Genomic DNA, 57,671 nt, shown 5'->3' with positions numbered 1-57,671 from the left:
TCCCCACGCCGAAGCATGACAACGTCGGCTTCTATCAAGTCGGCAGTGGTTCTGCCGTCCCCTTCTCTGTGATCGCAACCAATATGCTTCCCAACCTCCATGTGACGGGAGCCGGCTCAGGCGGCCAGTTCTTCCCCCGCTGGATATGGGAACCGGTCGAAGCTCCCGAAGGTGAGCTGAATCTGGGGTCGTCGAGCGACGCGTGGGACGGGACGCCGGGTACGGCCGGCGAGGTCATCGACGGTTACCGCAGGGTGGACAACATCACTGATGACATCCACCACATCTACCGGGATGCTCTTGGCGAGGATGTGACGAAGGACGACATCTTCTACTTCGTCTACGGCCAGCTCCACGCCCCCGACTACTGCGAGCAGTACGCTCCCGACTTGAAGAAGATGCTGCCGCACATCGAAACGCCGCAATCACGTGCTCGCTTCGATCAGTTTTCCGCCGCCGGACGAGAGCTAATCGAGCTGCATATCAACTATGAAAAGGTCGAACCGTATCCACTTCAGGTCGTCGTCAAGCAAAATGCTGACCCCGACGACCGGGAGACCTGGCGCGTAACCAAGCTCAGGTGGAAGCGCACGCGCAACCCCGACACGAAAAGGCTTGAAGATGACCGGACCGAAATCATCTACAACTCCAAGGTCACCATCAGCGGTATCCCGGCGAGGGCCGACGAATACATGCTCGGCGCACGCTCCGCGCTGGCATGGATCATCGACCGCTACCAGGTGAAAAAGGATAAGGCGTCGGGCATCGTCAACGACCCCAACGACTGGTGCGACGAAGTCGGCAACCCGCAGTACATCGTTGACCTCATCGGGAAGGTCACTCGCGTGGCCGTCGACACCGTTCGAATCGTGGAAGGACTCCGTCAGAAGTGACCCTGCCTGAGCCCACCGAGGGCATCGTTGACTACATCAACGTCCCACCCTCCGAGAACATCCACTCGGCGCTGTCCAGCAACCACGACATCTACACCGGCCTCGACGAACTCATCGACAACAGCATCGACGCCGGCGCCGACCGCATCGCCATCGTGTTCCACACCGACAACAGACGTGTCGTCGGCATCACCGTCCACGACAACGGCGTCGGCATCTCCCCCGAACACATCAACGAAATGATGCGCATCGGCGCCCACGTCCCCCGGAGCGGCGAAACAATCGGCCGCTACGGTGTCGGCTTCAAGGAAGCTTCCCTCTCCAACGCCTATTCGGCCACGGTCGTCAGCACCGACGAGAACGGCGCGACGTCCGGGCGCGTAATGATGCGCAACAGCTTCAACGTCGGCATCCTCAGCGACGAAGCAGCCGAGGAGGTGGCGACTGTACGCGAGGAACTGCTCGACGCCCCCACTGGTACAAGCATTCTCTGGGACAAGCTGTTGCACGTCTACACGGGCGAAGACCATGAGAAGGCCGCGGGCTTCTTGAGCCGGTTGACGGCCAAGACGCGTGTGCACCTCGGCATTCGGTACCACCGGTTCCTCGAATCAAAGAAGTTGCGCATCGCTACATTCACTCACGCCCGCGGGGCCGCAGCCCCGAACCTGACGTTGTCGCCCGAGCCCTTCAATCCCTTCGGATACAAGCGGCCCGGCGTCCCCGGATATCCCCGAACCTTGGTGCCGGCAGATGACCCGAATGGACCAATGCTGCGCGTCCACATCTGGCCTCCGTCAAAATCCAAGGACTTCGAACTCGGACAATCCGACGACTTCGGACATCAGGGCTTCTTCGTCTACGACCGCGATCGCCTGATCACCATCGGAGGGTGGATCCGTACCAGGACCAACAGTCGTTCCCAGAAACTTATCCGCATCGAACTCGATGATCCACGGATGATCGAGAACTACCTCACGATCAGCGCTCAAAAGGGATCCGTCCTTCCGAAGGAACCCTTCCACAAATACCTGGATACCCTCCGTGACCCCGACGATCCTTCCGTCACCCTCGAAACATGCATCGCCGATGGCATCGACGCGCAAAAGGCGGCCAACCGGCGCACCAATAAGCGGCATCCGTTGGTGGAACCGGGCAAAGGCTTCGAACGTGACCTGCGAAAAGTAATTCGCGAAGAAGTCACTTTCAAGAACCGACCGGCCATGGACATCCGCTGGGGGCATATCGACGACGATAACTTCTTCGACTTCGATCTGCCCGACAGCTGCCTCACACTGAACAATCAGTACCGGATCTTGTTCAGTCCCGACCGGGGAAGGCTGAACGACGCACCACTGGTCAAAGCCCTTTTGTACCACCTTTTCAATAGTGCGTTCGATAGCGAACGAGTGGGGTCCAGGACGGCGGATAACCTTGAATTGTGGCAGGCCACATTGACCACCGCGGCACAGCTCGAACTCGAAGCCCTCCGAGCCAGGGAAACGGAGGCCGACGCCGCTGAACAAGAGGCGGCGGCCGAACACGATTCGGCTATGCGCACAAACCCAACAGCGACCGAAAAACCCGAACACTCCGCCAAGCGCAGAAGAGGCAGGCATCACCGAGATGAAAACACACCCCCATGGGACGAACTACTTTCCCGCTTCAGTAATCGTCGACACCTGGAAAAGGGGCGATAACGTCACATTTTCTCTCCAGGGATCTCACAATTTCGTCCTCGAGCTCTTCCCCACCGTCAAGCAAATGAATCTGGTGCTGCGGCAGCACCAACTTGACGGAGCAATTGACACAGGCCTGCGGCATGTCAACGTCTCCCGTCGCCTGACCGGCCTAACCGCCGACGATTCGGCCACCGTAATAACGGTGAACGTGGACGTGTCCACCGTCGAGGCCGGCTACTTCTTCCTGCGCAGCGTGGCGGAACAGATTCAAGAGCAGTCCGTAGAACCGTCCGCGGCAATCTACCAGTCGATACGAGCCTTCAAGTCGCTGCTGCTCGGCAGCTCCATGGGATCAACCGGTAACGAGTTGGGCCTGGTCGGCGAAATCCTGCTCCTGCGAGCACTCGTCGACCGGGGCATCGCGACGTTTGATCAAGCCGTCGAGGCGTGGCTGGGCCCACACAAGGAGGAACACGATTTTGCTTTCGGTGCCGGCGACATCGAAGTGAAGACCACCGCAAAGGAAAGCCGCCGCCACCTCATCTCTTCCATCACCCAACTCGTGGCAACCGAAGGCAAGGCACTGGCATTAGCCTCCGTGCAGCTCACCCGCACCAGTGAGGCCGGCGAAACACTCAAGGAAATCATCAACGAACTGCGAGCCTCCCTTGGCAGCGATGAGGCACTCAGGACACTGCAAAGCCGACTCCAGCTCGCCGGTGTCGTGCCTGAAAACGAACACACGTACACCACCCGTTGGACGCCCCGGAATCCAATCGAGTTCTACAAAGTCGACGGGAAGTTCCCCCGTCTGAGCACCGACGACTTCGCGCCGATGCATGACCGCATCGACTCCGTGCAATACGTCATTCGAACCGATGGGTACCCGACCCTAACCGACGACGAACTCCGTGCGCTGATTATTGGCACCAATCTCATTACCGACGCAGAGGAAATGTAGCTGACACATGACAAACCAAGGATTGACCACGTCAACTTTTACCGACCTGCGAGAAGCAATCGATACCGTATTGCAAACGCGGCGCATTGTGCTGACCATTACCCTCTTCGACAATATTAATCTTCAGCTTGACGAGGATTACAGCTTCAAAGACTTGCAGAATTACGTGAAATGCGGAACTGATGCAGATATCGCGCCATTGATCAGCTTCATCATGGCCGCTGAGGCTGCCGATGGCGCCGCGATTAAGCCGAAAACCGACACTGAACCTGGAACGCACGACCGCCGTGAATGGATTATCAAACGGCTTGGGCTCACAGACCTCACGGAAGACCTTGCAACCCGTCTGCCCGTCAAGGAGCGGACCACGGTCATCGACAAGGACTTCGTCGATTGGTACAAGGGCGAGCGGCGCACCGCCAACGCAAACTACTGGACCATCTACGAGGAGGTGCTCAAGGGCAAGGGTTGGGGAGCCGATTCCATCACTACCGTGGGAAACCAGGCAACGGAGGTGATTCGGCGCCTCGACGATCCCCTCGGGCCGCCACGTGGTGGAAAACGTGGACTCGTCGTCGGCTACGTTCAGAGCGGCAAAACCGCGAACTTCACTGCGGTGATCGCAAAGGCAATTGACGCCGGCTATCGCTTTGTCGTCGTCCTGGCCGGCACTCTGGATATCCTGCGTACCCAAACTCAGCGCCGTCTGGACATGGAGCTGTTCGGCAAAGAAGCGATCCTCGACGGCCGCAACGAAGAAGACCTTACTGCCTTCGACTTAAAAGCCGAGTCATACTTTGACGATGACAGCGATTGGGACCTTGATTGGGACACCGAGCGCAGGGGATTCGTCAAGCACGGCGGAGCGTTGGGCTCTGCTGGTTACCCGAAGATTCGCCGTTTGACGACATCGCACCAAGACTACGTCGGCAGCACCGGCGCCTCCAACCTAGATGTAGTGCTGCACAACCGCGCACTTCCCTTCAACAACCCGGACAATTTGCTGCATAGCCGCACCTATGTGGCAGTGGTCAAGAAGAACTCCAAGGTACTGGGTAAGTTGAATTCAGACCTGAAGCGATTGGATCCGACCATCGTTCAGGATCTGTCGGTGTTGATCATCGACGATGAATCCGACCAGGCATCGATTAACACCATCAAACCGAAGAAGTCCTCCAAGGAGGAGGTCGAACGCACGGCAGTCAACCGGCAGATCATCGACCTGCTCAAGTTCTTTCCCCGGTCCCAATATGTGGGCTACACGGCCACTCCCTTTGCGAATGTCTTCGTTAATCCGGATGATCCCGAAGACCTGTATCCACGTGACTTTGCACTGATGCTGTCTGAGCCGCCCGCATACCGAGGGGCGGCTTGGTTCCATGACCGCCACGAACGTTTCGAAGATGATCCTGAACCGACCGTCGAAAATTCCCGCAGCATGGCATTCATCCGGGATATCGCGGAGTCTCCGACCTCAAGCAACGACGAGCCAGATCCGGTCTTCGAAGAAGTGAGACGCGAAGAAATCCAGGAAGCCCTGGACATGTTCGTGCTCACGGGTGCCGTGAAGAAATACCGCGAGAAGAACTCGTCCCTGCGTTTCGCCCACCACACGATGTTGATTCACGAGGCCGTCGACACTGCGACCCACGAAGAAGCATGGGCGCTTTTGAAAACCTTGTGGGAACAGTCCAATTACGCCGAAGGCGGCCGCGACAAAGAACTTCGCGAACTTTTCGACAAGAATCTTAAGCCGGTGATGGACGTCAAAAAATACGCTGACGGTGCTCCGGTGCCGGCGACTTTCGAGGACCTGAAGCCCGACGTATTCACCAACCACATCACCGAAGCGGTACAGATGATGATGGGTTACTCGTCCGAGCCGCCAATTCTCCAGGTCAATTCTGTCGGGGGCGATGAAGTCGACTTCGAGCGATCATCGGTGTGGAAGGTGCTCGTCGGCGGCACCAAGCTTTCCCGCGGCTACACGGTGGAAGGCCTGACGGTTAGCTATTTCCGTCGCCGTGCGGGCAGTGCAGACACGCTCATGCAAACCGGACGCTGGTTCGGTTTCCGCAAGGGCTACCAAGATCTGGTTCGCCTCTACGCGCCGCCGACGCTGGTTGATATGTTCGAGGCCTCAATGGCCGATGAGAACCACTTCCGCACCATGCTGAAGGCGTACGCGCAGCTGGACAAGGATGGCCGAGCCGAGGTCACCCCGCGCGACCTGCCGATCCTGGTTCGCCAATCTCTGCCGGACCTCAGCCCAACCAGTGCGAACAAGATGTTCAATGCCTACATCAAGTCAACCGCGTCCGCCCCGAACATCACTGATTTCAACCAGGTTCCGGCAAAGGATGCGATCGACCACAAACGGGCGAACATCGAGAACTTCGCAATTCCGTTGATTTCCGGGATGAAGAACGAAACCCATGATCTTGCTTTTGTCCGCTATGAAAACTCCCGGGCCGGCGACGGAATAAAGGTTACAGCGGGCTATACCCCTTCATATACCGCAGTCGTTAGCTCCCGAGAGCTCGTCGATCGCCTGGAACAGGCGTATTGGTACGACGATGAAGATGACGAACGAGGAAACTACTACAACAACGTAGTGGCCCCGCGACTTCAGTATCTGAAGGATCTGATGGGCCTCGACCCCGACGGTGACGGTCCGGATTCTCGATTCACGGAAACAGCGGTAATCGTTGCCAATCCCAAGTCGAAGTCAACTCCAGGCATTGATCTGCCCGGTGTAAAGTTCAGGGTTCCAATCCTCCGTCGTGCCCGCCGCACGGGCACGGGACGCAATGACATCATCGGTTCAGATCGCAAGCATAGCTACGCCCTGGAAAGCGTCGCCGCTGGATTACCAGCCACCTACCCACGGAACGAAGATTGGGGTCATCTGTCAGACAAGAAGCGCCGAGAGTTTGACACGCACCCGACGTCATTCCGGGTTGATCCCACTGCCGAGCCGTTCGAACTCGACAGCGCTGCCAGGCACACCCGCGGAGCGATCCTGTTGACGTTTTTCGACGACCGGGAAGAGGATGACGTTGCCGAAATGTATCGCAAGCACGGCAGGATCCGTTGGTCTCCTCCGGATTTCAGAAAGGGTGAAGTTGGCGTGCAGATCTCGTTGAATTCGCCGCACGCTCCAATCTCCGCCCAAGGCCACGATGCGATCGTGTGGGGAGTCCACGTCCCGGCGAAGCGCGACAAGCCCACCGTGTCAAAGGCCGAAGTCAAGGCTGAGGCCTCGTCCTGAAACTAGGTTTGCCCCCGTAACCGATTGTGTCATCGGCAATCGGGGGTGTCCTCGACACTCTCGTTGAGAATCTCGTTTACGGCCCCCACCACCCACCCGCCATTTCCGAATCATGGAAACCACCCTGAGCCGAGCCCACGCGACAGAAGGCCAGCTCGGTGGGGTTCGAGAGAGCTCGTCGCGGTTAGCGACCTGACCGGCGCAGGCTCCCAGGTCAACTTTAGCCCTAACCTCAGTGATCAGACCCGCGCCGGGAGTCTCAGCTGCCCCCTACCTGAGTGGAAAGCGAAAACGACGACCGCACCACACGTAAGGGTTTTCGAACTGCGCGATCCGAAAAGAGGCGCTAACCCCGAACATCAACCGCTCGATCCACACCGGCACCACAGGTGATTTCAAACCCATACCGCTGGTACGCGATGGGGTTTTGGATGACACACGTCCAGTCTCCGATGGTGCGCATGTTGGAATTTGTCGAAGGGTCACTTCCCAAGAGTGTCACCTGACCTCACATCCCGCCGGGGCCCTTCACCTTGCTCTCCAACGCGCCGGTGCTCGCGGACGAGGCCTCGCCAACGGAACCGGCGCCGCCGGGGACCACCGGGCTGTTCGGAGTCTTCCCGTCCTTGAACACGACCTTCGTTCCGCCCGCCTCACACGCGAAATCGGCCCCGCCCAGTGCCGTGCGACTGAAGCCATGCGCGTTGATGCGCCGACCGAACTTCAGCGTCTTCATTCCCCTCCGATCAATCGGATGCAGGTCCGTCGTGAGCCCGGCATCGCCCGCGAGAGTCATTTCGAACAGCGAGACCGGCACGTGGTTTTGCGGGTCACGGGGAGGCGAGGAAAGCTCGACGTAGCATCCGACGCCGCTCAGCGGGGAGCTTTCGGGAGCGATCACGCACGCCGTTTTGCCATCCTCGAGCAAGAACGCATACCCGCCATCGCCGTACTTGTACTGGTCGGGGCGCACTTCTTTCGCCCGACCATCGGCCGCCTTTTCGGCGGTCGAGGCCGCCGGCTTCTTCTCGAGACCACCGGTCTTCCCGGCATCTCCGGTCTCGATCGAGCGGTCCGCGCCGGTGACGCTGAACCACGCACCCTCGTCCCGGCACTTCAAGGTCGAGTCATCGACCATGCCGCAAGTGACGGATCCGAACGAGACCTTCTGGCCGGCGACCAGTTCCTTTTCCGGCGGGATGCCGCCGGTGAAGTCGTAGTTGACGAATTCGACCGCACCCCCGGTCAACTCGATGCCATTCGGTCGCCCCGGCAGGGACTTCGTCGCATCCGGAGCCGACGCATCGGGCTTGCCCAAGCACGAAACCTTGCCGTCCTCCGCCAGGCAGAGGCCGACGACGTTGCCGCCGGTTCGGAAATCAAAGGCGTGGATGTCCGAACGCGGCCGCAAGTCGAATTCGCCGGCATCGACCTCGGTCAACCCATCGAACTCGTCGACCTGCGCCGCCAGTTGCCCCGATCCGGACGGAGCCCGGGCCCAAGCGCCGTCGCAAAGCAGGCGGTGACGCCGGGAACGGAACCTACAGAACCATCGCGGCGATCCAGCCTGCCGCGAGCAGCGGCAGGTTGAAGTGCAGGAACGTCGGGATCACGGAATCGCGGATGTGATCGTGCTGGCCGTCGGCGTTGAGGCCCGACGTCGGACCCAGCGTGGAGTCCGACGCCGGCGAACCGGCGTCGCCCAGCGCGCCGGCCGTGCCGATGATGGCCACCGTCGCCAGCGGCGAGAAGCCCATCGCCGTGCACAGCGGCACGTAGATGGCGGTGATGATCGGCAGCGTGGAGAACGACGAGCCGATGCCCATGGTGACGATGAGCCCGACGATGAGCATCGCGATCGCCGCCGCGGCCTTCGATCCCGCGAACATGTCGGCCGACGCCTCGACCAGCGGCTGCACGTCGCCGGTCTTGGTCATCACGGCGGCGAAGCCCTGCGCGGAGATCATGATGAAGCCGATCAGCGCCATCATCTTCATGCCCGCGGTGAAGACGTCGTCGGCCTGGCGCCACTTCACGCCGCCGGTGACCATGAACACCGCCAGGCCGGCCACCGCGCCCATCAGCAGGGACTCCGCCTCGAAGTCGGTGGACTGCATCCACACCTGGATGGCGAACGTGACGAAGATGGCCGCCAGGGCGATGTAGATCTTGCGCTTCTCGATGCTCCCCGACGCCACCGCCGCGATGCTGCCGACCGCCGCGGAATCGCCCGCCGCATCCGGGTCGCCCGCGCCCGACTTGCGCGGCGCCCCCGTCCCGGTCGCCTCGGCCATCTCGACGTCCGCGTACTCGCGCGGCTTGCGGTAGGTGACGAACACCGCCACCAGCAGGCCCGCGAACATGCCGGCCGCCGGGATGCCCATCGCCTGCAGGATGTTGATGCCGCGGGTGTCCAGGCCCGCGTTGCCGATGTTCGCCAGCAGGATGTCGTTGAGGAAGATCGAGCCGAAGCCCAGCGGGATGAACATGTAGGTGGTCACCAGGCCGAACGTCAGCGCGCACGCGGCGGCGCGGCGGTCGATGCGCAGCTTGTTCATCACGTACAGCAGCGGCGGCACGATCAGCGGGATGAACGCGATGTGCACCGGGATGAGGTTCTGCGACAGCACCGCCATCAGCGTGAAGCCCGCGAGCAGCGACCACTTGACCACGCCCACCGCCCGGCTGTTTTCCGAGGGATCCTTGCCCGTGACCGCGCCGATGATCTTGTTGGCCAGCAACTGCGGCAGCCCCGACTGGGCGACGGCCATGGCGAAGGCGCCGAGCAGCGCGTAGCTCAGCGCGATGCGCGCGCCGCCGGAGAGCCCTTCCTGGAACGCCACGAGCGTCCCGTCGAAGCCGAGACCGCCGAGCAGACCGCCGACGAGTGCGCCGATGAACAGCGCGAGGACGACATGGACCCGCGATACCGCGAGGACGAGCATCACCAGAACGGCGATCAAGACGGAATTCATGAGAAAAACCTTAGTGAACGCCCACGCCATTGCCGCATCGAACGGCGCAGCGTGCCAGTGATATCCCCGACACCGCCGGCGGCTACCCTGGTCGTCAACCATGTCTGAGCAGAAATCCCATTCCGGCCGCCCCGATCGCGGCGGTCAGCGACGCGCGCGCCGCGACGCCGGCGCCTCCCGCGGCGACCGCCCGCACGTCGACAAGCGGCCCGTCTACGCCCGCCTGGACGGCGTCACCTTCGCCGAGGCGCGCAGCTTCCGCCGCCGCCTCAAGCGGGCGTCGGCCCCCGCGGCGATCCACGCGATCTCGGAGGACATCGAGCTGGCGCGGCTGCGGGTCGAGGAGCGGCGCGCGTCGATCCCGAAAATCACCTACCCGGCGTCGCTGCCGGTGTCGGCCCGCCGCGACGACATCGCCGAGGCCATCGAGAACAACCAGGTCACGGTCATCGCGGGCGAGACCGGCTCGGGCAAGACCACGCAGATCCCCAAGATCCTGCTCGACCTCGGCCGCGGCGTGCGGGGAAAAATCGGACACACGCAGCCGCGCCGCCTGGCCGCCCGCACCGTCGCCGAGCGCATCGCCGAGGAGCTGGGCGAGAAGATCGGCGGCCACGTCGGCTACGCCATCCGCTTCGACGACCGGGTCGGCCGCGACACGTGCGTCAAGCTCATGACCGACGGCATCCTGCTCGCCGAAATCCAGCGCGACCGGCTGCTGCTCGACTACGACACGATCATCATCGACGAGGCCCACGAACGCAGCCTCAACATCGACTTCCTGCTCGGCTACCTCAAGCGCCTCCTGCCCAAGCGCCCGGACCTGAAGGTCATCATCACCTCGGCGACGATCGACCCGGAGCGCTTCGCGGAGCATTTCGCCGACGCCGACGGCAATCCCGCGCCGATCATCGAGGTGTCCGGCCGCACGTACCCCGTCGAGGTCCGCTACCGGCCGCTGGTCGTCGAGGAGACCGTCACGCGCAAGAACGGGCAGGTGGAAACGCGCGTCACGGACATCGACCCGGTCGACGGCGTGGTCGACGCCTGCCGCGAGCTGATGCGCGAGGGCGACGGGGACATCCTGGTGTTCTTCTCCGGCGAGCGCGAGATCCGCGAGGCCGCCGAGGCCATCGACGGCCAGAAGTGGCGCGGCGTCGAGGTCCTCCCCCTCTTCGGCCGCCTGTCGAACGCCGAGCAGCACCGGGTCTTCGGCCCGCATTCTTCGCGCCGCATCGTGCTGGCCACCAACATCGCCGAAACGTCGCTGACCGTGCCGGGCATCCACTACGTCGTGGACACGGGCACCGCCCGCATTTCCCGCTATTCCACGCGCACGAAGGTCCAGCGCCTGCCCGTCGAGCCGGTCAGCCAGGCCAGCGCCAACCAGCGCTCGGGCCGGTGCGGCCGCGTCGCCGACGGCATCGCCATCCGCCTGTATTCCGAAGAGGACTTCCTGTCGCGGCCGGAGTTCACCGACCCGGAGATCCAGCGCACCAATCTGGCTTCGGTCATCCTCCAGATGGCCAATTTGGGGCTTGGCGACGTCGCGGCCTTCCCGTTCGTCGACGCACCCGACCACAAGGCCATCCGCGACGGCGTCCAGCTCCTCGACGAACTTGGCGCGCTGGCCAAGCCCGAGGCGGGCGCCGGGACGTCGTCAAGCGAAAAGCGGGGGCAGGAACCGGAGCTGGCGTTGACGCCCACCGGCCGCGAACTGGCGCGCATCCCGGTCGACCCGCGGCTCGCGCGAATGCTCGTGGAGGCGCACGTCAACGGCGCGCTGAAGCCGGTCACCGTGGTCGTCGCGGCGCTGAGCCTGCAGGACGTCCGCGAACGACCGCTGGAGAAGCAGGCGCAGGCCGACCAGGCGCACGCCCGGTTCAAGGACACGACCAGCGACTTCCTCTCCTACCTGAAGCTGTGGGACCACCTGCAGGCAAAGCGCCGCGAACTATCCGGCAACCAGTTCCGCAAGATGTGCCAGCGCGAGTTCCTGCACTACATGCGCGTGCGCGAATGGCAGGATCTGATCCGCCAGCTCAACCAGGTCGTCGCCGATCTCGGCTGGAACTGGTCGGTCGAGGGCAACGAACCCTCCCCCGACGCCATCCACCAGTCGCTGCTGGCCGGCCTGCTGTCGCAGATCGGCGTGCGCGAAGGCGAGGGCAAGGAGTTCACCGGCACCCGCAACACCAAGTTCCTGGTGCATCCGGCGTCGGCGCTGTCGAAGAAGCCGCCGCGCTGGGTGATGGCCGCGGAGATCGTGGAGACCTCCCGCACCTTCGCCCGCGACGCCGCCCGCATCGAGCCCGCGTGGGTGGAGAAGCTGGCCTCGCACCTGCTCAAGCACCAGTACTCCGAGCCGCACTGGTCCACCAAGCGGGGCGCGGCGATGGCGTACCAGAAGTCGACGCTCTACGGCGTCCCCGTCATCGTCGACCGCGCGGTGCCCTACCACCGCGTCGACCCGGCGGCGGCGCGCGAGATGTTCATCCGCCACGCGCTCGTCGACGGGGAATGGACCACCCACCACAGGTTCTTCGCCGACAACCGCGCGAAGCTCGAAGAGGCCGCGCGCATCGAGGACAAGGCCCGCCGCCGCGGCATCGTCGTCGACGACGACACCCTCTACGCCTTCTACGACGCCAAGATCCCGCAGTCCGCGACGACGGCCGCGAACTTCGACCGGTGGTGGAAGAAGACCTCGCAGTCGGACCCGCACCTGCTCGACTTCGACCCCAATGCGCTGGTTAATCCGGATTCCCACGACGTGTCCGCGGTGGCGTTCCCGGATCTGTGGCAGCAGGGCACGCTGGATTTCCGGCTGTCCTACCGTTTCGAGCCCGGCGCCGACGACGACGGCGTCACCCTCCACGTCCCCGTGCCCCTGCTCGCCGGCCTGCGCGACGAGGGCTTCGATTGGCTGGTCCCCGGCCTGCGGCAGGAGCTGGCGGAATCGCTGATCCGCACGCTGCCGAAGGCTTCGCGACGTTCCGTCGTCCCCGCCCCCGATTTCGCCGCCCGTGCGCTGGCGTCCATGACGCCCTACGCCCGGCCGCTGCGGGAGTCGCTGGCCGATGCCCTGCGGCAGTTGGGCGGCTCCGGCATCAACGCCGACGACTTCGACGTGACTAAGCTGCCGCCGCACCTGCGGTTCAACTTCGCCACCGTCGACCGCCGCGGCAAGGTCACCGACCAGGACCGGGACCTGAAGGCCCTGCAGAAGCGGCGCGCCGGACAGGTGACCACCGCCGTGTCCAAGGCCGCGGGCGCGTCCGAGCACGCCGCGGTGAAGCAGTGGACGGCCGACAACATCGGCGCGGTGCCGGAAACCGTGGAGAACACGGTCGATGGCCAGAAGGTCACCGCGTATCCGACGCTGGTGGCCACGAAGGACGGCGTCGCCGTGAAGGTCGTGCCCACGGAGGCGCAGGCCAAGGCGTCGCTGGTGACCGCGACCCTGACCATGCTGCTGCGCGATTGCCCGGTGCAGGCGAAGTCCATGGTCAAGGGGCTTCCGCTGCAACAGCGCGTGGCCGTCGACGCCTGGCCGCACGGAGGCGCCGAAGGCCTGGTCGAGGATTGCCGCGTCACCGTCGTCCGCGACCGCATGATGGACGCCGGCGGCCCGGTGCGCGACCCCGCCGAGTACGCGAAGCTGCGCGATTCGGTGAAGCCGCAGGTGCCGGGCCAGGTCCGGCAGCTCGTCGTCGGCATGGCCAAGGCCCTGCCCGCGTATCACCGGGTGGTGTCGCAGTTGAACGAGTGGGACGGCCCGGCGATCGACGACATGCGCGGGCAGTTGGAGTTCATGCTGCCCAAGGGCGCCGTCGCGCGACACGGGTGGGCACATCTGCGTCACCTGCCCCGTTACCTGGAGGCGATGGAGATCAGGCTGGCCGACATGGCAACGGATCCCGACCGCGATGCGGAGCTGGAGGACGAGGTCGCGGAGGTCGCGGAGCATCTGGAGAAGCGCCTGGCCCGTCTTCCCGAGGGCCGGCGCAAGTCCGCCGCCGTGCGCGACATCGGCTGGATGATCCAGGAGCTGCGGGTGAGTTTGTTCGCGCAGCGCCTGGGCACGGCTCGGACGGTGTCGCCGCAGCGCGTGAAGAAGGCGATCGACAAGCTGCGGTAGAACCGGGCGGGGCCGGGCCATCGCGCCCGTGCTTCCCGGGCGGGGCGGCTGGCCTCGCTTGCCCGGTGCCGGATTCGTGCCGCGTTATGACCGGCGCTGTCTACTTGCCGTGCCCCAATCGCCGCGGCTTACTTTTCGCGGTTGCGCAGCGCCAGGATCTCGTTTTCGAAGTCCTGCGCGGAGGTGAAGGACTTGTACACCGACGCGAAGCGCAGGTAGCCGACTTCGTCGAGGTCGCGCAGCGGTTCGAGGATCGCCAGCCCGATGTCGTTGGAGTTGACGCGCGGAGTGCCCTTGGAACGAAGGGTCTCCTCCACCTGCTGCGCCAGCAGCTTCAGCGACGCCTCGGGCAGATCTCGGCCCTGGCACGCGCGTCGCACGCCGCGGATCACCTTGTCGCGGCTGAAATCCTCCACGACGCCGTCCCGCTTGACGACGATGAGCTGCGACCGTTCGAGGGTGCTGAAACGTTTCCCGCACGCCAGGCACTCCCGCCGGCGGCGGATGGTCATACCGTCGTCGATGAGACGCGAATCGATGACCTTCGTCTGGTCATGGTGGCAAAACTGGCAATGCACGCATACGAGCATACGGGGCCGGGCGGCCACCTCTTAATCGCCCGTTAGGCCACTCGACGGTGCGCCGGCTGCCCTACTTGAGCGCGGCGTCCGCCGTGTCCGACGCACCATTCGCGCCGGTGGAGGAGACGCCGACGTAGGTCGGGGCCGGAGGGGCATCGGGGGTCGGCGCCCCCAACCCGGAGAAGTGGAGCATGAGCCCGAACACGGCGCCCACGCCGGCGACGATGGCGAGGGAGACGGCATTGCGCCGCACCCCCTGGACGGGGCCCCGCACGATCGAACGCCCGTCGCGCACGTGCGCGATGTTCGAAACACCGTGGGTGGGCGCCGAATTGAGTTTCATTCCCCGTGTGTTCGGACGCCGCGAGGGCCCGGAAACACCGCCCGGGCGACGACTGGAGGGCCGACGTGAAGTGCGGACCCGCGTTCGATCCGCGGGCGCACCGGTTCGAACACCGGAGGCCTTACCACGGTCGCGCTCCGGCGGCGACGCGGGGCGCGACTGCTCCCCGACCCACGACGGGACGTAGAGTCCCAAGTCGTCGTTGTACCAGTTCACGGTGGACGTGCGGTAGTCTTCGATAAAGGCGGTCATCGGTTGGTTCCTTCCATCCGGTCATCCGCGGTCAGGATACGAAACGGATTCGAAAATGCCGCCCGAATTCACTGCACGGATGTTCGACTGCGTTCCTGTGTTCGATTTATAGCACCGCGTTCGGATCCCGTCCAGACACGGGGGCGAAAACTTCGAACAGTTGTGCCACCCCGTCGTCGTTTGGTGTAGTGTCGTGTTCGAACGGCAGGCACGGGTTCGCAGACCCGATCGTCCCGATGGCCGATCGACCAGAGCACGACGCAATCGAGCACGACCTAACCCAGTGGGAGTGGAAACATGGCCGACAAGAAGCAGCCGAGCAAGCAAGCGTTGACCGATCGCCAGCGGCGGATCCTCGAGGTCATCCAGGACGCGGTGTCGTTGCGCGGGTACCCGCCGAGCATCCGGGAGATCGGCGACGCCGTCGGGCTCAACTCGACATCTTCCGTGGCGTACCAGCTCAAGGAACTGGAGAAGAAGGGCGCGCTGCGCCGTGACCCCCACAAGCCCCGCGCCGTGGACGTGCGCGATCTGAAGCAGAAGCTCGACACCCACGCGGGCAAGCCCGGTCCGAAGCCGAAGACGGCCACCGTCCCCGACGTTCCGGAAGGCGCCGCCGCCCCCACCTACGTCCCCATCGTCGGCCAGATCGCGGCCGGCAACCCGATCCTCGCGGAGCAGAGCATCGACGAGCACATGGCGCTGCCCGCCGAGCTCGTCGAGTCCGGCGAGCTGTACATGCTCCGCGTCGTCGGCGAATCGATGGTCGACGCGGGCATCTTCGACGGCGACTGGGTCGTGGTGAAGTCGCAGCACACCGCCGAGAACGGCGATTACGTCGCCGCGATGATCGACGGCGGGGCCGACAGCGAGGCCACCGTCAAGGAATGGCACGAAGACCGCTCGGGCAAGTGGCTGCTCCCCCACAACGAGGCCTTCGAGCCAATTCCGGTCGACGCGGGCGTGACCATCCTCGGCCGCGTCGTCAGCGTCCTGCGACGGCTTTAACCGTCATATCGCGTGAGGCTGCGGACGCCGGCTATTGGGGCATCGCGGGACCTGGGATGGTCCAGTGCCGGTGGGTGCCCGCGACGAACGCAGGCTGATGGGCTGGCGGACGCCCACCGATGGAGGCGGCAGCCGGAGAATCGCCGCACCGGGCACCCGCCCTCCCTCCATCCGGTCGATGCACGGCACTTTGACGTAAACCCACCCCGAATGCGCAACCCCACCCGTTACAGCGGGTGGGGTTGCGCATTCGGGGTGGGTTAGCCGGTGCATCCCAGCGGGTTGCGGTGGCGGGACGGCTCAACCGCCGCAGAAGCCAATCGCAACGTCACGGGACACAATTGCCGGCGGCCCGCCACTACTCCAAGCCGAAAAGCTCGCGCACGGCGGCGCGGGCACCGTCGGCGTCCGACGCATCCAGCGCGACGCGGGCGGCATCGGCGCACTGTTGGGCGGTGACCTCAGCCAACTGCGCGCCCACGCCCGGCAGGGCCGTGGCCGCGGCGGACAGCGAGTTCACGCCGAGGCCCACGAGCACGCAGGCCAGCAACGGATCCGCGGCCGCCTCGCCGCAAACGCCCACGGGAGTGCCCGTGTCCCGGCCCGACTTGCACGTCATGTCGATCAGCCGCAGCACAGCCGGCTGCCACGGATCCGTCAGGTATGCCAGGTGCGGCGAAAGACGGTCGGCGGCCATCGCGTACTGCGTCAGGTCGTTGGTGCCGATGGACACGAAGTCCAGCACCTTCATCAGGTCGTGGCTCATCAGCGCGGCGGCCGGGATCTCGATCATCGCGCCCGGGGTGAGGCCGCGCTCGCGGCACAGGCCCGCGAACCACTCGGCCTCCTCCAGCGTCGCCACCATCGGCGCCATCACCCACGTCGGCGCCCCCTCGCCGCGGCCGGCCTTCTCCCCCGCCAACGCGATGGCGTCGAGCTGGCGCTCCATCAGGCCGGAGCTCGAGCGCGAGATGCGCAGACCGCGCACGCCCAGAGCAGGGTTGTCCTCGTGATCGAGGTTCGCGAACGCCAACGGCTTGTCCGAGCCGGCGTCCAGCGTTCGGAGCACGATCTTCGAATCCGGGAACGCCTTGAGCACCGAGGCGTAGATGTCGGCCTGGTTCTCCACCGTCGGCTCCGTCGCGGCGGACAGGAAGCACAGTTCCGTGCGGAACAGGCCGATGCCCTCCGCATCGCCCTCGGCCGCGATGCGTGCGGCGTTTCCGTCTCCGACGTTGGCCAGCAGCTGCACGCTCACGCCGTCTGCGGTGCGCCCGGGACCGGACCATGCCGCGATCTTCTCCGCCATCCGCGCGGCCTCGGCCACCGCGGCGTCCGCGACCTCCGGGTCCGGATCGACGGTGATCAGTCCCTTCGCGCCGTCCACGAGCGTCATGGAGCCTTCCTCGATGGCGCGCAGTCCCGCTCCCGCCGCGACGGCGCACGGCACGCCGAGCTGGCGGGCGATGATCGCGGTATGGGAGGTCGGGCCGCCCAACTCCGTCACCATCGCGACGAACAGCGCCGGATCCAGGGTGGCCGTGTCGGCGGGCGACAGGTCATCGGCGAGCAGCACGGAGGGAACGGTCACCGCGGGCAGCCCGGGCTCGTTCTCGCCGCGAAGCTCCGCGATGACTCGGTCGCGGATGTCCTCCAGGTCCGTGGTGCGCTCGGCCATGACGCCGCCGGCGGCCTTGAACATCTCGACGAACTTCTCGATCGCCGCCACCGTCGCCGACTCCGCGCTGATGCCGGACTTGATGTTCTTCACCGCCGCCCGGTGCCACCCGCGGTCCAGGGTGAGCTTCGAGGTGGCCAGCAGAACTTCCGCGGCATTGCCCTCGGCTCGTCCGGCCCGGGCGGCGAGGCGCTCCGAGACGGCGGTCGCGGCGGCCCGGAACCTTTCGACCTCGGCGTCGACGTCCCCGCCGGCGATCGGTTCCCCCTCGTGGGGCAGTTCGGGGCGCGGGCACACCCACACGGCGGGCGCGTAACCCACCCCCGGAACTACTGCGGTGGCCTTCAAGGATGCGGACGGGGACATGTGCTCTCCTGAAAACGTCGTGGATCGATTCACCTGGGGTGGACACGGTCCGGGGGAAATCGCTTTCCTCCGATACTACTCCACATTTCCCACACGGAAACCCAAATTTTGCTTGACTTTCCCACACATTCGGGCATAATCAGGAGTAGTTGAACACAGCCTATCGGCACCCCTCTGGACCGGCAATCCCAAGCCCAGAGCCCATAAACCCCAGCCCACAAACTGGCCCGGAAACGGGCAAACGACCCCCGAACGGACATCATTCAGGTTCGCGCCGGGAGGACACAGGAGACGACGTGTACGCAGAAGAACGCCGACGAAAGATAGCTTCGCTGACGGCCGTCGAGGGAAGGGTGACGGTGTCCGACCTCGCCCACCATTTCGACGTCACGGCCGAGACGATCCGCCGCGACCTCGCGCAGCTGGACGCCGAAGGGGCGGTGCACCGCGTCCACGGTGGCGCGGTCGCCGCCAAGTCGTTCCAGACGGTGGAGGTCAGCGTCGACGCGCGCAAGAAGGCCCAGAAGGACGCCAAGCGTTCCATCGCCCGCGCGGCGGTTGATTTCCTGCCGTCCTCCGGCGGCGGCGTGTTCCTCGACGCCGGCACCACGACCGAGGCGCTGGCCGAACTCATGGCGGCGTTCCCCGAGGAGCGGCACTGGTCCGTGGTCACCAACTCCCTCCCCAGCGCCCTGACGCTGGCGGGTGCCCCGTACATCGAGCTCCAGCTGCTCGGGGGCCAGGTCCGGGCCATCACGCAGGCCGTCGTCGGCGACGCCGCCCTGCGGTCGCTGGCGCTGATGCGCGCGGACGTCGCGTTCATCGGCTCCAACGCCCTGACCATCGACCACGGCCTCTCCACCGCGGACCCGCAGGAGGCCGCCGTCAAACGAGCCATGATCACCAACGCCCGCAAGGTGGTGGTCATGTGCGATTCCACGAAGCTCGGCCGCGATTTCCTGGTCAGCTTCGCAGCCCTCGACGACATCGACGTCGTCATCACGGACCCATCGGCCCCGCAGGCGTTCATCGACGAACTGCAGGACCACGACATCAAGGTGATCGTCGCCCGATGATTCTCACTCTCACCGCAAACCCGTCCATCGACCGAACCACGACCATCAAGGGCCCCCTCGAGCGGGGCGGCGTCTACCGTCTGGCCATGCAATCCGACGTCCCCGGAGGAAAGGGCGTCAACGTCTCGGCGGCCGTCGCCAATGCCGGCCACGAGACGCTGGCCCTCTACCCGGCGGCGAAGAACGGCCGCTTTTCCCGGCTGCTCGCGCAGACGACGATCCCGCACGAGGCGATCGACCTGCCCGACGAAGCCCGCGTCAATCTCACCATCGTCGAAGACGACGGCACGACCACGAAGCTCAACACCCCGGGGGCGCACCTGGAGGAAGAGGACATCGAACGCGTCCTCGGCCGACTCGTCCACCACGCGCCGCAGGCCTCCTGGGTCGTCCTCGCCGGTTCCCTGCCGCCGGGCGTGCCCGTCGACTTCTGGGGCACGTGCGTCCGCCGCGTCCGCGAGGCCAACCCGGATGCCGGCATCGCCGTGGACACCTCGGACGCGCCGCTGCTGTCGCTCGGCGAGTCCTTCCCCTCCACCGCGCCGGAGGTCATGAAGCCCAACGGCCTCGAACTCGGCCAGCTCGCCGGCCTGGACGGCCATGAGCTGGAAGAGCGCGCCGCCGCGGGCGACCTTGCGCCGGTCGTCGCCGCCGCCCGCCGGCTCAACGCGGCCGGCGTCGGCGAGGTGCTGGTGACGCTCGGCGCCGCCGGCGCGGCCCTCGTGCTCGACGACGGCCCCGCGCTCGCGGCCTCCCCTCCGCCCATCGTGCCGCTGTCCACGGTCGGCGCCGGGGACAGCTCCCTGGCGGGATACCTGCTCGCCCGCGAAGACGGGCTCGACCCCGCCGGCGCCCTGGCCCGCGCGGTCGCCTACGGCTCGGCCGCCACGTCGCTGCCCGGCACCACGATCCCGCGGCCGGACCAGACGAACCCGGACGCCGTCGTCGTCCGGGAAATCTAGGCGCCGCTTCCCCTCCGCCTCCTTCGCCCCCCCCTACCGCTCCCCACCTACCGCGCCGCTTCCCCGCTCACCGCCGTCTCTCCGGCCCACTTCAACCTGTCCGCTTCCCCCGTCTTCTTTCAATCTGCCCCCTCTTTCTCCCACCCCATCTCACTCAACCCCCCTCTTACCCGACGAGGAGTCCCCAATGTCATCCCAGGTCATCCTCCCGGAGCTCGTCGAACTCGACATCGCCCCGGGCGGTACCCCGGAGTCCGTCATCCGGCATCTGGCGTCGCTGGTCAGCACCTCCGGCCGCGCCGCGGACGCCGATGAGCTCGCCGCCGACGCCCTGGCCCGCGAAGCCAAGTCCGGCACCGGCGTGCCCGGCGGCGTGGCCATCCCCCACTGCCGCTCGGAGTCCGTCACCGAGCCGACCCTGGCCTTCGCCCGCTTGACCAACCCGGTCGATTTCTCGGGCCCCGACGGCCCCGCCGATCTGGTGTTCCTCATCGCCGCCCCCGCCGGCGGCGGCAAGGCGCACCTGAAGATCCTCTCCAAGCTCGCGCGCGGCCTGGTCAAGAAGGATTTCCGCGCCGCCCTGCGCGGCGCCGCGACCCCGGAGGAGATCGTCGACGTCGTCGACGCGCACCTCGCCGGAACCGCCCGCAAGTCCGCGACCGAGACCACCGCGGCGTCGGAACGCTCCGCCCCGGTACCCGCCACCCCGTCGACGCCGGTCACCCGCATCGTCGCCGTCACCGCCTGCCCGACCGGCATCGCCCACACTTACATGGCCGCCGACTCGCTGACGCAGGTGGCCGACGAACGCGACGACGTCGAGGTCGTCGTGGAGACCCAGGGCTCCTCGGCGGTGAAGGCCCTGCCGGCCGAAACGATCGCCGCCGCCGACGCGGTCATCTTCGCCACCGACGTCGGGGTGAAGGAACGCGGCCGCTTCGCGGGCAAGCCCGTCATCGAGTCCGGCGTCAAGCGCGCCATCAACGAGCCCGCCGCCATGATCGACGAGGCCGTCGCGGCCGCCTCCGACCCCAACGCCAAGCGCGTCGCGGGCACGGCGGTCTCCGAGGACGCCGCGTCGTCGTCAAGCGAAGGCGGTTCCGGCCTGGGCTGGGGCAAGCGCATCCAGCAGGCGGTCATGACGGGCGTCAGCTACATGGTGCCGTTCGTCGCCGCGGGCGGTCTGCTGCTCGCCCTGGGCTTCCTGTTCGGCGGCTACGAGGTCGCCGGCGTCGCCGAGCGCGTGTCGCAGGACTACACGCTGTGGAACCTGCCGGGCAACGACATCACGATGGCCGACGGCACCGTCACCACCGTCGAACGCTCCGGTTTCCTGCTCTACCTCGGTGCGGTCCTGTTCGCGACGGGCAACTTCGGCATGGGCGTGATCGTGGCCATCCTGTCCGCGTTCATCGCCTACGGCCTCGCCGGCCGCCCCGGCATCGCGCCGGGCTTCATCGGCGGCGCGATCTCCGTCGCCATCGGCGCGGGCTTCCTCGGCGGCCTGGTCACCGGCATCATCGCCGGCCTCATCGCCCTGTGGCTGACGTCGCTGTCCGTGCCGCGCTGGCTGGCGTCGCTGATGCCGGTGGTCATCGTGCCTCTGGTCGCCTCCGTCGGCGTCGGCCTGCTGATGTTCCTGTTCCTCGGCCGCCCGCTGACGTCGCTGATGAACTCCCTGGCCGCATGGCTGGGCGGCATGTCCGGCAGCTCCGCGATCCTGCTGGGCATCATCGTCGGCCTGATGATGTGCGCCGACATGGGCGGGCCGATCAACAAGGCCGCGTACCTCTTCGCCACCGCCGGCCTGTCCACGGGTGACGAGGCCTCCATGCAGATCATGGCTGCGGTCATGGGCGCCGGCATGGTGCCGCCGCTGGCGATGGCCCTGTCCTCCGCCCTGCGCCCGAAGCTGTACACCCAGGCGGAGCGCGAGAACGGCAAGGCCGGTTGGCTGCTCGGCGCCTCGTTCATCTCCGAGGGCGCGATCCCCTTCGCCGCGGCCGATCCGCTGCGCGTCATCCCGGCGATCATGGCCGGCGGCGCGGTCACCGGCGCGATGTCCATGGCCTTCGGCGCGGCGTCGCGCGCCCCGCACGGCGGCGTGTTCGTGTTCTTCGCCATCGACAACGTCCTCGGCTGGTTCGCGGCGATCATCGCCGGTGCGATCGTCGGCGCGGTGCTGGTCAGCGCGCTGAAGCAGCTGTGGCCCCGGAAGGTCGACACGGCCCCCGCGGTTTCGGGCGATGCCCCGGCCGCAGTCGCCGCGACCGCGTAAAGTCGGTAACCAAGGACAACCACCGAAAGGATCACCACCACCATGGCCTCCAAGACCGTGACCGTCGGTTCGACCGTCGGCCTGCATGCCCGCCCCGCGACGCTGATCGCCGATGCCGCCGCCGAGTACGACGAGGAGATCCTCATCGAGCTCGTGGACGCCGACGAGGACGACGAGCCCGCCGACGCCGCCAGCTCCCTCATGATCATGGCCCTGGGCGCCGAGCACGGCGACCAGGTCACCGTCACCTCCGACGATGCCGAAGCGGTCGAGAAGATCGCCGGCCTCATCGAGCAGAACCTGGACGACGAGTAGTCCCCCGCTTCTGCTTTGCGACGCCCGCGTGAGGGCGTCCACCCGAATGACGCGGCCCCGCCCGGAAGAGTGTCCGGGCGGGGCCTTCGCGTTCGTGCCGGGGCGCGGGGGCGCGCCATTCGTTCGCGGCGACGCTCTTGAGCCGCGCTACTCCCTGACGTCGGTGAACTGTCCTTCGCCGACGCGGCGGTAGAGCCACCGGAGCACCGGGTAGCCGGCGATGATGCCGACGGAACCCCAGGCGATGCCCTCCAGCTGAAGGGAGCCGATGGACAGGGTGAGGTTGCCGATGCCCGCGATCATCGCGGTGGCCGCGGCGACGAGGTTGACGGGGTTGTTGAAGTCGACGCCGTTGTCCATCCAGATGCGGATGCCCAGCATGCCGATGAGGCCGTAGAGCACCAGCGTCGCACCGCCGAGGACGCCCTCGGGGATGGTGAGGATCAGCGCGCCGAACTTCGGGATGAACGCCAGGGCGATGGCCGTGGCCGCGGCGACCCAGTAGGCGGCGGTCGAGTACACGCGGGTGGCGGCCATGACGCCGATGTTCTCGGCGTACGTGGTGGTGCCGGAGCCGCCGGCGGAACCGGCCAGCGTCGTGGCCAGGCCGTCGGCGATGAGCGCATCGCCGGCGAGGTCGTCGAGGTCGCGGCGCGTCATGGCGGACACGGCCTTGACGTGGCCGACGTTTTCGGCGATGAGCACCACGATCACGGGCAGGCCGATGAGCATGGCGTTGAGGTGGAACTCCGGCGCGTGGAAGTCCGGGAGCCCGAACCAGGCGGCCTCGCCCACCGACGCGGTGGCCTCCGGCGACAGGTTGCCGGTGGCGGTGGCGAATGCCCAGCCGACGACGACGCCGATGAGCACGCCCAGCCGGGCGACCATGCCGCGGCCGGCGACGGTGGCCACGAGGATCGTCGCCGTGGTCACCGCGGCGACCAGCGGCTGCGTGGCGAAGTTCTTCGCGGCGACGGGCGCCAGGTTGAAGCCGATGAGCGCGACGATCGCGCCGGTGACGGCGGGCGGCATGACGGCGTCGAGGGCGCGGCGGCCGGCCTTCTTCACGATGAAGCCGACGACCATGAGCACCGCGCCGGCGGTGACGACGACGCCCGCCTGCGCCCCGATGCCCTGCGCCTGCGTGGCGGTCAGCGGCGCGATGAACGCGAAGGACGAGCCGAGGTAGCTGGGCAGCCGGTTGCGGGTGATGAGGAGGAACAGGATCGTGCCCACGCCCGAGAACAGCAGCGTGGTGTTGACCGGGAAGCCGGTCAGCAGCGGCACGAGCAGCGTCGCGCCGAACATGGCGATGACGTGCTGCATGCCGATGCCGATGGTGCGCGGCCAGTCCAGGCGCTCCTCCGGTGCGACGACGGCGCCGGGCGCGATGGTGCGGCCGTCGCCGTGCACGTCCCAGCCGAACAGCCGCCCGCGGGCGGCCGGGTGGTCGGGGTGGTTCGGGTCGGTGGCGGCGTCGGTTCGCCCGGTGGCGGCGTCCGGCTCTGTGGAATTGATGTCCGGGCCGGGGTCCGTGGGGTGATGCTCGTTGGTCACGCGCGTGATGTTACGCGCCCGGCTCCGGCAAGTCGGGATCGACGATGAACTCCCCGAGTTCCCGTGCCATCGACTGCGGCAGCCGGACGTCCAGGACCGTGCCGTCGGCGCCGTACTGCTCGTCGAGGACGGTGGCCTGCTCGTGCAGGCGCGACACGACGTCGCCGCGGTCGAAGGGCACGAGGACCGAGACGTGGGCGTCCATGGCGTTGAGCGCCAGCTCGATGCGCGTCTCCAGCTCGGCGATGCCCTCGCCGGTGGCGGCGGAGGTGAACACGACGTCGTCGAGCGCGTGGCGCAGTTCGGCGAGCGTCGCGGGCTCGGCCAGGTCGATTTTGTTGACCACCAGCAGCTCCGGCGGCACGTCGGCCTTCTGCTCTGCGGCGATGTCCTCGATGACCGTGTTGACGGTGCGGATCTGCTCCAGCGGGAACGGGTCGGAGCCGTCGACGACGTGGAGGATCAGGTCCGCCTCCAGGATCTCCTCCAGCGTCGAGCGGAACGCCTCGACCAGCTGCGTGGGCAGGTGGCGGACGAAGCCGACGGTGTCGGTGACGATGACCGTGCGGCCGTCGCGGAGCTCCGCGCGGCGGGTCGTCGGGTCCAGGGTGGCGAAGAGCGCGTCCTCCACGAGGACGCCCGCGCCGGTCAGCGCGTTGAGCAGCGAGGACTTGCCGGCGTTGGTGTAGCCGGCGATGGCGATCCGCGGCAGGTGGCCGGCCTTGCGGCGGGCGCGCTTGACCTGGCGGGAGGTCTTCATTCCCTCGAGTTCGCGGCGGATGCGGGCCATGTCCTGGCGCAGGCGCCGGCGGTCGGTCTCGATCTTCGTTTCGCCGGGACCGCGCAGGCCGACGCCGCCGTTGGAGCCGGCGCGGCCGCCGGCCTGGCGGGACAGCGAGTGACCCCAGCCGCGCAGCCGGGTGATCAGGTACTGCATCTGGGCGAGCGACACCTGCGCCTTGCCCTCCTTGGACTTCGCGTGCTGGGCGAAGATGTCCAGGATGAGCATGGTGCGGTCGATGACCTTGGCGTCGAGCTTGTCCTCCAGCGCGACGAGCTGGCCGGGCGAGAGCTCGCCGTCGGCGATGACGGTGTCGGCGCCGGTGGCCTTGACGATGTCCCGCAGTTCGGCGACCTTGCCCGATCCGATGTAGGTGCCGGGGTCGGGCTTGTCGCGCCGCTGGAGGACCGATTCGAGGACCTCGGAGCCGGCGGTTTCGGCCAGCGCGGCGAGCTCGTCCATCGCCGCTTCGGCTTCGGCGAGGGTGCCCTGGGTCCACACGCCGAGCAGGATCACGCGTTCGAGGCGCAGCTGGCGGTACTCGACCTCGGTGATGTCCTCGGCGTCGGTGGTGTGCGTGGCCGCGCGGGTCAGGCGGCGCAGGGAGGAACGGGCCTCCAGGTCGAGATCGCCGACGGTCGGCTGCGCGGCCGGGTTGTCGGGCGCGCCCCCGTCGGGCTTGCCGACGGTCGCGTCCCCGGCGAGGTCCTCGCCGGGCGACTCGTCGGGGTAAATGTCATTCATGGGGGTTTCAGTCATGTTCCGGCCATTGTCTCACGACCACCGCGAAAGCCCATATCGCCGCGCGCCCCGCCGTCCGCGCCTACCCCGTTTCCCCGGCGGTCAGGGCCTGCGGGTGAGCACGAGGGCGACGGGACCCCGCTCGCCCGCGCCGTTGCCGGACGACGAGCACGCTCCCCCGTCGGCCGTCGCATGGGCGCAGCCGCCGGACGGGCACGACGACGCCATCCGCTCGCGGCGCAGCGATCCGGTGCGCTCGAGGTGCTCGATGGCCGCGTCGACGGTGGCGCGGGACAGCCCGGTGCGCTCGGCGATCTCCGCGCGGGACGCCTCGCCGGAGGCGATCGCCTCGCGGACGGCGGACAAGGGGGTGCGCGCGGGACCGGGCGCGGGTGCGGGCACCGGTCGCCTGCGGGAAAAGAGGTTGGCCGGGAAGATGCTCACAGGAACAACCTCAGCACCTGGAAGACGGCGACGGCGAGCAGCCATGCGCCGAGCAGCTGGGCGACCAGGCCGAACAACGTCCACTTCAGGCCGATCTCGCGTTTCTGGGCGGCCAGCGTGGCCACGCACGGGGTGTAGGCGAGCAGGAAGATCATGAACGCCCACACCGCGGCCAGGCCGTGGCCGCCGGAGGTTTCGTCGAAGTCGGCCCTGATGTTCTCGGCCAGCGGGCTCGTGCGCTGCTCGTCGGGGTCGGAGTCGGTGACGTCCTCCACCGCGTAGGTCTGCGCCCACGTGGAGATGACGGCCTCCTTGGCCACGAACCCGGTCAACAGCGTGCCGGTCAGGGACCAGGATCCGAAGCCGGCGGGGGCGAACACGGGTGCCACGGTTTCGGAGACGGCGCCGTAGGCGGAGTCGCGGGGCGGCAGATTTTCGTCGGCCAGGCCGTATCCGGGGGCGACGGGCACGGACATGAGCGCCCACACCGCCACGACGGTGACCACGATGATGCCGCCGGCCGTGCGCAGGAAGCCCTTCAGCCGGGTCCAGGCGACCGACAGGGCCAGCCGCGGCATCGGGAGCTGATACCCCGGCAGGTCGATGACCAGCGGCTCGGAGGGCATCGCCCGCCACAGCGTGTGGCGCAGGATCAGGCCGGTGAGCACGACCAGGCCGATGGAGATCAGGTACATGAGGAACACGACCGTGCCCGCCGAACCCGGGAAGAACACGGCGGCGAGCATGACGTAGACCGTCAGGCGGGCGCTGCAGGACGTGAACGGGATGAGCAGCGCGGTGAGCACCCGGTGCCGCGGATTGCCCAGCACGCGGGTGGCCGAGATCGCCGGGACGTTGCAGCCGAAGCCGACGATGAGCGGGATGAACGCCTTGCCGGGCAGCCCGATGGCGCGCATGACGCGGTCGGTGACCACGGCGGCGCGCGCCATGTACCCGGAGTCCTCGAGCACGGCCAGGCACAGGAACATCAGGGCCATCAGCGGCGCGAAGGTGAGCACCATGCCCACGCCGCCGATGAGGCCGTCGACGACAAGTCCCGTCGGGACGGGGCCGCCGAGGCCGATGGCCCCCATTCCCGAGCGCGCCCAATCCGAGATCGGACCGGTGACCAGCGATTCGAGGCCGTCCTGGAGCGGCGCGGCGACGACGGTGGTGATCTGGAAGACCACCCACATCACGCCGAGGAACAGCAGCGGCCCGACCAGGGGGTTGAGCGCGACGCGGTCGATGCGGTCCGACCAGGTGGCCTTTTCGCCCCGGTCGGTCGTCGATGCGGCGACGACGCGGTCGATGTACGCGAACCGCGCCTCGTCGGCGGCGTCGGGGGCATCGGGGTCGCCGTCGGCGTCCGTTTCCGCCACCGCGCGGATGACTCGCGGGCACCCGGTCATGGCGCCGGCCACGGCGGTGCGGACGTCGTCGACGCGCGCACGGCGGCGCGGATCGACGGCGACGACGGGCACGCCGAGGGCGTCCTGCATCGCGGCGGCGTCGACGTCGACGCCCTGTGCCGCGGCCACGTCGGTCTTCGTCAGCGCGACGACGATGCGGTACGGGTGCTCGGCGATCTCCGAGAAGAGGTACAGGCCGCGGGCCGGGGCCGTCGCGTCAACGGCGACGATCACCAGGTCCGGGCGTTCCGCGGGTTCCCGGTTGATCAGCATCTCGCGGGTGAGCTCCTCGTCGGGGCTCATCGCGTCGAGGGAGTAGGCGCCGGGGAAATCGATGACGTCGTAGGTGACGTCGCCGGCCCGCCAGGCGCCGCGGCTGACCTCTACCGTCGTGCCGGGCCAGTTGCCCATCTGCGCCTTGGCGCCGGTCAGGGCGTTGAACAGCGTCGACTTGCCCGAGTTCGGTGCGCCGACCAATCCGATGACGGGCGAACCCGACGGCGCGGGCGAACCGCCGGCGCAGGCGTGGCAGCTCGGCGCGGTGGCGATGGGCTTGGCGGTGGCCTTCGGCGACGCGTTCATCGCAGGACGTCCATCAACTCGAGCGTGGCCCTGTCGATGGCGTAGCGGGACGTGCCGGACTTGATCACGCGGCCGCCGCCGGCGGTCTTCGGACCGACGGTGACGCTCATGCCCGGGCGCAGGCCCAGCTGGGCGAGGCGGCGGCACAGGCGCGGCTCGGTGCGCGGGGCGGAGAGCACGACGGTATCGCCGACGGCGACGTCGCACAGGCGATCGGGGGTGGGCGGTTCGGTGACGATCGGTTCCGTTTCCGAAACCCGTGCGCGCGCGCCGCGCGCCTTCAATCCCGACAGGCGGATGGCCATGACCGTGATCCTTCCAGGTCAACGACGCCAGCCACGCAAGTCTCCATTCCGAAAGCGCACGCTGGCTCAAACAACTGAGGACAGCCTACTGCCGTCGATCGGTCCAATGCCAGCGCATCTACGCAACTTCCGATGATCATTCCGTCACACCGCTACGGCGGGACTGGGCCGAATCGGATGCCCGCCGCAGCGGGACTGGGCCGAATCGGATGCCCGCCGCAGCGGGACTAAGATCCGGGATCATGACTTCCGACCTGAAGAGCATCGGCCTCGACTACCCGCGCTGGCAGGACGCCATCGAAGCGGCCATCGCCACGGACCACCTGTCCGTCATCGGCGAGGTTCGCGGCGGCCAGCTCGTTCGCTTCGAGGACCCGTCGGGCGCGCGCCTGCACGTCCTGGGCGTCGAGCCGTTTTCCACGTTCGCCGGCTTCGCCGGGATGACGCAGGTCACCGCCCACGTTTCCGCGCTCGACGACGTCCTGGCGCTCATCGAGATCGTCGCCGACGACCCGTCGCACCCGGAATTCGACAAGGTCGTGGCCACCGCCACGTGTCATCTGGCGCAGTCGCCGCTGCTGGTCGACGAGGGCACGCAGACCTTCGAGCACGTCAATCTCGCGGCGCTCGGCGTCGACGTCGCGGTCGACGTCGACGCAGCCGCCCACGAGGGCCGCACCGGGCAGCGGCCCGGCGACGTCCGATTCACGGGCGCCGAAGCGGTCACCGGCGCGGCGGCCGGCGCGAAGTCCCCGGACGCCTCGGCGACGCTGTCGGGCGTGGTCAACGCTTCCGACGAGCGCGTCAACTCCCTGACCGGCCAGAAGTTCCGGGTGCTGCACCTCGACGTGCCCATGCCCCTCGACGTCCTCGTGCCCGCGGACCTCACCCCCGCCCCGGAGATCGGCACCGTCGTGTCCGGCACCTTCCTCCTCGTCGGCGAGGTCATCGCACCCCAGGGCTGCGGCGATTCCTGCGGCGACGGCGGCTGCGGCTGCGGTTCCGGGGGCTGCGGCGGCCACTGACGGCCCCGGCACGGCGCCGACGAACACACACCGGCGCAGACGGTTCAGCCCGGCTCAGGCCCCCAAGGCCGTCACGTCGATCTCTCCTCGCGCCACGAGCACGGAGGGGCCGGTGAGAATCGACGTCGCTTCGGTGATCTCCACCGTCACCGTGCCGCCGGGCACGTGGACGTCGACGATGCCCGTGCCGCGTCCCGCATCCGCCAGCGCCGACACGGCGGCCGCGACGGTGCCGGTGCCGCAGGAGCGGGTCTCCCCCACGCCGCGTTCGACGACGCGCATGTGGATCGCCCCCGTGTCCCCCGGCTCCCCCGCCCCTTCCATTGGCGTGGCCACTTCCAGGTTGACGCCCGCGGGGAACATCCCGGCGTCCACCTCGGGCACGCCGTCGAGGTCCAGCCGGCGAAGCCCCTCGGCGTCGAGCCCCGGCAGCACGCACGCCAGGTGCGGGTTGCCCATGTCCACGCCGACGCCGGCGTAACGCCCCGCCCCCAGGAACGCCGTCGCCGCACCGAGCACCACGGGCGCCCCCATGTCGACGGAGACCGTGGCACGTGTGGCGGTGACGTCGTCAAGCGACACGACCTTCACGCCCGCGCGGGTGCCCACGCGCAGGGCCGCCGTCTCATCGGTCAGGCCGGCGGCCACGAGGTGATGGGCGAAGACGCGGACGCCGTTGCCGCACATCTCCGCGATGGAACCGTCGGCGTTGCGGTAGTCCATGAACCAGTCGTCGGCCCGGACCTCGTCGGGCTCGCCGGCCCGCGGCAGCGCGTCGAGCACTCCCGCCCCGACCAGCGCCCCGGCGCGCGCCACGCGGAGCAGGCCATCACCGCCGATGCCCGCGCGGCGATCGCACAGCGCCGCGACCAGGTTGTCCGGCAGTTCCAGCTGCGCGTCCGCGTCGGGGATGATCACGAAGTCGTTTTCCGTGCCGTGTCCCTTGGCGAAGGCGAGGGTTCCCATTGCGAGGGGTCCGGTTGCAGAGTTTTCGGCGGCGGCGTTTTCCGCGGCGGTGTTTCCGGCGGCGGGGGTCTCCGATGCGGGCGTGTTCGGGCTCATTGCCCGAATGCTACGCGGCGGATGTTGCGCTCACGTTAACGCGGCCAGCGCCTGCTCCCGCACTGCATCGCCCCCGGTCCCGGCGGCGTCGAGCCACGTCACGCGGGGGTCGCGGGTGAACCAGGATTTCTGGCGGCGCACGTACCGCCGGGTGCCCGTGATGGTCCGCTCGATGGCCTCGGCGAGGTCGTACTCGCCGTCGAAATGCGCCAGCACCTGCGCGTACCCGATCGCCCGGCTGGCGGTGACGCCCTCGCGCAGCCCCTCGCCCAACAGCCCCTCGACTTCATCCAGCAGGCCCCGCTCGAACATGAGGCGGGTCCGCCGCTCGATCCGGTCGTTGAGCCACTCCGGCTCCGTGCCCAGCCCCAGGATCCGCGTGCCCCACCGCGGGGGCGCGTCGATCGGAGGCTTCGACGCCCCGAAGGGTTCGCCGGTCAGCTCGATGACTTCCAGGGCGCGCACGATGCGGCGGGGATCGCGCCGCTCGATGATCGCCGCGGCGGCGGGGTCGACCTCCGCAAGGTGGTCATGGAGCTTTTCGACGCCCACCTCCTCCTGCACGGCCTCCCACTTGGCCCGGACGTTCGCATCGGTCGGCGGGAACCGCCAATCGTCGACGAGCGCCTGCACGTAGAGCATGGAGCCGCCGACGAGGATGGGCACGTGGCCGCGCGCCATGATCGCCTCGACGTCGGCGACGGCCTCCTCCTGGTACTTGGCCACGGACGCCGGCTCGGTGACGTCCAGGACATCGAGCTGGTGGTGCGGGATGCCGCGGCGCTCCTCCACGGTGAGCTTCGCGGTGCCGATGTCCATGCCCCGGTAGAGCTGCATGGAATCGACGTTGACGATCTCGCCGCCGAACTCCTCCGCCAGCGCCAGGCCGAGATCGGACTTGCCCGACGCCGTGGGCCCGATCACGGCGATGGGAGTCCGCGCGCCGTCCACGCCTTCGCTCATGACTCCCACTCCCATTCGGCGACGTGGTAGCCGACCCCGTGGGGCGCCCCGCGATACGTGGCCCGGGCGGCGAAGGACCGTGCGCCCGACTTCAGCTCCGCGCCGAATGAGGCGAGGGCCTGCCACACCCCCATCGTGTGCAGGCCGACGCGGTCGCAGGCGGCCGGACCGAACGCGCCGAAGGGGTCGTCGCCGGGCTCGCCCCCGAACTCCCCCGCCGCGATGGCGGCGCACGCGTCGTCGATGGGCTCGGCCTCCGGCAGCAGCGTCAGCGGGGCGCGCGCGGTCAATGCGGCCGGCCCCTCCGCCACGACGACGATCGGCGCGGCGACATCCGCCCCGTCCCCGCCCCCGGGCTCGAATGGGTCCGGCAATTGCGCGGCGACGTCGACGTGCTCCGGATCCAGCCCCGTCTCGCGGATCACCCAGCGGGCCACCAATTCCGGCAGATGCGTGCCCCCGCCGACCTCGACGCCCGCGCCCCAGGCTCGGAAGGAGCCGGCGTGGGACGTCGCAAAGCGGTCGTCCGGGCGCCGCACGATGAGCGGCCGCGACCCGCCGGAGCCATCCCCCGCTGCCGGGCGCAGGACGCGCCGGGCGGCCGCCAGCACCTCCGCGCGGACCTCCGCCGCACCGGAATCGGCGCCGGAAAGCTCCGGGACCATCAGGGGCGCACCGGGGATGAGCAGGAGTCGTCGTGTCACGGCCTCGAATCTACCCGGCTCGCGCGCACCGCCCGGCAACCGTTGCGGCGCGGTCGCGCGTCCTTTGCGATACTCGGTGTGAGGAATGTGATCCGGCAGCCGTGCCGCGCGGCTAAAGCACCGATTGGATAGAACCCATGACCGACAACACCCCCGCCCCGAAGCCCGGCCCCCGCCCCGGCCCCCGACCGGGAGGCAAGCCCCGCCGCCCCGCGGCCGCGGCCGGCGCGCCCGCCGCGCCCATCGTCCCGCGCAAGACCGACCCCGCCAAGTGGGGCCGCGTGGACGACGACGGCACCGTGTGGGTCCGCACCGCAGACGGCGAGCGCCAGGTGGGATCGTGGCAGGCCGGCACCCCCGAGGAGGGGCTGGCCCACTACGGCGCCCGCTACGACGACCTGGCCATGGAGATCGAGCTGCTCGAGTCGCGCATCCGGACCCACCCCGAGGAGGCCGCGACCGTGCGCTCCTCGGCGGCGGAGCTGAAGACCCAGCTTCCCGACGCCGCCGTCGTCGGCGACCTCGAGGCGCTGGACAAGCGGCTCGACGTGGTCCTGTCCCACGCGGACGAGGCCGGCGAGAAGGCGAAGGCGGACAAGGCCGAGCGCCGCGCCGCCGCCATCGCGAAGAAGGAGAAGCTCGCCGCCGAGGCCGAGGACATCGCCGAAAACTCGGAGGAATGGAAGGCCGCCGGCGACCGCCTCCGCGAGATCCTCGGCGAGTGGAAGCAGATCCGCGGCATCGACCGCAAGACCGACGACCAGCTGTGGAAGCGCTACTCCCGCGCCCGCGACGCCTTCAACCGCCGCCGCGGCAGCCACTTCGCCGAGCTCGACCGCAACCGCGCGTCGGCGCGCCGGGCGAAGGAAGCGCTCATCGAGGAAGCCGAGGCGCTGCAGCACTCCACCGACTGGGGCCCGACCGCCGCCGCCTACCGCGACCTGATGTCCCGGTGGAAGGAAGCCGGCCGCGCGCCCCGCGACGTCGACGACAAACTGTGGAAGCGGTTCAAGACCGCCCAGGACACCTTCTTCGACGCCCGCAACGCCGTCAACGCCGAGCGCGACAAGGAATTCGAGGCCAACGCGGAGGCCAAGGAGGCGCTGCTGGCCGAGTACGACGATCGCATCCGCCCGGACAAGGACCTCGACCACGCCCGCTCCGAGCTGCGCAAGCTGCAGGAGCGCTGGGAAGAGATCGGCTTCGTGCCGCGCGGCCGAGTCCGCGAGTTCGAGGAGAAGATCGGCCGGCTCGAGCGCCGCGTGTCCGAGGCCGCCGATTCGCAGTGGCGCCGCACCGACCCGGAGGCCCTGGCCCGCGTGCAGCAGTTCGCCGACCGCGCCACCGAGTTCGAGGCGAAGGCCGCCGAGTACGACGCCGCCGGCAAGGCCAAGAAGGCCGAGGAGGCCCGCGCGCAGGCCGCGCAGTGGCGCGAGTGGGCCGACGCCGCCGAGCGCGCCATCGAGGAGATGTAATCGGAGATGCCCCAGGGCACGACCGCCGGGCGCCGCATCGCCGTGGTCACGGGAGCCGCCGGGTTCCTCGGCGCGCACCTGTGCCGCAGGCTGGCCGCGCGCGGCGATGAACTGAGGGTGCTGGTCCACCCGTCCGACGACCTCACGGGCCTCGACGGCCTGCGCCTGATGGCCGTCCACGGCGACATCCGTTCGGCCGCGGACCTGGATCGGGTCTTCGCCGGGATCTCCTCCGGCACAGACGCCGACGCGGGCGCGGACGCCGACATCACGGTCTATCACCTGGCCAGCCGCATCACCATCGAGACGCGCGTGGACCCGGCGGTCCGCGACGTCAACGTCGAGGGCACCCGGCAGGTTATCGACGCATGCCGCCGACATGGTGCGCGGAGGCTGGTCTACGTCTCATCCGTGCACGCCATCCCCGAACCCGCCGACGCCTCCGACGCGATCACGGAACCGGACGCCTTCGACCCCGACGCCGTCATCGGCGGGTACGCGAAGACGAAGGCGGAGGCCACGCAGCTGGTCCTCGACGCCAACGACGGCGAGCTGGCCACGGTAGCAGTCATGCCCTCGGGCATCGTCGGCCCCGGCGACCGCGGCGGCGGGTACCTCACCGCCCTGGTCCGCGACATCGCGTCGGGATCGCTGACCTCGTACGTCGATGGCGGCTACGACTTCGTCGACGTGCGCGACGTCGCCGACGGCTGCATCGCGGCCGCCGAAAAGGGCCGCCCCGGCGCCGCCTACATACTCACGTCGCGGCGGATGAACATGGATGAGATCGTCCGGGTGTGCCGCACGGCCGTCGGCAAGCGGACCCTGAAATCCGTGCTGCCGATGTGGTTCGCGCGCTCCGTAGCGCCGCTGGCCGAGGGCTGGTACCGGCTGCTGCGCAAACCCCCGCTGTTCACGTCCTACGCGCTGCACACGCTGCGCTCGCCCGGGGTGTTCCGCACCGACCGGGCGCGCGCGGATCTGGGCTGGGAGCCGAAGGACCCCGCCGAATCGCTGCGCGACGTCATCCGGGAGACGACGGCGCGCGGCTGATAGGCGGGGTCCGGGCTCCTTCGACGGAGCGTCGGGACGGGATCGGGGTCGGGGGCGGCGTGCGCCCCCTACTTCTCCCGCTGGTCGGAATGCTCCGGATGTTCCCGCTGCTCGGACCGTTCCGGCTGCGCCGATTCCCCCGCCCGGGCCTCGGCCTGCTCCTGCTCGCGCTTCTCGCGGCGGCGCCGGGAGCGGTCGCGGCGATCGTCGACCATGGCGTCGACCTCCGTGCCGGTGTTGTCGATGAGCCCCGCGCGCAGGTACTGCTGCTGGGCGCGCAGCACCGGGTCCTCGTGGACCTCCTCCCGCCGCGCGGCGGCCAGCGCCGCCTGGAACGTCGACTTGCGGAAGACCACGAAGCACATCGTGATGGCCAGCAAGATGGAGAAGGCGATGCCCAGGGCCAGGCCCCAGCCGATGCCCTCCGACGCCTCCGACGGCGGACGCGACTGGCGCATCCACCCGGCGAACATCGAGTACACCGCCTGGATGCACGCGACCATCCATGTCACGAAGGCGACGACGGCCGACCGCGACAGGATCGTCGCCACGACCAGCAGCACGCCGACGAGCAGGATGATCGTGTAAATCCGCTCCGGCAGCATGGTGAAGTACCGCCGCGCCATGTCGGTGTCGAGCAGGACGTCGAAGCCCAGCACGTTGCCGGAATGCGGCGCGAAGAAAGTGAAGATCAGCCCCACGAGCAGGATGCCCATCGGGACGACCTGCTTGCCCAACTGGATTTCGCCGGCCGCCCTGCGCTCGGCCGCCCGCAGATCGCCGCGGAACTCGGCCAGCTTGTCGCTCGAGGCGCCTTCGGCCGGCGCCGCGTTTCGGTCAGTCACAACCGCAACCCCTGTCCTGGTTCATCGTCTGGCCCATGGCCGGCGTCGACGGCCGACCCACCGCGGGCAAGCCTAGTCCCACTCCGATCGGCGCGGTCGTCGGGGTGTTGCCCGCCTCCCACATGTCGCCCGCGCGGGTGCGGCGGTGACCGGTCACACCCGAGTCGGCGATGAGGAAGTGCGGCGCCGAATCGGTGACCGTGACGGTCACGAAGTCGCCGGGACGGATCTTCCCGTCGATGTGGGGGGCGGCGGCGTCGTCAAGCGACCCCTCCCCCGCGTCCCCGCCCGCGGGCACCGGCGCGAAGTGGACCAGCCTGCCGTCGACCGCGCGACCCGACATGCGGCGGGTCTCGGCGTTCTTCTTGCCGTCGTCGGCGGTGACCAGCAGCTCGAGGGTGCGGCCGACCTGCTTGGCGTTCTCCTCCGCGCTGATGCGCTCCTGCAGCTCGATGAGCCGGCCGTAGCGCTCCTTGACCACCTCCGGCGGCACCTGGTCCGGCATGTCGGCGGCCGGGGTGCCCGGACGCGGCGAGTACTGGAAGGTGTAGGCGGACGTGAAGCGGGCTCGCTCGACGACGTCGAGGGTCGCCTGGAAATCCTCCTCGGTCTCGCCCGGGAAACCGACGATGATGTCCGTGGTGATCGCCGCGTGCGGCATCCGCTCGCGCACCTTGTCCAGGATGCCCAGGAACTTCTTCGACCGGTAGGACCGGCGCATCTCCTTGAGCACCTTGTCGGAGCCGGACTGCAGCGGCATGTGCAGCTGCGGCGCGACGTTGGGGGTCTCGGCCATCGCGTCGATGACGTCGTCGGTGAACTCGGCCGGGTGCGGGGAGGTGAAGCGGACGCGCTCCAGGCCCTCGATCTCGCCGCACGCGCGCAGCAGCTTGGAGAACGCGCTGCGGTCGCGCTCGAGTGCGGGGTCGTCGAAATGCACGCCGTAGGCGTTGACGTTCTGCCCCAGCAGCGTCACCTCGGTCACGCCCTGCTCGACCAGCGCCTTCACCTCGGCGAGGATGTCGCCCGGCCGGCGGTCGCGCTCCTTGCCGCGCAGCGACGGCACGATGCAGAAGGTGCAGGTGTTGTTGCAGCCCACCGACACCGACACCCACCCCGCGTACGGCGACTCGCGCTTGGCGGGCAGCACCGACGGGAAGTCCTCCAGCGCGTCCTTGATCTCCACCTGCGCCTCGTGGTTGTGCGAGGCGCGTTCCAGCAGCGCCGGCAGCGACCCGAGGTTGTGCGTGCCGAAGACGACGTCGACCCACGGCGCCTTCTCCACCACCGTGGCCTTGTCCTTCTGCGCCAGGCAGCCGCCGACGGCGATCTGCATGCCCGGGTGCTCGTCCTTGACGGGCTTGAGCCGGCCCAGCGTGCCGTACAGGCGGTTGTCGGCGTTCTCGCGCACGGCGCAGGTGTTGAACACGACCAGGTCCGGCCGCTCGCCCTCGGCGGCGGCGACGTAGCCGTTGTCCTCGAGCAGGCCGGAGAGGCGCTCGGAGTCGTGGACGTTCATCTGGCAGCCGAACGTGCGCACCTCGTAGGTGCGGGGCGTGTCCGGGGCATGGGGTGCGAGTGCGTCGTGGGTGGTGGGGCTGGCTTTCGTCACGCGGGAAAGGGTATCGCGCGGGGTCCGCGTTCCCCAATCGCCGGATCCGCCCCGTCGGCGGCGGGCGGCGAACGGTGGACGCGGCGTGACCTTTGCCTCTTTTCACGGCGAAGGTGATCGGAGTAACTTTCTCGATCATGACCGATACCCACGCCGGCGGCGGCACCGCCATGATCAGGATGGAGGGCGTCGAAAAGTACTTCGACGACTTCCACGCGCTGAAGAACATCAACCTCGCGATTCCCCGCGGACAGGTCGTCGTGGTCCTGGGGCCCTCGGGCTCCGGCAAATCCACGCTGTGCCGGACCATCAACCGGCTGGAGACCATCGACGAAGGCTCCATCCACATCGACGGCGCCAAGTTGCCCGAGGAAGGCAAGGAGCTGGCCCGGCTCCGCGCCGACGTCGGCATGGTCTTCCAGTCGTTCAACCTGTTCTCGCACCTGACCATCAAGGACAACGTCACGCTCGCGCCGATGAAGGTGCGCAAGATGCCCAAGGCCGACGCCGAGAAGCTGGCCATGCGCCTGCTCGACCGGGTCGGCATCGCCGCGCAGGCCGACAAGTACCCGGCGCAGCTGTCGGGCGGCCAGCAGCAGCGCGTGGCCATCGCCAGGGCTCTGGCCATGAACCCCAAGGTCATGCTTTTCGACGAGCCGACGTCCGCGCTGGACCCCGAAATGGTCAACGAGGTGCTGGACGTCATGGCGTCGCTGGCGAAGGAGGGCATGACCATGGTGTGCGTGACGCACGAGATGGGCTTCGCCCGCAAGGCCGCGGACCGCATCCTGTTCATGGCCGACGGCGAGATCATCGAGGACACCGACCCGGACACCTTCTTCGACTCCCCCTCCACCAATAGGGCCCGGGATTTCCTGGGCAAGATCCTCGGGCATTAGGGGGCGGCCGTGAAACGCAATACACGACTGCTCCGGCGGGCCGCCGCCGCGGTGGCCGCCCTGGGCGCGGCGGCCGCGATGGTCGCCTGCGGATCATCCGAGCCGCGCAGCGTCCTCGGCGACATCGAATCGGGGCAGGTGATCCTGGGCACCAAGTACGACCAGCCGGGGCTCGGCCTGCGACACCCGGACAAGACGATGTCCGGCATCGACGTCGACGTGGCCACCTACGTGGTCAACCACATCGCCGACGCCAACGGGTGGGCGCACCCGGAGATCAAGTGGCGCGAAACCCCGTCGGCGCAGCGCGAGACGCTGATCAACAACGGCGAGGTCACCATGATCGCCGCCACGTACTCGATCAACGCCGGCCGCGCCAAGGCCGTCGACTTCGGCGGGCCGTACCTGCTCACCCACCAGGCGCTCCTGGTGCGCGACGACGACCGCACGCTGGAGTCCCTCGGGGACCTGGCCAACGGCCGCAAGCTGTGCTCGGTGACCGGCTCCACGCCGGCCCAGAAGATCAAGGACGCCCTGCCCGGCGTGCAGCTGCAGGAGTTCGACTCCTACTCCTCCTGCGTGGAGGCGCTGTACCGCGGCAAGGTCGACGCCTTGACCACCGATGCGACGATCCTGGCGGGCTACGCGACGCAGTACGACGATGAGCTGCGCGTCGTGCCCATGACCAAGCCCGACGGCGCCCCGTTCACCAACGAGCACTACGGCATCGGGCACGCCAAGGGCGACCCGGAGTCGACGAAGGCCATCAACGACGCGCTGCGCGAGATGTACTCGTCCGGCGAGTTCCGGCGCATCCTCGAGCGCAACCTCGGCGCGAACGCCGGCACCGCGACCGAGGACGCCATCGGCGACCTGACCTTCACGGAAAAGAAGTAGGGGGTGCGAACATGACCGAACTGTTCGCGGAAATCGGCCCGTCGCTGCTGGCGGCATTCTGGGTCACCATCAAGTTGACGCTCTTCTCCGCGCTGGGGGCCCTGATCCTGGGCACCATCCTCACGGCGATGCGCGTCTGCCCCGTCGGCATCCTGCGTTCGCTCGCGGCCGGCTACATCGAGCTGCTGCGGAACACCCCGCTGACGCTGATCGTGCTGTTCTGCTCGATCGGCCTGTACCAGAACCTGGGCCTCGCGCTGGCCCCGGAAAACGACGACTTCATCGTCAACAACAACTTCTGGCTCGCGGTGCTGGGCTTCACGCTCTACACGGCGGCGTTCGTGGCGGAGTCGCTGCGTTCCGGCATCAACACGGTGCCCTTCGGCCAGGCGGAGGCCGCGCGATCGCTCGGCCTGACCTTCGGCCAGGTGTTCTCCAAGATCATCTTCCCGCAGGCGCTGCGGGCGGCGATCATCCCGCTGGGCAACACCGCCATCGCGTTGACCAAAAACACGACCATCGCGTCGATCATCGGCGTCGGCGAGGCCTCGCTGCTGATGAAGGAGACGCTGGAGAACAACGCCAACCTGCTGTTCCCGACCTTCGGCATCTTCGCCCTCGGCTTCGTCGCCCTGACGTTGCCGATGGGCCTGCTCTTCGGCCGGGCCGGACTCAACTTGGCGGTGAGGCAGTGATGAGCACTCGGGCAACGGTCCTGTACGACACCCCGGGCCCCCGGGGGCGCAGGACGAATCTGATTCTCACGACCGCCACCATCGTCGTCGCGCTGCTCGCGGCGTGGTGGATCGGCTCCAAGCTGGCCGCCAACGGCCAGTTCGAGGCCGAGAAATGGACCCCGTTCTTCAAATCCACGACGTGGACGACGTACCTGCTGCCGGGCCTGTTCGGCACGTTGATGGCCGCCGCACTGTCGATCGTGCTGGCGCTGGCCATCGGCACGGCGCTGGGCCTGGGGCGTCTTGCCGAGGCCGCGTGGATCCGGTGGATCTGCGGCGCGCTCGTGGAGTTCTTCCGCGCGGTGCCGGTGCTGATCCTGATCATCTTCGCCTACCAGCTGTTCGCGCAGTACGCGGTGTTCCCGTCGGCGTTCCTGTCCTTCGCGGCGGTCGTGTTCGGCCTGACGGTGTACAACGGCACGGTCATGGCGGAGATCCTCCGGTCGGGCATCATGTCGCTGCCGAAGGGCCAGACCGAGGCGGCCCTGGCGCTGGGCCTGACCCGCGGGCAGACGATGGTGAAGATCCTGCTGCCGCAGGCGGTGGCCGCCATGCTTCCGGCTCTGATCGCCCAGATGGTCATCGCGCTGAAGGATTCGGCGCTGGGCTACACCATCGGCTACGTCGAGGTGGTCCGCTCGGGCATCCAGTCGGCGTCGTACTACCGGAACTACTTCGCGGCGCTGCTGGTGGTCGCGGCGATCATGTTCCTGATCAACTTCGGCCTGACCCGGGTGGCGCAGCGCATCGAGCATCAGCTGCGGGCCGGCCGCGCGCGGCGCAACATCATCGCGGCGGTCCCCCACCAGCCCGATCAGGGCCTGGAGACCAAGGACGAGGTCAACGTCGACTGGCACGACCCGGGCTACACGGAAATCAAGAACCCCGGCGAATGATTCCCGGGATGGGCGCTTGACGACGCCCACGCGCACCCGACGCCCGCTACCCCGAGCTCAGCTCTTCGTAGCGGGCGTCGAGCGCTTCCCGCGCGATGGCGAGGGACATGCCCTCGCCGAAACCGCGCCTCGCGAGCACGCCGACGACCCGGCGCAGATCCTTGTCCCGCCCGGCCCGATCGGCGGGCGGCGCCTTGACGGTCCCGGCCTTCTTCGCCGCCAACGCGCGGGCCACCTCGGATTCATCGGCGTCGGTGACCTGCTCCAGGGCCTCCTCTCGCAGGTGCGGCGCGATGCCCTTGCCCGCGAGTTCGCGGTCGAGGACCATGCGGGATTTCCCCCTGGCCGCGTGGCGTTGACGCACCCATTCGCGGGCGAAGTGGGCGTCGTCGAGCAGCTTCGACCGCGTCAGGTCGTCGAGCACCTCGTCGATCGCCGCCGCCGGCCATTCGTCGCTCTCGGCGAGCCGGCCACGCAACTCCTCGCGCGACCGCGCCCGCTGGTCCAGCAGCCGCAGCGCGCGGGAGCGGATGGGGGCCTTCACCGCTTCGGCGTCGGCGTCGATGATTGGTTCGCCGCCTTCTTCGGCGACCTTCTCCATCGCGGTGCGGAGCTTCTCCAGCTTCGCCTCCATCGCTGCGCCGTCCGCCACGGACGCGCCCCCCTTCCATTGCTCCCGTCATCGGGCCGGCGATTCCGGCCCATCGTTCGGGTCCGACATCCGAACCCGTCATTTGCCCGGCCGACCGGCGGCCGGGCGCGATCCGCCCGCTACTCCTCGTCCTTGTCGTCGAAGTCGATGTCGGGCACCACGTCGACCGGGGCATCGGCATCGGGCTCGTCGGTGGCGTTGGCGTACTCGCCCACGCCGAGCTTGCGCTTGATCTTGTCCTCCAGGTCCGCGGCCAGGTCGGGGTTCGAACGCAGGTACTCGCGGGCCTTCTCCTTGCCCTGGCCCAGCTGATCGCCCTCGTAGGTGAACCAGGAACCGGACTTCTTGATGATCCCGTTGTCCACGCCCATGTCCAGGATCGAGCCCTCGCGGGAAATGCCCTGGCCGTAGATGATGTCGAACTCGGCGATCTTGAACGGCGGCGACACCTTGTTCTTGACCACCTTCAGCTTGGTGCGGTTGCCCACCGCGTCCTGGCCGTCCTTCAGCGTCTGGATGCGCCGCACGTCGCAACGCACCGACGCGTAGAACTTCAGGGCCTTGCCGCCGGTCGTGGTCTCGGGGGAACCGAACATCACGCCGATCTTCTCGCGCAGCTGGTTGATGAACACCGCCGTCGTGCCCGAGTTGGACAGCGCGCCCGTCATCTTGCGCAGCGCCTGGCTCATCAGGCGGGCCTGCAGGCCGACGTGGGAGTCGCCCATCTCGCCGTCGATCTCCGCCTTCGGCGTCAGCGCCGCCACGGAGTCCACGACGATGATGTCGATGGCGCCCGAACGCACCAGCATGTCGGCGATCTCCAGGGCCTGCTCGCCGGTGTCCGGCTGCGAGACCAGCAGGTTGTCCGTGTCCACGCCCAGCTTGCGCGCGTACTCCGGGTCCAGCGCGTGCTCGGCGTCGATGAACGCCGCGATGCCGCCGGCCCGCTGCGCCTCGGCGATCGCGTGCAGCGCCACCGTCGTCTTGCCGGAGGACTCCGGGCCGTAGATCTCCACGATGCGGCCGCGCGGGAAACCGCCGATGCCCAGCGCCACGTCGATGGCGATGTTGCCGGAGGAAATCGCGCGGATCGGCGGGCGCTCCTCGTCGCCCAGCCGCATCACGGCTCCCTTGCCGAAGTCCTTCTCGATGTTGGCCAACGCCACGTCGAGCGCCTTGAGCCGGTCGCCGCCGCCCGAAGCCGCCGTCGTCTTCTTCCTCGCCATGTTGGTCTCCTGTTCGCGCGCCGTCTCCGACGCGCCTAGATCCGTTTCGTCCCGTACCTGATGCGCGCCCGGCGCCAATGTTTGCGTCACGCCCTATTGGACGCGCCCCGGAGCGAATCGGTTCCATCTTCGTTTTCCGCGGCACCCTCGCCGCCCACACCCGTCGTTGTACCGGGCCGGGCGGATCAACGGGCCGCACGCGTTCGACTATAGACGAATGCCCGTTCGAATGCGCGCCGAAACACGCCGACACGCCGTCTCGGGCAGCCGTCGCAAAGCAAAGGCCCGCGCCCACCCAGCTCAGTCGTCGGGCCCCAGCCAGCGCTCCTCCGGGACGTCGTGGTCCCGGCACAGCGCCCACCACACGTCACGGGGTTCAACGCCGCGTTCGATCAACTCGGCGGGCGTGGCGCCGTACTCGGCCAGCACATGCGACTCCAGCAGCCAGGGGCCGTGGGAATCGCCGAACTCGGCCTCGACGAAGCGGTGAAAATCGGCCAAACGCATGCCCACACGGTAACACCGCCCGCAGCCCGCCCTGAACGCCGATCAACCAGGCGACTAGAGTCATTTCCCGTGCAGAAATCAGCGGTCCAATCCCTCGTCTACGTCGCGGCCTTCGCCGCCCTGATCATCGTCCTCGGCGCGGTTTCCATCCCCGTCGGCGGCGCGGGCGTGCCCATCGTCCTGCAGAACATGGGCATCGTCCTCGCCGGGCTGCTGCTCGGCTGGCGCCGCGGCACCCTCGCGGTGCTGCTGTTCCTGGGCGTGGGGCTCATCGGCGTCCCCAACCTCGCCGGATTCCGCACCACGTTGTCGGCCCTGCCCGGCACGACGGTCGGCTACATCGTCGGCTACGTCGTCGCGGCGCTGGTCATCGGCCTGCTCACCGTGCGCCGCCCGCGCAAGCCGGCCCCGATGATCGGCCTGTTCATCGCCGCGGGCCTGGTGGGCGTGCTCATCCAGTACCTCTTCGGCACCTTCGGCCTGATGGCCCGCGCCGAGATGGGCTTCGTCGAGGCCCTGCTGGTCAACATCCCGTTCATCCCGGGCGACCTCATCAAGGTCGTCGTCGCCGCCCTCATCGCCGCGCCCGTGCTGCGCGCCTTCCCGGATCTGCGCCCGACCGCCCGATGACCGTCATCCGCTTCGACTCCGTCACCTGCGATTACGAAGGCCGCCGCGCCCTCGGCCCGGTGACCGTCGAACTGACCGAACGCCGCATCGGCATCATCGGCCCCAACGGCGGCGGCAAGTCGACGTTCGTCCGCCTGACAAATGGCCTCGCGGACGCCTCGTCGGGCCGCGTCTCCGTCGGCGGCCTCGACCCCTCCCGCAAGGGCCGCGAGGTCCGCCGCAACGTCGGTTTCGTCTTCTCCGACGCCGACAATCAGATCGTCATGCCCACCGTCGCCGAGGACGTCTCCTTTTCGCTGCGCCAACGCGGCATCGCGCCGAAGGACCGGGAGTCGCTCACCGAGTCGGCTTTGCGACGCTTCGGGCTCGCCGACCACGCGGACCATTCGCCGCACCTGCTCTCCGGCGGGCAGAAGCAGCTGCTGGCGCTGACCTCGGTTCTCGTCCTCGAGCCGGAGCTGGTCATCGCCGACGAGCCGACCACGCTCCTGGACCTGCGCAACCGCAGGCTCCTGGCCTCCACGTTCGCGGGGTTGGAGCAGCAGTTGATCGTGGTCACTCACGACCTGGATTTCGTGTCCGGCTTCGACCGGGTGCTCTGCATCGAAGACGGCCTCATCGTCGACGACGGCGAGCCCGGCCCCGTCATCGACGGGTACGTCGCGCGGATGGGCGCCTGATGGCCGGCCGCGGCGCGTCGATCGTGCCCCTATCGGTGTACGTCAAACGCGACTCCCCCATCCACCGGATGCCCGCCGGGCCGAAGCTGGCGCTCGTCATCGGCTTCATCGTCCTGGCGACGATCTTCGCCCGCACCATCCCCACCGCGGCAGGGGCCCTGGCCATCGCCCTGGGCGGCTACGCCCTCGCGCGCATCCCGGTCAAGGTCGCGCTGTCCCAGCTGTTCGGCGCGGTGCCCCTCCTGGCGTTCATCGCCGTCATCCAGGGACTCACCGGCGACTGGGAGCTGGGCATTATGCTGTTCCTGCAGATCCTCGCCTGCGTGATCGCCGCGACGCTGCTGACCCTGACCACCCGCGTCTCGGACCTCATGGACACGTTCGACCGCCTGCTGGCGCCGCTGGGCAAGCTGGGCCTGCCGGTGGCCACGATTTCGCTGGCCATGTCGCTGACGCTGCGCCTGATCCCGCTGCAGGTGCAGGCGGTGCGCGACGTCCTGGACGCGCGGAAGGCCCGCGGCGCCGCCGCGCCGGCCACCGCCTTCGGCGTACCCGTGCTCATCCGCACCATCCGCCGGTCCCGCGCCATGTCGGATGCGCTCCTGGCCCGCGGCGTCGGGGACTGAGCGGCGACGCGAAAAAACCGGCGGCCGACCACGTCATCGTGGTCGGCCGCCGGCTTCGTGGCGCGGAATCCCGCGCGAAAATCAGTGCCGCGAAACTCAGTTGCCGCCGCGCAGCTCGCGCAGCTTGGCTTCGACGGCCGGGTCGGCGGACCCGGACTGGCCGCCCTGGCCCTGCTCGATGGCGCCCTGGGCGCCGCCGGCGGACAGCTGGTTGCCGCCGCGCATCTCGGAGCGGATCTGCTCCAGGCGCGAGTGGCCCGCCAGCTGGATGCCGGCCTGCTCGACCTCGGCCATGCGGCCCTGGACCGAGTTCTGCGCCAGCTCGGCCTGGCCGAGGGCGTTGGCGTAGCGGCGCTCGATCTTGTCGCGCACCTGATCCAGATTCGGCGTCGAACCGGAGGACAGCTCGTTCATGGACTGCAGGGACTCGGAGACCTTTTCCTGCATCTTCGCCTGCTCCAGCTGCGACAGCAGCTTGGTGCGCTCGGCGACCTTCTGCTGCAGGGCCATGGAGTTGCGCTCCACGGCCTTCTTCGCCTGCGCGGCCTGCTGCAGCGACTGGTCGTGCAGTCCCTTGAGGTCCTCCACCGACTGCTCGGCGGTGACCAGCTGGGCGGCGAACGCCTCCGCGGCGTTCTCGTACTCGACGGCCTTGGCCTCGTCCCCCTCCCCGCGGGCCTTGTCGGCCAGCTGCAGCGCCTGGCGGGTGTTGCCCTGGAGCTTCTCGATCTCCGCGAGCTGGCGGTTCAGGCGCATCTCCAGCTGGCGCTGGTTGCCGATGACGGCCGCCGCCTGCTGGGAAAGCTCCTGGTGCTGCCGCTGGGCGTCTTCGATGGCCTGCTGGATCTGAACCTTGGGATCCGCGTTCTCCTCGATTTTCGAGTCGAACAGGGCCATCAAGTAATTCCACAGCTTGGCGAAGGGGTTAGCCATTGTTGCTCTGTACCTTCCTCAGGGGGTCGACGGATGTGGTCGGGAGACCCGGGCGTCCGGCGTCCCAGGATACCCGGCGGCGTGGCGCGGCGCAGCAACACCGCGCGCGAAAGCGTTCTACATCGCGGCCATCTCGGGCCGGGCGGCGTGCAGCGCCATGGTGCCCGCGGCGTCGATGATCACGTCGGAGACGGACACCGACAAACCGTGGCACACGGACGCCAGCAGCTCCGATGAGACTTCCTTGCGGCCGCGCTCCAGCTCGGACAGGTAACCGGGGCTGATGGCGGCGAGGTCGGACAGCTCGCGCAGGGTCATGCCGTTGCGGGTGCGGATGTCGCGCAGCGCTTCCCCGAGCGCCTCCCGCAGCAGCGGTTCACGCGCCGGTTCCGCGGCCGGCAGCGGCGTGCGCGCCGGAGCGGACTCCGGCGCGGGGGCGGAAATGGTCATCGTGTCGTTGATCATCACCCCCATCAACGCGCGACGGCGCCGGATTGTTCCCGGCGCCCGGTCACCGCCCCAATTCCGCTTCGAGGAGTTCGAGGGCGGCGGCGACGGATCCGGCGCGGATCCCCCAGCGCCCGGCATCCGGATCGATCTCGAGCCGCTTGACGACGACGCCGTCCCCGGCTTCGCCCGCCGCGTCCCGTCCGCCGGGACGCGCCAGCCCGCACCACACTTCGCCGACGGGATGGCCGTCCTGGGGGTCCGGGCCCGCCACGCCGGTCAGCGCGATCCCCCAGTCCGCGCCGCAGCGCCGCTTGGCGCCAGCGGCCATGGCCCGCGCGGTCTCGGCCGCCACGGGCCCCACGCGGTCGAGGACCTCGCCGGGAACACCCGCCAGCGTCTCCTTGAGTTCGGTGGCGTAGGTGATCAATCCCCCGCGCAGGACGGCTGAGGCCCCGGGCACCCCGGCGACGGTCGCGCAGAACAGGCCGGCGGTCAGCGATTCGGCGGCGGCCAGGGTTTGGCCCCGGGACGTCAGCTCGGCGACGACGCCCGCCGCGGCGGTCGGGCCGGCCAAGGGGTCGGCGGCGTCGCCGGCCCGCGCGGTCACTGCGCGGCCCTGCGGGAATCGACGATGTACTGGATGCCGGTGACCACGGTGATGATCACGGCGACGATCATCACGATCCACGCGGGCCAGTGCAGCCACGCCAGCGGCATGAGGAACAGCGCGACCGCCAGCGACTGGGTGACGGTCTTCAGCTTGCCGCCCTTGGAGGCGGGCACGACGTGGCCGGCGCGCAGCTGGAACATGCGCCAGAAGGTGATGCCCAGCTCTCGGACCACGATGATCGCGGTGATCCACCAGGGCAGAAGGCCGATGATGTTCAGGCCCACCAGGGCGCCGATCATCAGCGCCTTGTCGGCGATCGGGTCGGCGATCTTGCCGAAGTCCGTCACCAGGTTCCGGCTGCGCGCGATGTCGCCGTCGATCTTGTCGGTGATCATCAGCGCCGCGAAGACGCCGAAGGCCCACCACCGCCACCCGGCGTCGTTCCCGCCGTCCTGGAGCAGCAGCCACAGGAAGACGGGGACGCCGAGAATGCGCAAAACGGTCAGCGCGTTCGGCAGGTTCCAGTTGGAGGGCGCGGCATCCGCCGCGGGGCGGGTCTGATCGGTCACGGGCACAACACTACCGCCGAATCCGAAACGTTCTAATCGGCGTCCCCGGCCGTAGACTCCGGGCATGACCATCTACGCCGTCTCCTACAGCTACGACCCCGAAGATCCCCGCATCGCCGAGGTGCGCCCCGACCACCGCGCGTTCATCGCCGGCCTGAAGGAAAAGGGCGCGATCATCGGCTCGGGGCCCCACCCCGACGCCGAAGGCGGGGCGCTCATCGTCATCCGCGTGGGCGACGGCGAGGACCCCGCCTCCGTGATGGACGCGGATCCCTTCCACGTCCGGGGCGTGCTCGCCGGCCGGACGATCCGGGAGTGGAACCCGGTCATCAACATCTGGGACGACTAGGCGTCCTGTCCCCGAAGGGCCGGCGGCCTACTCCCGACCGCTCCCGCGGACGTCCCTCCCGGGCTCCGCGGCGTCCCGGCGGCGCGGCCGGGCGTCGTCACGCGAACGCGCGTCCGGCACGATCTCCTCGTGCTCCTCGTCGTGGCCGGTCCAGCGCGGCGGGGCGATGCCGCCCATGTTCTCGTCGCGCTTGTTCTTCAGCCAGGACGCCACGACGGTCACCACGAGGACGAAGACGATGAACGCCAGCGACGTCCACGTGCCGATCTCCGGCACGGGCACGTCCTCGCCGCCATTGATGAACGGCAGGTTGTTCTCGTGCAGCGCGTGCAGCAGCAGCTTGATCGCGATGAAGCCGAGGATGACGCCGAGGCCGTAGGCAAGGTACACCAGGCGGTCCAGCAGGCCGTCGAGCAGGAAGTACATCTGGCGCAGGCCCATCAGGGCGAGCGCGTTGGCCGTGAAGACGATGTATGGCTCGTTGGTCAGGCCGAAGATGGCCGGGATCGAATCGAACGCGAACATGATGTCCACGAAGCCGATGGCCACCAGCGCCACCGCCAGCGGGGTGAAGAAGCGCTTGCCGTCCACCCGGGCGAACATCTTGTCCTTGTTGTAGCCGCGGGAGATCGGCACGAACTTGCGCAGCCACTTGATGATGGCCATGTCGTTGGGGTCGACCTCGGGCTTGTCCGCGGCCTCGTCCCAGACCGTCTTGATGGCCGTGTACAGCAGGAACAGCGCGAACAGGTAGAAGACGTCGGACCACGCGTGGATGACCGCCGCACCGAGGACGATGAACACGGTGCGGAACGCCAGGGCCATGGCGATGCCGAACAGCAGCACCTTCTGCTGGTACTTGCGCGGGATCTTGAACGCGCCGATGATCAGCGCGAACACGAAAAGATTGTCCACGCTCAGCGCCTTTTCGGTCACGTAGCCCGACAGGAACTCGACGCCGCGCTGGTGGTCCCAGAACAACCACACGAACCCGCCGAACAGAAGGGCGAGGACGACGTAGAAGGCGGTCCAGCCGCCGGCCTCCTTGAGCGTCGGCTCATGGGGCGTCTTGACGTGGGCGTAGAAGTCGAACGTGATGAAGCCGATGACGATCACGATGGTGATCGCCCATACGAAAATGGGTACGTGCACGGGTGCTGTGCTCCTCCGGTCGGTCAACGAATAACCGGAGGTCTCTCCCACCTGGCGGCTCGCGCCGGCCGATGGCGCCGGGGAAAGCGCGGCACCCGCCCTGCGGCGCGCACCCGATTCCCGTGTTGACGACGGCCATCGCGGTGAAATCCGGGGATACTCCCCTCCACGCCGACCCACTGTACACGTCAACGAACCCCGCACGCAGTCTCGTGCGGGGTCCGGTGCGCCGTGCCGGGCGCGGGGTCAGGCCATGCCCTCCGTCGGCTCGGCGTCGACGACCTCGGTGTCGTCGGTGGGCGCCTCGGCCGGGTCCGCGCCGCGGATCATCCAGATGATGGTCTCCAGTTCCTCCGGCTTGACCAGCACTTCGCGGGCCTTCGAGCCCTCCGACGGGCCGACGACGCCGCGGGTCTCCATGAGGTCCATCAGGCGGCCGGCCTTGGCGAAGCCGATGCGGAGCTTGCGCTGCAGCATCGACGTCGAGCCGAACTGCGACGTGACCACCAGCTCGACGGCCTGGACCAGATCCTCGAGGTCGTCGCCGATGTCGGGGTCGATGTTCTTGACGGCTTCGGCGTTCTTGTCCTCGGTGACGCCCTCGGTGTAGTCGGGCTCGGCCTGGTCCTTGCACGCCTCGACGACGGCCTGGATTTCGTCGTCGGTGACGAACGCGCCCTGCAGGCGGCGGGGCTTGCCGGCGCCCTGCGGGATGAACAGCGCGTCGCCCATGCCGATGAGCTTCTCGGCGCCGCCCTGGTCCAGGATGACGCGGGAGTCGGTCAGCGAGGACGTGGCGAACGCCAGCCGCGACGGCACGTTGGTCTTGATCAGGCCGGTGACCACGTCCACGGACGGGCGCTGCGTGGCCAGCACCAGGTGGATGCCGGCGGCGCGGGCCTTCTGCGTGATTCGGACGATGGCGTCCTCGATGTCGCGCGGGGCGGTCATCATCAGGTCGGCGAGCTCGTCGACGACGCAGACGATGTACGGGTACGGGCGGTACTCGCGCTCCGAGCCGAGCGGCGCGGTGATCTCGCCGGACTTCACCTTGCGGTTGAAGTCCTTGATGTGGCGCACGCGGGTGGACTTCATGTCCATGTACCGCTGCTCCATTTCCTCCACCAGCCACTGCAGCGCCGCGGCGGCCTTCTTCGGTTGGGTGATGATCGGCGTGATCAGGTGCGGGATGCCCTCGTACGGCGTGAGCTCGACCATCTTCGGGTCGACGAGGATCAGGCGCACCTCCTCCGGGGTCGCGCGGGTCAGCAGCGACACGAGCATCGAGTTGACGAACGCCGACTTGCCGGAGCCGGTCGAGCCGGCGACGAGCAGGTGCGGCATCTTCTGGATCGAGTGGCTGATGAACTCGCCCTCGATGTCCTTGCCCAGGCCGATGAGCATCGCGTCGTCGTTGGCCACGGTCTTCGGCGCCTCGAGGACGTCGGCGAGCCGGACCATTTCGCGGTCGTTGTTGGGCACCTCGATGCCGACCGCCGACTTGCCGGGGATGGGCGTGAGCAGCCGGACGTTGTCGGTGGCCACCGCGTAGGCGATGTTGGACTGCAGGTTGGTGATCTTGGAGACCTTCACGCCGGGGCCCAGCGCGATCTCGTAGCGCGTGACCGTCGGGCCGCGCGAGAATCCGGTGACCTGCGCGTCGATGTTGAACTCCGCGAAGACGTCGGTGATGGCCTCGATCATGCGGTCGTTGGTCGCCGTGCGGGTCTTCGGCGGCTCGCCCTGGATGAGCAGATCGGTCGACGGCAGGCGGTAGCCGTCGGCGACGGTCGGGCGCGCGGGCGCGACGGCCGACTTCGGCTCCATCTCGGACTTCGGGGTCGCCGCGGGGATCGCGGAGGCGTCGATGCCCGACCGCGCGGCAATCGCGTCCATCTGCCGGCGGGTCGCCTCGGACACGGCGTCGCCGCCGGCCTTGCGCTCGCGGGGCTTCGGCGCCTCCCGCTTGACGACGCTCGTCTCGGCGTCGTCCACCGCGGGCATGACGGCGGTGTCCGCGTCGTCGTGATCGTCGGACGGCGCCGGAAGCGCCACGGTGGCCGCGGCCTCGTCGTCGATGGTCAGCTGGCGGGTCTCCGAGTCATCGCCGTAGCCGTCCGCCGAATCATCGCCGGCGAATGCGGGGCGGCGCGATGCCCTCGTCGGGGCGTCGTCGTCGAGCAGGTCATAGAGATTGTCGTCGACGGGGGCCTGCGCGGCGCGTCCACCGCGGGTGCGCTTCGGCGCCGCGGATCGGCGCGCGGGACGCGCTTCGCGGGGTTCCGCGACCGCCGTGGGTTCGGGGCCGTCGGGACCGTCGTAGGCGTCGGCGCGCTCGTCGAGCATGCCGTCGACGGCCGCGTATCGGTCGTCCGGGTCGAACGGGTCGTCGTCGACCGCGCGGCCGCGGCCGACGCGGCCCGACCAGGCGCCGAGGTTGAGGTACTCGCCGACGACGTCGACCAGGCGGCGCACCGTGGTGCCGCTGAGCAGCAGCGCACCGTAGAAGATGACGCCGAAAAGGAGGATGACCGCCACCCACGGCGTGAAGCCGGCGGCCAGCGGGGTGCCGATGTAGCCGCCGATCGCTCCGCCCGCGGCGCGCCGGCCCTCCCAATCGGCGGGGCGGCCCGAACCGATGTGGACGATCGCCAGCATGCCGCCGGCGATGAGGGCCGCGCCGATGCCCGCCGCGGAGAAGCGCTCGCGCGGCGGCATGGTGCCGAGCATCATCATGACCGCGACGATTCCCAGCACCACCGGCAGCAGGTAGGCGCCGACGCCGATGAGCGTGCGGAAGAAGGTCTCCACCAGATCGCCGACGGGGCCCGCCAGCGAAAACCAGGTCGCCCCGGCGAGGATGATGGCCAGGGCGAGGACGAGCAGGGCGGCTCCGTCGCGCGAACCGCCGATCCCCGGTTCCTCCGGCGGGAGGTCATGCTCCCCGCCCGGCCCCGCCGCGCCCGCGGGGGCGCCCTGCGCGGCCGAACCCCGACCGCGGGACGCTCCGGCCGGAGGCTCGAGGTCGTCGTAGCCGTCGGCCTTCTTCCGGCGCTTCGGCCGGGAATCAACGGGAGCGCCTTGACCGGCATCGCCGTTGACGTTCGCGGACGACTTGCCGCGCCGCTTTCCCTTCACGTGCGCATCATCCGCGCCCCGGACCTCCATCTCATCTCGCCCATCGCCGCCGCGGCCGCCGAGCTTGCGGGCCAGGCCCGCCACGCCGCGGGCGGTCTGCGACCACGCGCCGGACAACCCCTCCCCGACCGCGCGGTAGGCGCCGCCGGTGCGCTCGAACTCGATGCCGTATCCGTCGTCCATGCGTCGGGTCGCGTCGCGGGCGGAACGGGAATCCGCGGGCCGGCGCGCCGGACCACGCGAGGTGGGGCGCGTCCGGGGGCTGCGGGTACGGCTGGTGGCTGACATGGGCCCCATGCTAGTCGGTTTTCGCCCCTATTTTCACATCAGTCACACGCGTGTCAGTTTGCGCGCAGCGTCAGATGGACGGAAGCATCAAATCGACAGGCGCACGACGCCCGACTGGTCGCCGTCGACCTCGACACGGGCTTCATCGCGACCGAACAGCCACAGCACGAGCTCGCCGGGATCGCCCTTGACCGTCACGATCCCCGCACCGGCGCCCGAACGGTCGACCGGCGTCGTCGCCGCGCCGTCATCGCGCACGAGCACCACGGTGCACGTCGAATCGCGGAGCATCCGCCGCGACATCGTCGACGCGATGCGCCACAGATCCCGGCGCCCGGCCGGCGACAGCTCCCGCGGCTCCCACCCGTCGCGGGCCCGGCGCACGTCCTCGTGGTGCACGAAATTCTCCGCGGCATTGACCAGCTGGTCCGCCCACCGCATGGGATTCCACACCGGCGCACCGTTGGCCCAGGTGTCCACCAGCTCCTCGAAGGGCTTGGCCTCGTACTCCGCCGTCACCTTCTCCAGGCGCTCCCGGAGCGCCGGCACGAACATGCCGCCCGCCGCATCCGGCCGGTTCTCCCGCACCACCAGGTGAACCGCCAGATCCCGGGTCGTCCACCCCTCGCACAACGTCGGGGCGTCCGGGCCGACCTCGCGGAACAATTCCGCCAACTGCCGTCGTTCTTCCTGCGCAAATGTCATGGCAACCAGTGTACGGGCATGGCGGGAGCGCGGCCGGGCGCGAAAACGCCCCTTTTGCGGCACAAGGCCGAAAAGGGGCGTCGCAAAGCACAACCGGGCCGGAACCCGGGACGGCGCGGAACCTACAGGCTCTCGCGGGTGCCGTCCACGTCCGCGTCGGAGACCACGTCGCCGGACTCCGAGGACATGGGCACGATGGTCGGGACGATCATCGGGCTGCGGCGGTACTTCTGGTTGATCATCTTCTCCGCGCGGCGGCGGACCTCCTGCGCCATGCGGTACGGGTTGTTCTCCCCGGAACCGGCGAGGTCGTACATGGTCTCGTCGACCAGCTTCTCGACCTCCGCGAGGACCTCCTTGACGTCGTCGGCGAAACCGCGCGCCTGGGCGCGGGGCTTCTCCAGCGGACGGCCCGTGCGGTTGTCGATGACCGAGGTGACCGTGATCAGGCCGCCCTCGCGCATCTCCGCGCGGTCCGCCAGGACGTCGGCGTCGACGTCGCCCATCGACGTGCCGTCGACGTAGAGCTGGCCGACCGGGACCTGGCCCACGACGCGGGCTCGGCCGTCGACCAGGTCGACGACGACGCCGTTCTGCGCCAGCACCACGTTCTCGGCGGGCACGCCCGTCGAAATGGCCAGCTCCTTGTTGGCGCGCAGGTGGCGCCACTCGCCGTGCACCGGCATCGCGTTGGACGGGCGCACCGCGTTGTACAGGAACAGCAGCTCGCCGGAGAAGCCGTGGCCCGAGGTGTGGACCTTGGCGTCCTTGCCGGTGACGACCTTCGCGCCGATCTGGGCGAGCATGTTGAGGACGCCGAAGACGGCTTCCTCGTTGCCCGGGACCAGCGACGACGACATGATGATCAGATCGCCGTCGCGGACGGTGATCTGGCGGTGCTCGCGACGGGCCATCCGGCTCAGCGCCGCCATCGGCTCACCCTGCGTGCCCGTGGTGACCAGCACGACCTTGTGCGGCGCCATGCGGGCCGCCTCGTTCATCTCGACGATCGTGCCGCGCGGGGCGGTCAGCAGACCGAGCTCCTCGGCGATGCGCATGTTGCGGATCATCGACCGGCCGTTGAACGCGACCTTGCGGTTCGCGGCGACGGCGGCGTCGATGACGGCCTGGACGCGGTACACGTTCGACGCGAAGGCGGCGAAGATGACGCGCTGCTTGGCCTCCATCACCAGACGGCGCAGCGTCGGGATGATCTCGGACTCCGAGGCGGACACGCCCGGCGTCGTCGCATTGGTGGAGTCGCACAGGAACAGGTCGACGCCCTCGTCGCCCAGGCGGCTCAGCGCCGGCAGGTCGGTCGGGCGCTTGTCCGGCGGGGTCTGGTCCAGCTTGATGTCGCCCGTGTGGACGACCAGGCCGGCGCCGGTCTTGATGGCGACGCCCAGGCACTCCGGGATGGAGTGGTTGACCGCGAAGAAACGCACGTCGAACGGGCCGCGCTGCAGGCGGTCTTCCTCGGTGACCTCGATGGTCTTCGGGCGGATGCGGTGCTCCTGCAGCTTCGCCTGGATCAGGGCCAGGGTGAAGCGGGACGCGATGATCGGGATGTCGCCGCGCTGCTTGAGCATCCACGGGATGGCGCCGATGTGGTCCTCGTGGCCGTGGGTGACCACGAGCGCCTCGACGCGATCCCACTTGCCCTCCATGTAGGAGAAGTCCGGGAGGATCAGGTCGACGCCCGGCTCATCCGAGCTCGGGAACAGCACACCGCAGTCGACGATGAGCAGGCGGTCCCGGTACTCGAAGACCGTCATGTTGCGGCCGATCTCCGAAATGCCGCCGAGCGCCACGATGCGCAGGCCGTCCTTCGGCGCCTTCGGGGGCTCCGGCAGACGCTGCGTCAGGTCCGCGCCCTGCATGGACTGGACGACGTTGCGGCGGTTGCGGTTGCCGCCGCGGCCACCGCCCTTGTTGCCGCCGGACTGGCCCTGGCCACCGCGACCGCCGCGGCCGGAGCCGCCCTGGCCGGACTGCCCGGACCGTTCCTGGCCGCCGCGCGCTCCGCGGCCGCCGCGGGCTCCGCGCCCGCCGCGGGACGAACCGCCGGAGCGGTCCTGTCCCTTATCTTGGGCCTTGTCCTGGCCCTTGTCCTGCTTGGGCTGCGAGCCCTGGCCGGAGTCGCGGTCGGCGTTGCCGCCGTCGTTCTTGGGCGCCTGCGACTCGGCGCGTGCGATCTCCGCCTCCTGCGGGGGTCCGGCCTTGCGGACGACCTTGCGGGGGCGGCTGCGATTCTCGGTCACTTAGAGGACACCGGCCTCTCGCATGTCGGAGGCGAGCAGTTCACGCTGCTCGGGTGTCGGGGAAATCTGCGGCAAACGGGGTTCTCCTGTCTGAATGCCCTGCAGCGTCAAAGCTGCCTTGGCGAAGCTCACCCCGCCCAGGCGGGCCTGGGCGCGGAAGAGCGGGGTCATGGAAGCGTGGGTCTCGCGGGCGGCGTCGAGCCGGCCTGCGTCGAACTGGGCGCGCAGGTCGGCGAGCTTGCGGGGCGCGGCGTGGCCGATGACGGAGATGAAGCCGGTGGCGCCGATGGACAGCCACGGCAGGTTCACCACGTCGTCGCCGGAGTACCAGGCCAAATCCGTGTTGGCGATGATGTGCGCCGCTGCACCGAGGTCGCCCTTGGCGTCCTTCACCGCGGTGATGCGGGGATGCTCCGCGAGACGGAAAAGAGTGTCCGTTTCAATCGGGATGACCGAGCGCGGCGGAATGTCGTACAGGCAGACCTCCAGGTCCGTCGCGTCGGCGACGGCGGTGAAGTGCCGGTAGATCCCTTCCTGGCTCGGCTTCGAGTAATACGGCGTAACCACCAGGAGCGAGTCCGCGCCCGCGTCGGCCGAGGCCTTCGCGAGTTCGATGGACGACGCGGTGTCGTTGGTGCCCGCCCCGGCGACCAGCTTGACGGAGTCGCCGAGTTCGGCGCGCACGGCGCGCAGCAGCTCCAGCTTCTCCTCGGTGGTCGTCGTCGGGGACTCGCCGGTGGTGCCGGCGAGGATGAGCGAGTCGCAGCCGTTGTCCGTCAGATGGCCGGCCAACCGCACGCCTGCGTCGACGTCCAGGGCGCCATCCGCGTCAAACGGGGTCACCATGGCGACGGCGACGGTGCCGTAGGCATCGACGCCTCGGTTCGAAGCGAATCCAGTGGTCATTGTTGAGAGGCTACCTGTTCTGTGTCGCTGTGCCGGGCATTGCCCCGGCTTATCCTTCAAATGCGTACGGGCTCGACGCGACGACGGAGCCGTCGCGGAGGCGGTTGACCTCGAAATCGCCGAACGCCGTCGGCGCGGCCGCCTGCAGTTCCTCCAGGCACGCAACCGCCAGCGCCCGGATCTCCGAATCCGCGTGTTCCGTGGCGCGCATTCCGATGAAATGCCTCCACGAACGGTAGTTACCGGTCACCACGATACGTGTTTCCGTCGCGTTGGGCAGCACCGCCCGCGCGGCCTGGCGCGCCTGTTTGCGGCGCAGGAGGGCGTTGGGCTCCCCCGCCCATTTCTCCTCGAGCGCGTCGAGCAGTTCCTGGTAGGCGAACCGGGACTGGTCGACGACTCCCTCGAACAGCGCCAGCAGCTCCGGGTCCTCGGCGATGACCGCCGGGGCGACGACGCGGTTGGCGGTGTCGGGGACGAACCGCTGGGACAGCTGCGAAAAGGAGAAGTGCCGGTGGCGCGTCAGTTCGTGCGCGCAGGACCGGGACAGTCCGCGCACGTAGATCGACGCGGAGGCGTGCTCGAACAGGCTGGTGTGCCCGACTTCGAGCACGTGCCGCAGGTATCCCCCGTTGGTGGCGGTGCGGGGGTTGGGCTTGTCCCACGTTTCGTAGCAGGCGCGGCCGGCGAATTCGATGAGGGCCTCGCCGCCGTCGGCGTCGGTCTCCCAGTCGATGTCGGCCGGCGGCGCGAACTGCGTCGAGGCGATGAGCTGCGCGCTCAATCCCACGATTTCGGGCATGTCCCTTTCCTTACAGGCCGAGGTAGGACTCGAGGCCGACGGTCAGCCCCCGGTGCTCGGCGATCTTGCGCACGCCGAGCAGGACGCCCGGCACGAAGGAGGTGCGGGAGTAGGAGTCCTGCTTGATGGTCAGGGACTGGCCCTCGGTGCCGAAAATGACGGTCTCGTGGGCCACGGCGCCGGTCATGCGCACCGCGTGCACGGGAACGCCTTCGACGTCCGCGCCGCGGGAGCCGTCCAGGGACTGCTCGGTGGCGTCGGGCTGGTCGCCCAGCCCCGCTTCACGACGGGCCCGCGCGATTCCTTCGGCGGTGTGGATCGCGGTTCCGGACGGGGCGTCCTTCTTGTGGGGATGATGCATCTCGATGACCTCGGCCGACTCGAAGTAGGGGGCCGCGATCTCGGAGAAGCGCAT

Annotated in this window: 48 protein-coding genes and 3 pseudogenes (2 of these 51 running past the window's edge); 21 read left to right on the top strand and 30 right to left on the bottom strand. The window is 68.6% G+C overall.

The window, feature by feature from the left end; all coding sequences use genetic code 11:
- The 4 genes and pseudogenes from CHAN_RS06085 to CHAN_RS06070 all read left to right on the top strand — a co-directional run.
- Positions 1–893: pseudogene (locus CHAN_RS06085) on the top strand (DEAD/DEAH box helicase); it begins 4,168 nt to the left of the window's first position.
- Positions 890–2,593, top strand: coding sequence for an ATP-binding protein (locus CHAN_RS06080; protein ID WP_290292894.1), 1,704 nt, complete (start codon positions 890–892; stop codon positions 2,591–2,593). Before CHAN_RS06085 ends, CHAN_RS06080 begins: the two are co-directional and overlap by 4 nt.
- A gap of 64 nt (positions 2,594–2,657) precedes the next feature.
- Entirely contained in the window at positions 2,658–3,536 is an 879-nt protein-coding gene (locus tag CHAN_RS06075) for a PD-(D/E)XK motif protein (RefSeq protein WP_290292891.1), read from the top strand.
- A 7-nt stretch (positions 3,537–3,543) separates the two neighbouring features.
- Positions 3,544–6,807, top strand: a complete 3,264-nt coding sequence (locus tag CHAN_RS06070; RefSeq protein ID WP_290292887.1) for a Z1 domain-containing protein — start codon at positions 3,544–3,546, stop codon at positions 6,805–6,807.
- A gap of 508 nt (positions 6,808–7,315) precedes the next feature.
- On the opposite strand, the gene CHAN_RS06065 is transcribed toward CHAN_RS06070, so the two are convergent.
- From CHAN_RS06065 to CHAN_RS13740, 3 genes and pseudogenes are all read right to left on the bottom strand, one after another.
- Positions 7,316–8,248, bottom strand: coding sequence for a hypothetical protein (locus tag CHAN_RS06065; protein ID WP_290292885.1), 933 nt, complete (start codon positions 8,246–8,248; stop codon positions 7,316–7,318).
- Positions 8,249–8,348: 100 nt separating this feature from the next.
- Positions 8,349–9,443 (bottom strand): annotated as a pseudogene (locus tag CHAN_RS06060) (Na+/H+ antiporter NhaC family protein); the annotation flags it as partial.
- Positions 9,444–9,584: 141 nt separating this feature from the next.
- Positions 9,585–9,752, bottom strand: a pseudogene (locus CHAN_RS13740) (transporter permease); the annotation flags it as partial.
- A 130-nt stretch (positions 9,753–9,882) separates the two neighbouring features.
- Here CHAN_RS13740 and hrpA point away from each other — a divergent pair.
- Positions 9,883–13,923 carry an ATP-dependent RNA helicase HrpA gene (gene hrpA / locus CHAN_RS06055; protein WP_290292882.1) on the top strand — a complete coding sequence of 1,347 codons (4,041 nt, stop codon included), beginning with the start codon at positions 9,883–9,885 and terminating at the stop codon, positions 13,921–13,923.
- A gap of 128 nt (positions 13,924–14,051) precedes the next feature.
- On the opposite strand, the gene nrdR is transcribed toward hrpA, so the two are convergent.
- The gene (nrdR, locus tag CHAN_RS06050) at positions 14,052–14,501 is read right to left on the bottom strand and encodes a transcriptional regulator NrdR (RefSeq protein ID WP_048743974.1); all 450 of its coding nucleotides are present in this window, start codon (positions 14,499–14,501) and stop codon (positions 14,052–14,054) included.
- A 73-nt stretch (positions 14,502–14,574) separates the two neighbouring features.
- Positions 14,575–14,847, bottom strand: coding sequence for a hypothetical protein (locus CHAN_RS06045; RefSeq protein WP_290292877.1), 273 nt, complete (start codon positions 14,845–14,847; stop codon positions 14,575–14,577).
- Positions 14,848–15,396: 549 nt separating this feature from the next.
- On the opposite strand from CHAN_RS06045, the gene lexA reads away from it, so the two are divergent.
- Positions 15,397–16,107, top strand: a complete 711-nt coding sequence (gene lexA, locus CHAN_RS06040) for a transcriptional repressor LexA (RefSeq protein WP_048743877.1) — start codon at positions 15,397–15,399, stop codon at positions 16,105–16,107.
- Between the two features lie 358 nt (positions 16,108–16,465).
- Here lexA and ptsP read toward each other — a convergent pair whose 3' ends face one another.
- Positions 16,466–18,151, bottom strand: a complete 1,686-nt coding sequence (gene ptsP, locus CHAN_RS06035; RefSeq protein ID WP_290292873.1) for a phosphoenolpyruvate--protein phosphotransferase — start codon at positions 18,149–18,151, stop codon at positions 16,466–16,468.
- A gap of 296 nt (positions 18,152–18,447) precedes the next feature.
- Here ptsP and CHAN_RS06030 point away from each other — a divergent pair, with 296 nt between their 5' ends.
- From CHAN_RS06030 to CHAN_RS06015, 4 genes are all read left to right on the top strand, one after another.
- On the top strand, positions 18,448–19,227 hold the full coding sequence (locus CHAN_RS06030; RefSeq protein WP_048740458.1) for a DeoR/GlpR family DNA-binding transcription regulator: 780 nt from the start codon (positions 18,448–18,450) through the stop codon (positions 19,225–19,227).
- Positions 19,224–20,189 (top strand): 1-phosphofructokinase family hexose kinase, encoded by a 966-nt coding sequence (locus tag CHAN_RS06025; RefSeq protein ID WP_290292868.1) that lies wholly within the window; start codon positions 19,224–19,226, stop codon positions 20,187–20,189. Before CHAN_RS06030 ends, CHAN_RS06025 begins: the two co-directional genes overlap by 4 nt.
- A 187-nt stretch (positions 20,190–20,376) precedes the next feature.
- Positions 20,377–22,467, top strand: coding sequence for a PTS fructose transporter subunit IIABC (locus CHAN_RS06020; RefSeq protein WP_048739220.1), 2,091 nt, complete (start codon positions 20,377–20,379; stop codon positions 22,465–22,467).
- Positions 22,468–22,509: 42 nt separating this feature from the next.
- Positions 22,510–22,782: an HPr family phosphocarrier protein gene (locus CHAN_RS06015; protein ID WP_048739222.1), complete on the top strand. Its 273-nt coding sequence runs from the start codon at positions 22,510–22,512 to the stop codon at positions 22,780–22,782.
- A 147-nt stretch (positions 22,783–22,929) separates the two neighbouring features.
- Here the strand turns inward: CHAN_RS06015 and CHAN_RS06010 are convergent, their stop codons facing one another.
- From CHAN_RS06010 to CHAN_RS05990, 5 genes are all read right to left on the bottom strand, one after another.
- Entirely contained in the window at positions 22,930–24,210 is a 1,281-nt protein-coding gene (locus tag CHAN_RS06010) for a uracil-xanthine permease family protein (RefSeq protein ID WP_290293374.1), read from the bottom strand.
- 139 nt (positions 24,211–24,349) lie between these two features.
- Complete coding sequence (gene hflX / locus CHAN_RS06005; RefSeq protein ID WP_290292861.1) at positions 24,350–25,864, bottom strand: GTPase HflX; 1,515 nt, start codon at positions 25,862–25,864, stop codon at positions 24,350–24,352.
- A gap of 99 nt (positions 25,865–25,963) precedes the next feature.
- The gene (locus tag CHAN_RS06000) at positions 25,964–26,305 is read right to left on the bottom strand and encodes a FeoC-like transcriptional regulator (RefSeq protein ID WP_290292858.1); all 342 of its coding nucleotides are present in this window, start codon (positions 26,303–26,305) and stop codon (positions 25,964–25,966) included.
- A complete protein-coding gene (feoB, locus tag CHAN_RS05995) occupies positions 26,302–28,299 on the bottom strand; it encodes a ferrous iron transport protein B (protein ID WP_048739225.1) in 1,998 nt (665 codons plus the stop codon). Before feoB ends, CHAN_RS06000 begins: the two co-directional genes overlap by 4 nt.
- On the bottom strand, positions 28,296–28,604 hold the full coding sequence (locus CHAN_RS05990) for a FeoA family protein (protein ID WP_082144199.1): 309 nt from the start codon (positions 28,602–28,604) through the stop codon (positions 28,296–28,298). The genes feoB and CHAN_RS05990 overlap by 4 nt, the downstream gene beginning before the upstream one ends.
- A 242-nt stretch (positions 28,605–28,846) precedes the next feature.
- Between CHAN_RS05990 and CHAN_RS05985 the strand changes: the two genes are divergently transcribed.
- Positions 28,847–29,629: a hypothetical protein gene (locus CHAN_RS05985; RefSeq protein WP_290292854.1), complete on the top strand. Its 783-nt coding sequence runs from the start codon at positions 28,847–28,849 to the stop codon at positions 29,627–29,629.
- A gap of 54 nt (positions 29,630–29,683) precedes the next feature.
- Here CHAN_RS05985 and dapF read toward each other — a convergent pair whose 3' ends face one another.
- The 3 genes from dapF to CHAN_RS05970 form a co-directional block, all read right to left on the bottom strand.
- On the bottom strand, positions 29,684–30,595 hold the full coding sequence (dapF, locus tag CHAN_RS05980; protein ID WP_290293371.1) for a diaminopimelate epimerase: 912 nt from the start codon (positions 30,593–30,595) through the stop codon (positions 29,684–29,686).
- Between the two features lie 126 nt (positions 30,596–30,721).
- Positions 30,722–31,654: a tRNA (adenosine(37)-N6)-dimethylallyltransferase MiaA gene (miaA, locus tag CHAN_RS05975; RefSeq protein ID WP_290292851.1), complete on the bottom strand. Its 933-nt coding sequence runs from the start codon at positions 31,652–31,654 to the stop codon at positions 30,722–30,724.
- Positions 31,651–32,358: a hypothetical protein gene (locus CHAN_RS05970; RefSeq protein ID WP_290292848.1), complete on the bottom strand. Its 708-nt coding sequence runs from the start codon at positions 32,356–32,358 to the stop codon at positions 31,651–31,653. The genes miaA and CHAN_RS05970 overlap by 4 nt, the downstream gene beginning before the upstream one ends.
- Before the next feature lie 137 nt (positions 32,359–32,495).
- Between CHAN_RS05970 and CHAN_RS05965 the strand changes: the two genes are divergently transcribed.
- Together CHAN_RS05965 and CHAN_RS05960 are read left to right on the top strand one after the other, a co-directional pair.
- On the top strand, positions 32,496–33,833 hold the full coding sequence (locus tag CHAN_RS05965; protein ID WP_290292845.1) for a DUF349 domain-containing protein: 1,338 nt from the start codon (positions 32,496–32,498) through the stop codon (positions 33,831–33,833).
- A gap of 6 nt (positions 33,834–33,839) precedes the next feature.
- The gene (locus tag CHAN_RS05960; RefSeq protein WP_290292841.1) at positions 33,840–34,886 is read left to right on the top strand and encodes an NAD-dependent epimerase/dehydratase family protein; all 1,047 of its coding nucleotides are present in this window, start codon (positions 33,840–33,842) and stop codon (positions 34,884–34,886) included.
- Between the two features lie 68 nt (positions 34,887–34,954).
- Here CHAN_RS05960 and CHAN_RS05955 read toward each other — a convergent pair whose 3' ends face one another.
- Together CHAN_RS05955 and miaB are read right to left on the bottom strand one after the other, a co-directional pair.
- Complete coding sequence (locus CHAN_RS05955; RefSeq protein ID WP_290292838.1) at positions 34,955–35,731, bottom strand: Rv2732c family membrane protein; 777 nt, start codon at positions 35,729–35,731, stop codon at positions 34,955–34,957.
- On the bottom strand, positions 35,724–37,343 hold the full coding sequence (miaB, locus tag CHAN_RS05950) for a tRNA (N6-isopentenyl adenosine(37)-C2)-methylthiotransferase MiaB (RefSeq protein WP_290292836.1): 1,620 nt from the start codon (positions 37,341–37,343) through the stop codon (positions 35,724–35,726). Before miaB ends, CHAN_RS05955 begins: the two co-directional genes overlap by 8 nt.
- A gap of 170 nt (positions 37,344–37,513) precedes the next feature.
- On the opposite strand from miaB, the gene gluA reads away from it, so the two are divergent.
- From gluA to CHAN_RS05930, 4 genes are all read left to right on the top strand, one after another.
- Positions 37,514–38,242: a glutamate ABC transporter ATP-binding protein GluA gene (gluA, locus tag CHAN_RS05945; protein ID WP_290293369.1), complete on the top strand. Its 729-nt coding sequence runs from the start codon at positions 37,514–37,516 to the stop codon at positions 38,240–38,242.
- Between the two features lie 78 nt (positions 38,243–38,320).
- Positions 38,321–39,139, top strand: coding sequence for a glutamate ABC transporter substrate-binding protein (locus CHAN_RS05940; protein WP_290293367.1), 819 nt, complete (start codon positions 38,321–38,323; stop codon positions 39,137–39,139).
- Between the two features lie 11 nt (positions 39,140–39,150).
- Positions 39,151–39,834, top strand: coding sequence for an amino acid ABC transporter permease (locus CHAN_RS05935; protein ID WP_290292834.1), 684 nt, complete (start codon positions 39,151–39,153; stop codon positions 39,832–39,834).
- Complete coding sequence (locus tag CHAN_RS05930) at positions 39,834–40,772, top strand: amino acid ABC transporter permease (protein ID WP_290292832.1); 939 nt, start codon at positions 39,834–39,836, stop codon at positions 40,770–40,772. Before CHAN_RS05935 ends, CHAN_RS05930 begins: the two co-directional genes overlap by 1 nt.
- Before the next feature lie 46 nt (positions 40,773–40,818).
- On the opposite strand, the gene CHAN_RS05925 is transcribed toward CHAN_RS05930, so the two are convergent.
- From CHAN_RS05925 to CHAN_RS05915, 3 genes are all read right to left on the bottom strand, one after another.
- Positions 40,819–41,406 carry a regulatory protein RecX gene (locus tag CHAN_RS05925; protein WP_290293365.1) on the bottom strand — a complete coding sequence of 196 codons (588 nt, stop codon included), beginning with the start codon at positions 41,404–41,406 and terminating at the stop codon, positions 40,819–40,821.
- Positions 41,407–41,543: 137 nt separating this feature from the next.
- Complete coding sequence (gene recA, locus CHAN_RS05920) at positions 41,544–42,650, bottom strand: recombinase RecA (protein ID WP_048739245.1); 1,107 nt, start codon at positions 42,648–42,650, stop codon at positions 41,544–41,546.
- A gap of 300 nt (positions 42,651–42,950) precedes the next feature.
- Complete coding sequence (locus tag CHAN_RS05915; protein WP_048739296.1) at positions 42,951–43,157, bottom strand: DUF3046 domain-containing protein; 207 nt, start codon at positions 43,155–43,157, stop codon at positions 42,951–42,953.
- A 69-nt stretch (positions 43,158–43,226) separates the two neighbouring features.
- On the opposite strand from CHAN_RS05915, the gene CHAN_RS05910 reads away from it, so the two are divergent.
- The 3 genes from CHAN_RS05910 to CHAN_RS05900 are packed head-to-tail and all read left to right on the top strand — an operon-like array spanning position 43,227 to position 45,093.
- Entirely contained in the window at positions 43,227–43,787 is a 561-nt protein-coding gene (locus tag CHAN_RS05910) for a biotin transporter BioY (RefSeq protein ID WP_290292824.1), read from the top strand.
- Positions 43,784–44,467, top strand: a complete 684-nt coding sequence (locus CHAN_RS05905; RefSeq protein ID WP_290292823.1) for an energy-coupling factor ABC transporter ATP-binding protein — start codon at positions 43,784–43,786, stop codon at positions 44,465–44,467. The genes CHAN_RS05910 and CHAN_RS05905 overlap by 4 nt, the downstream gene beginning before the upstream one ends.
- Positions 44,467–45,093: an energy-coupling factor transporter transmembrane component T family protein gene (locus CHAN_RS05900; protein ID WP_290292821.1), complete on the top strand. Its 627-nt coding sequence runs from the start codon at positions 44,467–44,469 to the stop codon at positions 45,091–45,093. The genes CHAN_RS05905 and CHAN_RS05900 overlap by 1 nt, the downstream gene beginning before the upstream one ends.
- Positions 45,094–45,189: 96 nt before the next feature.
- Here CHAN_RS05900 and CHAN_RS05895 read toward each other — a convergent pair whose 3' ends face one another.
- The 4 genes from CHAN_RS05895 to pgsA all read right to left on the bottom strand — a co-directional run bounded on the left by CHAN_RS05895 (position 45,190) and on the right by pgsA (position 47,655).
- The gene (locus CHAN_RS05895; RefSeq protein WP_290292819.1) at positions 45,190–46,026 is read right to left on the bottom strand and encodes a PspA/IM30 family protein; all 837 of its coding nucleotides are present in this window, start codon (positions 46,024–46,026) and stop codon (positions 45,190–45,192) included.
- 117 nt (positions 46,027–46,143) lie between these two features.
- The gene (locus tag CHAN_RS05890; RefSeq protein WP_290292816.1) at positions 46,144–46,491 is read right to left on the bottom strand and encodes a helix-turn-helix domain-containing protein; all 348 of its coding nucleotides are present in this window, start codon (positions 46,489–46,491) and stop codon (positions 46,144–46,146) included.
- A 46-nt stretch (positions 46,492–46,537) separates the two neighbouring features.
- A complete protein-coding gene (locus tag CHAN_RS05885) occupies positions 46,538–47,083 on the bottom strand; it encodes a CinA family protein (protein ID WP_290292815.1) in 546 nt (181 codons plus the stop codon).
- Positions 47,080–47,655: a CDP-diacylglycerol--glycerol-3-phosphate 3-phosphatidyltransferase gene (pgsA, locus tag CHAN_RS05880; RefSeq protein ID WP_290292813.1), complete on the bottom strand. Its 576-nt coding sequence runs from the start codon at positions 47,653–47,655 to the stop codon at positions 47,080–47,082. The genes CHAN_RS05885 and pgsA overlap by 4 nt, the downstream gene beginning before the upstream one ends.
- 64 nt (positions 47,656–47,719) lie before the next feature.
- On the opposite strand from pgsA, the gene CHAN_RS05875 reads away from it, so the two are divergent.
- Complete coding sequence (locus CHAN_RS05875; protein ID WP_048739256.1) at positions 47,720–48,004, top strand: YciI family protein; 285 nt, start codon at positions 47,720–47,722, stop codon at positions 48,002–48,004.
- Positions 48,005–48,031: 27 nt separating this feature from the next.
- Here the strand turns inward: CHAN_RS05875 and CHAN_RS05870 are convergent, their stop codons facing one another.
- From CHAN_RS05870 to dapB, 7 genes are all read right to left on the bottom strand, one after another.
- Positions 48,032–49,156, bottom strand: coding sequence for a TerC family protein (locus CHAN_RS05870; protein ID WP_082144202.1), 1,125 nt, complete (start codon positions 49,154–49,156; stop codon positions 48,032–48,034).
- Between the two features lie 246 nt (positions 49,157–49,402).
- Positions 49,403–52,591, bottom strand: coding sequence for a DNA translocase FtsK (locus CHAN_RS05865; protein WP_435384055.1), 3,189 nt, complete (start codon positions 52,589–52,591; stop codon positions 49,403–49,405).
- 78 nt (positions 52,592–52,669) lie between these two features.
- Positions 52,670–53,287, bottom strand: coding sequence for a TIGR03085 family metal-binding protein (locus CHAN_RS05860; protein WP_048739259.1), 618 nt, complete (start codon positions 53,285–53,287; stop codon positions 52,670–52,672).
- A 122-nt stretch (positions 53,288–53,409) separates the two neighbouring features.
- Complete coding sequence (locus CHAN_RS05855; protein WP_290292799.1) at positions 53,410–55,548, bottom strand: ribonuclease J; 2,139 nt, start codon at positions 55,546–55,548, stop codon at positions 53,410–53,412.
- Positions 55,549–56,454 carry a 4-hydroxy-tetrahydrodipicolinate synthase gene (gene dapA, locus CHAN_RS05850; protein WP_048739264.1) on the bottom strand — a complete coding sequence of 302 codons (906 nt, stop codon included), beginning with the start codon at positions 56,452–56,454 and terminating at the stop codon, positions 55,549–55,551.
- 49 nt (positions 56,455–56,503) lie between these two features.
- The gene (gene thyX / locus CHAN_RS05845; protein ID WP_290292795.1) at positions 56,504–57,256 is read right to left on the bottom strand and encodes an FAD-dependent thymidylate synthase; all 753 of its coding nucleotides are present in this window, start codon (positions 57,254–57,256) and stop codon (positions 56,504–56,506) included.
- A 10-nt stretch (positions 57,257–57,266) separates the two neighbouring features.
- Positions 57,267–57,671, bottom strand: partial view of a 4-hydroxy-tetrahydrodipicolinate reductase gene (dapB, locus tag CHAN_RS05840; RefSeq protein WP_290292792.1) — the 3' portion only. The gene runs 354 nt beyond the window's last position; only the last 405 of its 759 coding nucleotides appear in the window; the start codon falls outside the window, past its right edge; it ends in the stop codon at positions 57,267–57,269.

Source organism: Corynebacterium hansenii, from assembly GCF_030408795.1.
GTDB classification, from domain to species: Bacteria; Actinomycetota; Actinomycetes; order Mycobacteriales; family Mycobacteriaceae; genus Corynebacterium; species Corynebacterium hansenii.
Note: the sequence above shows the minus strand (reverse complement) of the source record. Positions and strands in the feature narration are given on the sequence as shown.

Excerpts from the sequence above, each read along its gene's own strand:
- CHAN_RS06075 (WP_290292891.1), top strand. The coding sequence starts at position 2,658 with ATGAATCTGGTGCTGCGGCAGCACCAACTTGACGGAGCAATTGACACA.
- CHAN_RS06070 (WP_290292887.1), top strand. The coding sequence starts at position 3,544 with ATGACAAACCAAGGATTGACCACGTCAACTTTTACCGACCTGCGAGAA.
- hrpA (WP_290292882.1), top strand. The coding sequence starts at position 9,883 with ATGTCTGAGCAGAAATCCCATTCCGGCCGCCCCGATCGCGGCGGTCAG.
- CHAN_RS06045 (WP_290292877.1), bottom strand. The coding sequence starts at position 14,847 with ATGAAACTCAATTCGGCGCCCACCCACGGTGTTTCGAACATCGCGCAC.
- lexA (WP_048743877.1), top strand. The coding sequence starts at position 15,397 with ATGGCCGACAAGAAGCAGCCGAGCAAGCAAGCGTTGACCGATCGCCAG.
- ptsP (WP_290292873.1), bottom strand. The coding sequence starts at position 18,151 with ATGTCCCCGTCCGCATCCTTGAAGGCCACCGCAGTAGTTCCGGGGGTG.
- CHAN_RS06025 (WP_290292868.1), top strand. The coding sequence starts at position 19,224 with ATGATTCTCACTCTCACCGCAAACCCGTCCATCGACCGAACCACGACC.
- CHAN_RS06020 (WP_048739220.1), top strand. The coding sequence starts at position 20,377 with ATGTCATCCCAGGTCATCCTCCCGGAGCTCGTCGAACTCGACATCGCC.
- CHAN_RS06015 (WP_048739222.1), top strand. The coding sequence starts at position 22,510 with ATGGCCTCCAAGACCGTGACCGTCGGTTCGACCGTCGGCCTGCATGCC.
- hflX (WP_290292861.1), bottom strand. The coding sequence starts at position 25,864 with ATGAATGACATTTACCCCGACGAGTCGCCCGGCGAGGACCTCGCCGGG.
- feoB (WP_048739225.1), bottom strand. The coding sequence starts at position 28,299 with ATGAACGCGTCGCCGAAGGCCACCGCCAAGCCCATCGCCACCGCGCCG.
- CHAN_RS05990 (WP_082144199.1), bottom strand. The coding sequence starts at position 28,604 with ATGGCCATCCGCCTGTCGGGATTGAAGGCGCGCGGCGCGCGCGCACGG.
- CHAN_RS05985 (WP_290292854.1), top strand. The coding sequence starts at position 28,847 with ATGACTTCCGACCTGAAGAGCATCGGCCTCGACTACCCGCGCTGGCAG.
- dapF (WP_290293371.1), bottom strand. The coding sequence starts at position 30,595 with ATGGGAACCCTCGCCTTCGCCAAGGGACACGGCACGGAAAACGACTTC.
- miaA (WP_290292851.1), bottom strand. The coding sequence starts at position 31,654 with ATGAGCGAAGGCGTGGACGGCGCGCGGACTCCCATCGCCGTGATCGGG.
- CHAN_RS05965 (WP_290292845.1), top strand. The coding sequence starts at position 32,496 with ATGACCGACAACACCCCCGCCCCGAAGCCCGGCCCCCGCCCCGGCCCC.
- CHAN_RS05960 (WP_290292841.1), top strand. The coding sequence starts at position 33,840 with ATGCCCCAGGGCACGACCGCCGGGCGCCGCATCGCCGTGGTCACGGGA.
- gluA (WP_290293369.1), top strand. The coding sequence starts at position 37,514 with ATGATCAGGATGGAGGGCGTCGAAAAGTACTTCGACGACTTCCACGCG.
- CHAN_RS05940 (WP_290293367.1), top strand. The coding sequence starts at position 38,321 with ATGGTCGCCTGCGGATCATCCGAGCCGCGCAGCGTCCTCGGCGACATC.
- CHAN_RS05935 (WP_290292834.1), top strand. The coding sequence starts at position 39,151 with ATGACCGAACTGTTCGCGGAAATCGGCCCGTCGCTGCTGGCGGCATTC.
- CHAN_RS05930 (WP_290292832.1), top strand. The coding sequence starts at position 39,834 with ATGAGCACTCGGGCAACGGTCCTGTACGACACCCCGGGCCCCCGGGGG.
- CHAN_RS05925 (WP_290293365.1), bottom strand. The coding sequence starts at position 41,406 with ATGGAGGCGAAGCTGGAGAAGCTCCGCACCGCGATGGAGAAGGTCGCC.
- recA (WP_048739245.1), bottom strand. The coding sequence starts at position 42,650 with ATGGCGAGGAAGAAGACGACGGCGGCTTCGGGCGGCGGCGACCGGCTC.
- CHAN_RS05915 (WP_048739296.1), bottom strand. The coding sequence starts at position 43,157 with ATGCGTTTGGCCGATTTTCACCGCTTCGTCGAGGCCGAGTTCGGCGAT.
- CHAN_RS05905 (WP_290292823.1), top strand. The coding sequence starts at position 43,784 with ATGACCGTCATCCGCTTCGACTCCGTCACCTGCGATTACGAAGGCCGC.
- CHAN_RS05900 (WP_290292821.1), top strand. The coding sequence starts at position 44,467 with ATGGCCGGCCGCGGCGCGTCGATCGTGCCCCTATCGGTGTACGTCAAA.
- CHAN_RS05895 (WP_290292819.1), bottom strand. The coding sequence starts at position 46,026 with ATGGCTAACCCCTTCGCCAAGCTGTGGAATTACTTGATGGCCCTGTTC.
- CHAN_RS05890 (WP_290292816.1), bottom strand. The coding sequence starts at position 46,491 with ATGATCAACGACACGATGACCATTTCCGCCCCCGCGCCGGAGTCCGCT.
- CHAN_RS05875 (WP_048739256.1), top strand. The coding sequence starts at position 47,720 with ATGACCATCTACGCCGTCTCCTACAGCTACGACCCCGAAGATCCCCGC.
- CHAN_RS05865 (WP_435384055.1), bottom strand. The coding sequence starts at position 52,591 with ATGGGGCCCATGTCAGCCACCAGCCGTACCCGCAGCCCCCGGACGCGC.
- CHAN_RS05860 (WP_048739259.1), bottom strand. The coding sequence starts at position 53,287 with ATGACATTTGCGCAGGAAGAACGACGGCAGTTGGCGGAATTGTTCCGC.
- dapA (WP_048739264.1), bottom strand. The coding sequence starts at position 56,454 with ATGACCACTGGATTCGCTTCGAACCGAGGCGTCGATGCCTACGGCACC.
- thyX (WP_290292795.1), bottom strand. The coding sequence starts at position 57,256 with ATGCCCGAAATCGTGGGATTGAGCGCGCAGCTCATCGCCTCGACGCAG.